Origin of the sequence: Falsiroseomonas oryzae (assembly GCF_027856955.1) — a bacterium.
GTDB lineage: Bacteria > Pseudomonadota > Alphaproteobacteria > Acetobacterales > Acetobacteraceae > Falsiroseomonas > Falsiroseomonas oryzae.
In genome coordinates this window covers 56114-98928 of sequence record NZ_JAPSMD010000001.1, presented here as the reverse complement: position 1 = coordinate 98928, position 42815 = coordinate 56114, and the positions used below count along the sequence as shown (strand labels likewise).

Genomic DNA, 42815 nt, shown 5'->3' with positions numbered 1-42815 from the left:
CCGCGTCGTGCTGGTCGGCGCCGCCGCGATCTGCCGCCGGCCCGGCGCGGTCGCGGCCTGGCGCTGGCGCGGCGGCACGCTGCCCCCTGTCGCGATGCAGGACCGCATCTACGAAGCGGTGACCGGCGTCGTCGACCTCGAGAACACGCTGATGATCGGCACCCAGTTCGGCATCTGGCCCGAGCCTGTCTGGAGCGTGGAGGCCGACCTGCCCGCCGATACCTTCCAGCGCATGGTGATCGCCGAGAGCGAGGGCTGGGCCGATGACGACGCCCTTGCCGCCCATCTCGGCTTCTCTCCGGAAGCGGTCACGACGGCGCTGATCGAGACGACCGTCGGCGTCCTGTGCGGCGCCGCGGCTCCGTCGAAGGCCGCATCGACGCTGGTGCCGCTGACAGCCTTCACGCAGAATGCCGCCCTCGCCGCGCCCAGAGGCCGCCCGTGAGCCACACCGCCGAAGCCCCCTCCGCCCTCGACCGCCTGCAGGCGCGCGAGGAGATCATGCAGATCTGCTACTGGTATCAGGGCGAAGGCTTCGGCGAGCGCTTCTCGCCGGCCGCGGTGATGCCCTTCCTCAATCTCGACCGCGCGCTGGTTGCCGACATCTTCGAGGCGCTGGCCGCCGACGGCACGATGGAGAAATCCTTCGGCACCTACGCCTTCACCGCCGGCGGGAAGCGCGGCGCCGGGCGGCTCTTCGTCGAGACCTTCACCGAGTTCCAGACCGGCACGCATGGCGAATGCACCGCCGGCTGCTGCGAGGGCGACGAGGTGTGCGATCACGACTGACCCGCAGGCCCTAGTCGGCTACCGCACCAACGAGGAGTGGCTTCGGCTGCTCGACGAGGTGAACGGCAGGCTGGCGGAGCTGGAGACCGCGCTCGACCCGGCGCAGCACGCTCAGGTGCTCGCGCTGCTGCAGGGCATCGATGCGGTGCATCGCGAGTCGCTGCATCGCCTGGTGCGCCTCTTCAAGGAGGGCGTGGTGGAGCAGGTCGTCACAGACCCCGCCATCCGGACCCTGTTCGGCATGTACGACCTGCTGCCGCCGGAGCAGCCGGGCTGCGCCAAGGTCTGGGACTTCATCGGCGAGAAGGAAGCGCCGGCGCTGCGCGAGGGCGATCTGCCGCACTGGTCGCCGGCCCCGGTCCTGCAGCCGCCGGCCGAGGGCGAGGCCCTGCTCTGCCGGATGGAGGAAGGCACGATCCTGCTGGCGCAGGCTGGCGGCGAGTTCCGCGCGCTCGATGCAGCCTGCCCGCGGCATGGCGGGCTGATGATGGGCGGCACGCTGCGCGGCCTGTCCTGGATATGCCCGCTCGGGCCCGGCTGCGTCTACGACCTGCGCGACGGCTCGCGGCTCGGCGGCGGGGCGAAGCTGGAATGCCATCCAGTGCGCCTCGATTCCGGTGGCCGCGTGCTGGTCGGCTTCGGTATGCCCTTCGATCCGCAGCGACCGGCCTTCTGAGATGCGCGCGCTGGTCGCCGGCGTCGGCAATCCGCTGCGCGGCGATGACGGCTTCGGCGTACTGGCCGCGCGCCGCCTGCGCGAGGATCCCCGTTGCCCGGCGGATGCAGTGGTCATGGAGACCGGCATCGGCGGCATCCACATGGTGCAGGAACTGATGCGTGGCTACGACGCGCTGGTGCTGTTCGACGCGGTGGACCGCGGCCGCGCGCCGGGCGAGGTCGCGCTGCTGGAGCCTGTGCTGCCCGATACGGCAGCGATGAGCGACACCGAACGCCGCGACTTCTTCTGCGACATGCACTACGCCACACCGGTGCGCGCCCTGACGCTCGCGCGCGAGATCGGCGCGCTGCCTGGCCTGGTGCGCATCGTCGCCTGCCAGCCGAACGATGCCGAAGGCTACGGCATCGGCCTCCATGCGTCCGTCGAGCAGGCGATCGGGCCGGCGGTGGAACTCGCCCTCGACCTGCTCAGCAGATCCGCGGCAGCTGCTCGCCCGTGAGCATGTCCACGATGCGGCGCCCGCCGAAGGCGGTGTCCATCACAACGCGTCCCGGCCGGTCGGCGACGCAGCGCCCGATCAGCGCGGCCTCGCGCCCCAGCGGATCGGCACGGAGCGCGGCGAGCGCCGCCTCCGCTGCATCGCCCGGCACCACCGCCACCATCCGGCCCTCATTCGCGAGGTAGAGCGGGTCGAGGCCCAGGATCTCGCAGAGGCCGCGCACGGCATCGCGCACCGGGACCGCCGTCTCGCTCAGCTCGATCCCGACCTTCGACGCCGCGGCCGCCTCGTTCAGCACGGTGGCGAGCCCGCCGCGCGTGGCGTCGCGCAAGAAGCACGTGCCCGGAACGGCGTCCAGCAATCGTCCGACAAGGCGGTGCAGCGGCGCGCAGTCGCTCTCGACTGTCGTCTCCAGCGCGAGGTCGCCGCGGGCCGCAAGGATCGCCGCGCCATGGTCGCCGAGCGGCCCGCTGACCAGCACCACATCGCCCGGTCTGCAGGCGGCGGACGAGGGTGCGACACCGCGCCGCACCACGCCGATCCCGGCCGTATTGACGAAGAGCCGGTCGCAGGCGCCGTGCGGCACGACCTTGGTGTCGCCGGTGACGATGCGCACGCCGGCCTGGCGCGCCGTTTCCGCCATGGAACGCACGATGTCGCGCAGCAGCGCGATCTCCAGCCCCTCCTCCAGGATGACGGAACAGGAGAGTTGCAGCGGCACCGCGCCGGCGGTGGCGAGATCGTTGACCGTGCCGCAGACCGCGAGCTTCCCGATGTCGCCGCCCGGGAAGACCAGCGGCGTGACGACGAAGGAATCGGTGGTGAAGGCCAGCGTCTCGCCATGCGCCGCGAGTTCCGCCAGCCGCGTCGTCGCCGCATCCTCGCGCGCCACCTCGCCGAAGGCACCGACGAAGACGTCCTCGACCAGCGCCTTCATCGCGGCGCCGCCGCTGCCATGCGCGAGCGTAATCGTCCTGCTCAAGCCGGCTCGCGCGCGAGCGCGCCGTAGCGGTGATAGGCCGCGCATGCGCCTTCGGAGGACACCATCAGCGCGCCGAGCGGCGTCGCCGGCGTGCAGGCCTTACCGAAGACCCGGCAGTCGCGCGGGCGGATGCGGCCCGTCAGCACGTCGCCGCACTGGCAGGCCTCGGGATCGGCAACGCGGAGGTTGGGCAGCAGGAAGCGTCGTTCCGCGTCCCAGGCCGCATACGCCTCGCGCAGCCGCACGCCGGAATGGGGGATGGTGCCAAGGCCGCGCCATTCGAAGAACTCGCGCAGCTCGAAGACGCGGGCCACGGCGTCCTGTGCGACGCGACTGCCGGCGTCGCGCGCCACGCGCGCATACTGGTTCTCGACCTCTGCGCGGCCGTCGCGCATCTGCTTCAATACCATCCAGAGCGACTGCAGAACGTCCAGCGGCTCGAAGCCGGAGACGACCAGCGGCCTCGCGTAGCGCTCGGCCACGAAGCGGTAGGGCTCCGTCCCGATCACCATGCTGACATGGCCGGGGCCGAGGAAGCCGTCGATGCGCAGGTCCGGCTCGTCGAGCAGCGCCTGGATCGTCGGGATGATGGTGATGTGGTTGCAGAACAGCGAGAAGTTTCGGATGTCCTCGCGTTCGGCCTGCAGCACGGTCAGCGCGGTGGAAGGCATCGTCGTCTCGAAGCCGAGGCCGAAGAAGACCACGGTCCGCTCCGGCTCCGCGCGCGCAATGGCCAGCGCGTCCATCGGCGAATAGACGGTGCGCACGTCGAGCCCGCGCGCCTTCGCCTCCATCAGGCTGCCGCGCGCGCCTGGCACGCGCAGGGCATCGCCGAAGGTGGCAAGCGTCACGCCCGGCATCTCGGCCAGCGCGATGCAGTCGTCCACGCGGCCCATCGGCAGCACGCAGACCGGGCAGCCCGGCCCGTGGATCAGCTCGATGGAGGGCGGCAGCATGCCCTCGATCCCGAAGCGGAAGATCGCATGGGTATGGCCGCCGCAGATCTCCATGATCGCGATCGGCCGCCCGCGCACGGCTGAGACCTCGGCCGCCAGGGCCTCGATCTCCCTCAGAAGCGTCTTCGCCAGCGCGGGGTCGCGGAACTCGTCCACGAACCTCATCGCGGCGGCGCCCAGGCCGCGAGTTCGTCCTCCTCGCCGAGCGCGGCGAGCATGGCAAGCGTCGCCTTCGCCTCCGCCTCGTCGATGCGGCTCATCGCGAAGCCGACATGGATCAGTACCCAATCGCCGATGCAGGATTCGGGCGTCGCGCCGTCCTCGAGGATGCAGGTGAGGCCGACCTTGCGGCGTACGCCAGCGACGTCGGCAATGGCGATCGCATTCGCCGCATCGACGATCTCCACGATCCGTCCCGGCACGCCGAGGCACATCGCCGTTCCCTCACCCCATCAGACGGGCCGCGACGATCGCCGCCTGGCCCAGCGCCAGCCCGCCGTCATTCGCCGGCACCCGCGCCTGCGTCAGCACCTGCCGCCCCTGCGCCGCGAAGCCGTCCACCAGCAGGCGGTGCAGCAGCGGGTTCTGCAGGCACCCGCCAGAGAGCGCCACGACATCAGCTTCCGGCGCGACAGCGGCGCCGAGCTCGACGATAGCAAGCGCGAGACCGCGATGGAACCGCGATGCGATGGCCGAGGGTGTCACGCCACGGGCGAGGTCGTCCAGCAGCGCCGCCCACATCGGCGCCGGATCGAGCGCCGGCACGCCATCATGCCGCATGCCGATGGGATAGACGACGCGATCGTCGGTATCGCGCGCCAGCGCCTCCAGCCGGGCCGCCGCCTCGCCCTCATGGCCAACACGGTCGAAGCCGAGGCCGAGCGCCGCCGCGACTGCATCGAACAGCCGGCCACAGGAGGACGCCGGCGGCGCGTTGACGCCCTGCCGGATCATGGCCGCAAGGCTGGCAACCGGCTTGGCGGCCAGACGCGCAACGATGGGAAGGCCGTCATGGTGCGTCAGAAGCCCGGACCAGCCGAAGGCGAGCTCGAGCTGCGCGAAGAGGTTGCGCCATGGCTCCCGCGACGCGGCATCGCCGCCCGGCAGCGCGGCGGCGCGCAGCGTGCCGACCCGCCGAGCGTCGCGGTAGTCGCAGAGCAGCAGCTCGTTGCCCCAGAGCGATCCGTCCGCGCCGTAGCCGAGCCCGTCGAGCGCGACGCCCAGCACCGGCGGCGCCCCGGGCAGCACGCCGTTCTCAGCCAGGCAGGCCGCGATGTGGGCGTGGTGGTGCTGCACGGCGTGCAGCGTCGCGCCGTGCCGTTCCGCCAGCGCGCGGCCGAGCGCCGCCGAGCGGTAGCCCGGATGCAGGTCCACCGCGACATGCGCCGGCTGGTGCCGGAACAGCGCGGCGTAATGGGCGATCGCCCGTTCGAAATCCTCGGCGGCCGTCGCCTCGTCCAGCTCGCCGATGTGGTGCGAAAGGATCGCCTCCGCGCCGCGCAGCAGGCACAAGGCCGCCTTCTGCTGGCCGCCGAGCGCGACCACGGGCGGGGCATCGAAGCCGCGGAGCGTGACCGGGGCGGGCGCATAGCCGCGCGCGCGCCGCAGCAGACGCGGCCTGCCGTCCAGCACGCGCGCCACCGAATCATCCACTCGCATCGCGATCGGCCGGTCATGGGAGAGGAAACCGTCGGCGACGGTGCCGAGCCGCTCCCGGGCCTGCGCGTCATCAGTCTCCGGCGGCGCGTCGGAGAGGTTGCCGCTGGTCATCACCAGCGGCACGTCGAATCCCTCCAGCAGCAGCCTATGCAGCGGCGTGGTGGGCAGCATGACGCCAAGCGTGTCGAGGCCTGGCGCGACAGCCTCCGGCAGCGACGCATCGTGTCGCCTGCGCAGCAGCACGATCGGGGCCGGGGCCGAGGCGAGCAGTGCCGCCTCCTGCTCCGACGCGAGGCAGAGCCGCCGCACGGCGTCGAGATCGCGCGCCATCAGCGCGAAAGGCTTGGTCTCGCGCCGCTTGCGCCCACGCAGGCGGGCGACGGCCTCCGCATCCGTCGCATCACAGGCAAGCTGGTAGCCGCCGAGCCCCTTCACAGCGAGGATCCCGCCCCGCCGCAGCAGCGCGATGGCCGCCTGCAGCGCTGCCTCCCCCCGCTGCGCGTCGAAAGCCAGGCGCGGCCCGCAGGCCGGGCAGGCGACCGCCTCGGCGTGGAAGCGGCGGTCGCTTGGCTTGGCGTATTCCGCCGCACAATCCGCGCAGAGCGGGAAGCCCGCCATCGTCGTGCGGGCGCGGTCGAAGGGCAGCGCTTCGACGATGGTGAAGCGCGGTCCGCAGCGCGTGCAGGTCGCGAAGGGATAGCGGAAGCGCCGCGCCGCGGGGTCGGCGATCTCGGCCGCGCAGTCCGCGCAGGTCGCAGCATCGGGCGCGACGGCGGTGCGCGCGGTGCCGACATCGCTCTCAAGGATCGCGAAGCCGCGCGGTAGCATCGCGTCGGTATCGGCGACCTCGATCCCAACGATGTCGGAGAGGGATGGTGGCGCGTCGCGCAGCCGAGCCAGCAGAGCCTCCACCGCTGCGGGCGCGCCGGCCGCACGGATCAGCACGCCCTCGCCGTCATTGCGGACGTCGCCATCCAGGCCGAGCGCCGTCGCGGCCTGCCAGACGGCCGGCCGGAAGCCGACGCCCTGTACCACGCCCCGCACGCGCACCTCGACGCGGCGGATCAGTGCGCCGGGTTCGGCCAACGCGGATGCTCCCGGTCGATGACATAGGCGTGTCGGTGCCGCCAACGCCCGCCGCCGAGCGCGACCGCACCGGCGGCCAGGTGCGGATGGCCGGCCGGCAGGCCGTGATGCTCGTGCTCCACCTCCTCGGGATCGTCCCGCGGCCACAGCGCGAGGGCGGCGGCAAGGCCAAGGCCGGCGAGCGCGGCCATCACTGCGAAGGTCGCCGCGATCCCGCCGGCGGCGCCGAGCCAGCCTGCCAGGGGATAGGTCAGCAGCCAGCAGGCATGGCTCAGCGCGAATTGTGCGGCGAAGAGCGCGGGGCGGTCGCCGGCCCCGGCCGAGCGACGCAGCAGCCGCCCCGTCGGCGTCAGCACCAGCCCGTTGCCGAGGCCGAGGAAGGCCCACAGCGCAAGCACCTGCCCCCACTCCCGCACCAGCAGTCCCGCGACCATACCGAGCGCCAGGATGGCGGCGCCGGCCAGCATCGCCGCGCGATCCGGCAGTCGCTCAAGCAGGCGCGGGATCGTGAGCGCCGCGAGCATCGAGCCTGCACCATAGGCGGCGAGCGTCAGCGCGAGTGCGCGGTCGTCGAGACCGAGGCCGCCGCGCACGATCACCACCGTATTCACGATCACCATCGCACCGGCTGCAGCGACCGCCAGGTTCAGCGCCAGCAGTCCGCGCAGCCGCGGCGTCGCCAGGTAGATGCGGAGGCCGCGCGTGGTGCGCGCCCAGGCGCCCTCCGCCCCGCTTGGCTTCGGCGAGGGCAGCACCACGGAGGCCACCAGCGCGGCCGAGGCGAGGAAGCCGAGCGCGGTGCCGGCGAAAAGCCAGGAGAAGCCCATGACGCCGAGCAGCGCGGCGGCGAGCATCGGGCTCGCCAGGCTCTCGAGGTCGTAGGCCAGCCGGGCCAGCGACAGGGCCCTCGTGTAGTCTGCCTCGTCTGGCAGCACGTCGGGAATGGTCGCCTGGAAGCTCGGCGTGAAGGCGGCGGAGCCGGTCTGCAGCAGGGCGATCAACAGATAGACCTGCCAGATCTCGCTAACGAAGGGCAGCAGCAACACCACCGCCGCCCGCAACAGGTCGAGCAGCACGAGCAGGCGCCGCCGCGGCACCAGATGGGCGAAGGCGGTCGCGACAGGCGCCACGCCGACATAGCAGATCATCTTGATGGCGAGCGCGGTGCCGAGAACCACACCGGCATCCGCGCCAGCCAACTCGAAGGCGAGCAGCCCGAGCGCAACGGTCGCCAGCCCGGTCCCGAGCAGCGACAGCACCTGCGCCGCAAAGAGGCGCCGATAAACCGGGTTGCCCAGTGGCGCGAGCATCGGCAGCGTCCTCCCCTGCGGGCGCCTTGAGCACGTTCCGGTCGGATGGAGTTATCCGAATCGAAAGGTCGTGCTCCAGAAAACACATGTTCCAGAGCAGCTTATGCCCGTTCGGCGGAACGGCGAAGCGTTTCCGCCGACCGGGCGCTGCCGTGGCGCGGTGGCCCGGCGTCACACCACGCCTCGCTGCCGCTCAGGTGAGCGGGATGCCGACCCACCGGCGGAAGCCGTGGCGCGCGTGCAGAGCATCGTACCAGCGCCGCAACGCCGGAAAGTCGGGCCGCCCCTCGACCTCGACCGCGAACCAGCGATGCACCAGCGTACCGAGCACGATGTCGGCCAGGGTCATCCGCGGCCCTTCCACGAAAGGCCCCGCCGCCGCGAGCCGCGCCTCCACAATTCGCCAACAGGTCGCCGAGGCAGCGACCGAGGCATCAATCGCCGCCCAGTCGCGCTCGGCCGGCGGCGTACGCACCAACCCCCAGAACATCACCCGCTCCGCGGGGCTTAGCGTGGACAGCTGCCAGTCCAGCCAGCGGTCCACGCTGGCCCGGGCAGCGGGCGCCTGCGGATAAAGCTCGGCGCCCATCGGTCCGCCATGCTGCATGACAAGGTAGCGGAGGATGGAGTTGGTCTCCCACAGGACGACGGGACCATCCTCCAGCACCGGGATCTTGCCGTTCGGATTGAGCGCACGGAAATCGGGATCGTTGACGCGGCCGAACTGCAAGCCGGCGTCGATGCGACGATACGGCAGGGCCAGTTCCTCCAGCAGCCAGAGCACCTTCTGCACGTTCGGCGAGTTCGTCCGGCCCCAGAGCGTCAGCATGTCGGCCCTCCTGTCATGCAGGGCGAGTCTAGCCGTTCCGGGCCTGCGGTCGAGGCGGGGCGAGGCCAGGAGCCGAAGGACGACCCAGCCAGCATCTGGGTTGCGCAACAGAGAAGGATTCCCCACGCCCTCATTCCACGCGTGCCGCCCGCAGCCGCAGGGCGTTGCCGACCACGCTCACAGAGGACAGCGTCATCGCGGCCGCAGCGATCAGCGGGGAGAGGAGTATCCCGAAGAACGGGTACAGCATGCCCGCTGCGATCGGTATGCCCGCAGCATTGTAGGCAAAGGCGAAGAACAGGTTCTGCCGGATGTTGCCCATCACGGAGCGCGACAGACGCCGCGCCCGCAGGATGCCGGTCAGATCGCCGCCGATCAGCGTCACGCCGGCGCTCTCGATCGCCACGTCGGTGCCGGTACCCATCGCGATCCCAACCTCCGCCGCGGCCAAGGCCGGGGCGTCGTTCACGCCGTCACCCGCCATCGCCACGTGTCGGCCCTCGACCTTCAGGCGCTCCACGATACGCTGCTTGTCCTCGGGCAGCACCTCGGCCTCGACCTCGATGATGCCGAGGTGGCGTGCCACCGCCTCCGCCGTTGTTCGGTTGTCCCCGGTGAGCATCACGACCCGGATACCCTCCGCCTGCAGGCCGGCGAGCGCGGCCGCCGTCGTCTCCTTCACTGGATCCGCCACCGCGACGAGGCCGGCCGGGCGGCCATCCGCCGCCACGAAGAATACCGTGGCGCCGTCGCGGCGCAGCCGCTCAGCCTCGGCGGCGAGCGGGCCGGTATCCACGCCGAGCTCGGCCATCAGCCGCGCATTGCCGACCGCGGCCCTGCGACCCTCGACGATGCCCGTCACGCCTCGGCCGATCGGCGCGTCGAACCCCTCCACCGGAGGTATCGCCAGTCCGCGCGCCGCGGCGGCGCGCACCACGGCCTCCGCCAGGGGATGCTGGCTCGGCCGCTCCAGCCCGGCCGCCAGGCGCAGCAACGTATCCTCCGCCAGCCCCTCCGCCGGCACCACTGCAACGACCTCGGGCCGCCCGCGCGTGAGCGTGCCGGTCTTGTCGACGACCAGGGTGTCGATCCGCTCCAGCCGCTCCAGCGCCTCGGCGTTCTTGATCAGCACGCCGGCCTGCGCGCCGCGCCCGACGCCCACCATGATGCTCATCGGTGTCGCGAGCCCAAGCGCGCAGGGGCAGGCGATGATCAGCACCGTGACCGCCGCGACCAGCGCGAAGGCGAGGCGCGGCTCGGGGCCCCACATCGACCAGGCGATGAAGGCGAGCACGGCGATCACCACGACGGCCGGCACGAACCAGCCGCTCACCTGGTCGGCAAGGCGCTGGATCGGCGCACGGGACCGCTGCGCACCCGCCACCATGCGGACGATCTGCGCAAGCACGGTGTCCTGGCCGATGCGATCGGCACGCATGACGAAGCTGCCCTGGCCGTTCAACGTGCCGCCGACGACCTGATCGCCGGCGGCCTTGGTCACGGGAACCGATTCCCCCGTCACCATGCTCTCATCGACGTTGGATCGGCCTTCGAGTACCGCGCCGTCCAACGGCACCTTGTCGCCGGGTCGCACGCGCAGGCGGTCGCCGACATGGATGGCGGCGAGCGGTACCTCCTCCTCCGAACCGTCGTCGCGCACGCGGCGCGCCATCGCCGGCGCGAGGTCGAGCAGCGCGCGGATTGCACCGCCGGTCTGCTCGCGCGCCCGCAACTCCAGCACCTGGCCGAGCAGCACCAGGACGACGATAACGGAGGCCGCCTCGAAGTAGACCGCCACCGAACCATCCGCTGCCCGGAAGGCGTCCGGAAAAATCCAGGGAGCTAAGGTCGCCATCACACTGAACAGCCAGGCCACGCCGGTGCCGAGCGCAATCAGCGTGAACATGTTGAGGCTGCGGTTCACGAGGCTTTGCCAGCCGCGCGCGAAGAAGGGCCAGCCCGCCCACAGTACCACCGGCGTTCCAAGCGCGAGCTGAAGCCAGTTGCCCACCTGGGGCCCGCCGACCAGGTGCATCATGCCTGTGAGGTGCCCGCCCATCTCCAGGACGACGACCGGCAGGGTGAGGACAAGCCCGATCCAGAATCGGCGCGTGAAGTCCAGCAGCTCTGGATTGGGGCCGGCGTCGACCGTCGCCATCTCCGGTTCGAGGGCCATGCCGCAGATCGGGCAGCTGCCAGGACCGCTCTGGCGGATCTGCGGGTGCATCGGGCAGGTGTAGATCGTGCCCGGAGCCACCGGCCCGGCGCGCAGCGCGCGCTTCGGCGCGATGTACTTCGCCGGGTCAGCCGTGAACTTCGTCCGGCAGCCGGCCGAGCAGAAATGGTAGGTCGTACCGAGGTGATCCGCATGGTGCGCCGTCGTCGCAGGATTCAACATCATCCCGCAGACCGGGTCCTTCACCGTCGCGCCGGTGTCGGCTTGGCCGGTGTGGCCGTGATCGCTGTGCCGGTGGCGACCGTGCTGTCCGTTCATGGCGAGGCTCCGATGGGTCTGTCAGCGCGCCGGCGCCAGACGGCGCGCGGCGACGAGACACAGGGTCGGCAGCAGAAGCCACTGGAGCACGGGCGTGAGCCCGGTGCCGAGCGGCGGCAGGCGCGGCATGCCGGCGGCGTAGGACCAAGTCCGCCAGACCTCGACGTTCAGCCATTCGAGTACAATGGTCGCCCCGACGCCGAAGATCGTGGTTACGATCGCGACCTGGCCGAAACTCTTCTCCGGCCAGCCGCGCCCCACCGTCATCAGCCATGCGGCGCCCAACGAGACGGCGCCGATCATCCCATCGCCCAGGGTGCAGTGCACGACAGCCTGGGCGATCTCGCCCGGGCTGCGCTCCGTCCACAGCGAGTAGAGCGGCAGCTGCGCGACCTCCCAGATCAGGTTCGCGACAAGCAGCAGCGCGAGGTAGCGCCCCGCCATCGCCAGCGCGGCGCCGCCAGGATGCGCCGCTACGGCCATGGCTTCAGCCCTTAGGCTGCGTGTCGGGCGCCGTATCCGACCCGCCGCCCGGGTGGCGATGTCCGTGATGCATGAACAGGTGCATCAGCGGGCAAGCGAGGATCAGCAGATAGGGCAGCGCGCCGAGCGAGTGGCCCCAGTGCTCCCGCAGCACATAGAAGGTTCCGACCATCGCGAAGCCGATCGCGGCGACGCCGGTGCGCGTGCGCCACCAGGATGGCGCGCTCTCCGTGCTGACAGGCCGCGTCCGCGCCACGTCACAGCATCCGCATACCCATCCGCATGCCGCGGAAGTGTTCGGACATCAACTCGTCGGCCGTGCGCCGCTGCTCTTCCGACAACGCCGCGTAGAGGGGCGTCGCGGCGGCTGCGACCGCGCGCATCGCCTCAAGATGGGCGGAGAGGAGGGCGATGCGACGCTCCATCTGCTGCGGTGCCGGTCCGGGCTCGGCGGCGCCGGCCATCGCCTGCTGCGTGGCTTGGCGGAGCCGTTCAGCCTGAGCACGGATGGCATCGGCAAAAGCGTTCCATGGCTGCGCCTGGGCGTCGGTGATCCGCAGTTCGGCACGGAAGTAGGCCAGCTGCCCCTCGATCCGGCGGAAGGGCTGCATCGCTGACGCAGCCATGCGGCCCTGCATCATCTGCTGCATCATGCGACCCATATCGCCACCCATCATCCCACCGCCTGGCGCTGGCATGCCTGGCGTTGGCGTGGATCGTTGCGCGGCCGGCGGCGCTGGCGGCGGCGAACCGGCCGGGGTGCCCGGATGGTGGAGATCGGGCGCCGCCCCACCCGGAGCTGGCGCCTGGGCCAGCGCGATTCCGGCCAGGGTGACCGCAAGGATCCCAGCCGCCGTGAACGTGCTGAGCTTCCTCATGACCTTCTCCTTCTTCGTTGTCAGGCGGGCTGAGCACCGACAAAGCGCATGAAGGGTTCGTGCGTGCCGTCGGTGCGCCAGGCGATCGCGTCGTAGATGTCGGGTTGGCGGCCGGGCACTTCCATCCCGGGTGAGCCCAAGGGCATTGCCGATACCGCGAGGCCGACGATGCCGGCCGGTCGGTCCGCGAGCAGGCGGCGGTTCGCCTGCGCGGGCGCGTGCCCCTCCAGGCCGAGGCTGGCGACACGCGCTGCGTGGCAGGAAAGCAGGTCGGCCGGAGGACCCAGCATCCTGCGGAACGTCGCCACAAAGGCGACGACGCGATCCTCGGCGGCGAAGCCCGCCGCCCGCAGATGCGCGATCCAGGGGGGACCGCAGCCGCAGTTCGGATCGAGCCAGACCTCGACCCGCTCGCCGCGTTGCGCCAGGGCAGGCCCCGCCGCAGTCAGAAGAGTGGTGGCGAGGAGGTCGCGGCGCATCATCGTGCGGGCAGCCGGGCGAGGATCGCGCGCATCTGCGCGATCTCGCGCTCCTGCTCACGGATGACGGCCTCCGCGATCGTCCGCACTTCCGGATCGCTGCCGTACTCCAGCGCGATCCGCGCCATGTCTATCGCACCCTGGTGGTGCGGAATCATGCCGGCGACGAAGTCGCGGTCAGCATTCCCCGAGAAGCTGATCGCCATGTCGCGGTGCATTTTCTCGTTCGCCGCGATGAAGGCACGCGTTGCCGGGCTTGCATTGGCCGGTGTCGGCGCCGCGGCATGACCAGCGTGCCCATCGCCCTGCATCATCGGCATCGCCTGGGGCATACCCTGGCCCTGCATCATCGGCATTCCGCGCCCGGGGCCGTGCTGCGGCTGGGCCTGAGCCAGCACCAAGGCCCCAGCGCCAAGCAGCGCGATGGCAGCGGTTGCCGTCAGAAGCATGCGACGCATGGGGTGAGCTCCGTGTTCTCCACCCCATCAACATGCGCGCGGGGGCGCTGCGGAGCCTCTCTGTGGCATGACAAAGTATGTCACCGCAGTGCGGCGTTCAGCCCGCCTGCCGCGGCAGAAGGAGTCTGGCCAGCAGCCCTCCCTCGCGGGACTCACCGAGTTCCAGGCTGCCGTTGCTCGCCTGCGCGAAGCGCTGAGCGATCGCGAGGCCGAGGCCAACCCCCGAGCCGCTGCGCGCCGGGTCAAGCTGCACGAAGGGCGCCACGGCACGGGCGCGGTCTGCCTCGGCGATCCCGACCCCGGCGTCCGCCACCTCGACGGCGAGCATCGGTCCCTCGTCGCGGATGCGCAGGCGCACCGGGGAACAGCCATGGCGCAGCGCGTTGTCGACGAGGTTCGACAGCGCGCGCTTCGCGGCGATGCGCCGCAACGGCAGCACAGCGCGCCCTGGCCCCTCATAGACCACGTCGTGCCCCTGGTCGGCGGCGTCCGAGGCGAGGGTCTGCAGGATCGCCGCCAGGTCCGCGGGCCGCACCGGCTCGGCGTCTCGGCCCTCGCGGATGTAATCGAGGGTGCGGGCGATCATCGATTCCATTTCGGCGATGTCGGCTTCCAGGCGCGCGCGATCCTCACCCTCCGGCAGGAACCCAACGCGCAGCTGTAGCCTGGACAGAGGCGTGCGCAGGTCGTGGCTCATCGCCGCCAGGGCTTCCGTTCGGTCCTCCAGCAATCGCGCGATGCGGTCCTGCATGGCGTTGAACGCCGCGGCCGCATGGCGCACCTCCTCTGGCCCTTCCATCGCAACCGGCCGAGGGCTGGGGTCGCGGCCGATGCGGTCCGCGGCGCTCGCAAGACGCCGCAGCGGACCGGTGATCCAGCGTACCACCAGGATCGATACCAAGGCGATCCCGAGCGCCATCGCGACCATCGACGAAATCGCGCCGTGGTCGAGCGCTCCTCCGCCGGCGGCGAGCCAGGGCGCCGAGAAGACGATCCAGCCGCCGTCCTCGGCCGGCAGCGCACCGAGCACGCGGTGGCCCGGCTCAGCCTTCGGATCCCAGCCGATCCGCGCGCCGGGGCCGAGCCGTGCTGCGGCCTCTGCGAGGGGCTCGGGCGGTGCTGTAGCGGGCAGCGGCGCCACGCGATCCCAATGGATCTCGAGGCCCGGTCGCGAGATCGCATGCGCCGCCGCATCGCGCGCCGCCTCGGGCAGCGGCGCGACCGCCGCGCGCGCCGCCGCGAGCTGGTCGGCCATGCGCTCCAGCCTTGCGCCGTGTTCGGATCCGCGCAGCGCGCGTTCGTGCACCCACATGCTGCCGACGTGCAGCAGCATCAGCCCGCCGAGCAGCAGAAGCGTGATGCGTCCGGCCAGGCTGGCAGGCCAGAGTGACCTCATGCTCGGGTCACATCCGCCACAAGCACATAGCCTGCCCCGCGTACAGTCTTGATGAGTGAGGGGCTGTCGTCCTCCGGCTCGATCTTGCGGCGCAGGCGGCTGACCTGGACATCCACGGTCCGGTCGAAGGGGTCCGTGCCGACGCGCCGCTTCGCGACCTCCAGAAGCTGATCGCGGGACAGGACCCGCTGCGGATGCGCCAGGAAAGCCATCAGCAGGTCGTACTCGGCCCCGGAGAGATCGACCGCGACACCCTCGGGCGAGGTGAGTTCCCGCCGCGCGGTGTCCAGCACCCAGCCGGCAAACGCGAGCCGTCGCGACCGCGGGTCGGGCTGTGCCTCGGCTGGCGCGGCGCGGCGCAGCAGCGCGCGGACGCGGGCGACCAGTTCGCGCGGCGCAAAAGGCTTCGCCACATAGTCGTCGGCGCCGAGCTCGAGACCCAGCACGCGGTCCATCTCTTCCCCCCGCGCGGTCAACATCAGTACTGGAACGCGCGACCGCTCCCGCAGGCGGCGGAGCAGGTCGAGACCGGAGGCGCCCGGCAGCATCACGTCAAGCAGGATGAGGTCCGGCTGGCTGGCCGGGCTGTCCAACAACTCCCACATCTCGCGCCCGTCGCGAGCTGCGGAGACGCGAAACGCCGATTCTCGCAGCAGGCGCGCGACGAGGTTGCGCATCTCGCCATCATCCTCGACGACGAGGATGTGCGCCTCAGGGTCGAGCAGGCGACGTTCCGCCGTATCGGTCATCTGACCGCTTCGACGGGCGCGTAGCGCGCCTGGATGCGGGGCTGCCCGGCAGCAGGCACGAGCTGCACGACGACGCGCAGGCTGGGTTCGGCGCGGAACTCCCCGCTGGCGACCAGCGCGGTACCATCGGGCCTCGGCGCAAAGGTCAGTGTCTGCTGCCGCCCCCCGGCCAGCACGATGGCCGTCGCCGTCGCGCCGTTCGCGGAGAGCGGCCGGTCATTTGCATCGAACAGGAAGAAGGTCAGCCGCCCGTCCTGCGCCAGCAGTTCCCCGTGGTAGCTGCCGATGTCCTGCATCTGGCCGCCGTTCGGGCCGCGCGACGGACCGTGCGCAAAGGCCGGGTGCGCCAGGGTCGGCAGGGCAAGCAGTGTGACGATGATCAGGGTGCGCCTGGTCGGCATCGGAGTCTCCCGGGCTCAGAATGTCTCGGGGGCGAGCGCCCCGCCAGCACGCCGTACCTCCGCCTCCGCGCGCAGGCGTTCCAGGGCCGGGCGGCCGAAGCGGTGGAACAGGAGCGGCGTCACGAGCGTGTCGAGAAGCGTGGCGCTGACAAGGCCGCCCAGGATGGTGATGGCGACCGGGTGCAGGATCTCCTTGCCTGGCGCATCGGCGCCGATCGCGAGTGGGATCAACGCCAAGCCGGCCGAGAGGGCCGTCATCAGCACCGGTGTCAGCCGCTCGGCGGAACCGCGCAGGACCACTGCCAGCCCCCAACGCTCGCCCTCGTGCAGCAACAGATTGAGATAATGGCTGACCTTCAGGATGCCGTTGCGCGTCGTGATCCCGGTGAGCGTCACGAAGCCGACCAGCGTCGCGACCGAGAGCGGCTGCCCGGCGATCCAGATCGCCGCGACCGCGCCGATCAGCGCGAGCGGCACGTTGCCCATGATGATCGCCGCCAGCATGGCCGAGCGGTAGCGCGAATAGAGCACGACGAAGATCAGGCCGAGCGAAATCAGGGCGAGGACCGCAATGGTGCGCATCGCCTCCTCCTGCGCCTGGAAGGTGCCTTCCAACGCGGTGGTGTAACCCGTGGGCATCGGCATACGTCCGAGTTCCGCGCGGATGCCCGCGATCAGCTGCGCCATATCGGCATCCGGCGTCGTGTTGGCGAGCACCACGATGCGGCGCCGCGCGCCCTCCCGCAGGATCTGGTTCGGGCCGTCGCCTTCCTCGACGCGCGCGAGCAGTCCGAGCGGCACGCGGCCATGCGGCGTCGGCACCAGTGCCTCGGCAAGGCGCGCGGTGGTGCGATCCTCGTCGGCGAGGCGCAGCACCACGTCGAACCGGCGCGCACCGTCCAGGATCTGGCTCACGACCGTGCCGCCGGTCAGGGACTCCAGCGTCTCCGTCAGCGCCGCGGCGGAAACGCCGTAGAGCCCGGCGCGCTCATGGTCCACCGCGATCCGCAGCTGCGGGATACGCACCTGGCGCTCGAGCTGCAGGTCGGTCAGGCCTGGCACGTTCTCCGCCAGCCTGCCGCGCAGCGTCTCCGCGAGCGTGCGCAGCGTGTCGAGATCGTCGCCAAAGATCTTGAGGGCGATCTGTGCCCTGACGCCGGACAGCATATGGTCCAGCCGGTGGCTGATGGGCTGGCCGATATTGACCGCCGCCGGCAGGGAAGCGAGCCGCGCGCGGATATCGGCCAGCACCTCGGCGCGCGGACGCCCGCCCTCGCGCAGGTCGAGGTCAAGCTCCGATGAATGCACGCCCTCAGCATGCTCATCGAGCTCCGCGCGGCCAGTGCGGCGGCCGACACCCTTCACCTCGGGGATCTGCATCAGCAGGCGCTCCGCGATCCGGCCGAGCGCATCCGATTCCGCCAGCGAGATGCCCGGCTGGTAGGTGACATTGATGACGAGTGTGCCCTCGTTGAAGGGCGGCAGGAAGGCGCGAGGCAGGAAAGGAACGCTGACGGCGGCGATGGCCACGCCACCGAACGCGAGGCCGAACACCATGGAACGGTGCGCGAAAGCCCAGCGCAGCAGCCAGTCCTGCCCCACCTTGAGCCGCCGCACCAGCGCCCCATCACCAGCATGCATGCGCCGCATTCCAGGCAGCAGCCAATAGGACAGAACCGGCGTGACGGTGACGGCCACAAGCAGGGAGCAGAGGATCGAGACGATGTAGGCGATGCCGAGCGGCGCGAAGAGCCGACCCTCGATTCCCGTCAGTGCGAAGAGCGGCAGGAAGACCAGCACGATGATCAGCGTAGCGTAGACGATGCCGGAGCGGACCTCGGCGCTGGCCGCGATCACCACCCGCATCACCGGCTCCGGCACCGCGCGCGCGGCGTTCTCCTTAAGGCGCCGCAGGATGTTCTCGACATCCACCACCGCATCATCCACCAGCTCGCCTACTGCGATGGCGAGGCCGCCCAGCGTCATGGTGTTGATGGACAGCCCAAAGGCGGCGAAGACGATCGCCGTCAGCAGGATGGAGAGCGGGATCGCCGTGAGCGAGATGAAGGTGCTGCGCGTGTTCAGCAGAAAGGCGAAGAGCACGATCGCTACGACGATGAAGGCCTCGGCCAGCACCTGCTGCAGGTTGGCGATGGACTGCGCGATGAAGTCCGCCTGGCGGAACTTGATCCGGTCAGCCACCACGCCGCGCGGCATGCCGGCCTGCAACTCCGCCAGCGCCGCTTCCACGGCGCGCGTGAGGCGGATCGTGTCGGCGCCGGGCTGCTTGGCGATCGCAAGGATCACTGCCGGCTGGCCGTCCACGCCCGCTTCGCCGCGCTTGAAGCGCGGGCCGTATTCGACGCGCGCCACCTGCCGCAGCGCGATCGGCTGGCCCTCCCGGAAGCCGACCGTGGCGCTTCGCAGGTCTTCCAGCGAGGTGGTGCGGCCGATGTTGCGGATCAGGAACTCGCGCCCCGCCTGGTCCACATAGCCGCCGCCGGCATTACCGCCGAACTGGCGCAGCGCGGTGATGAGCTGCTCATTCGTCAGGTCCAGCGCGTGCAGCCGGTCGAGATCCGGCATGACGCGGAACTGCCGCACCTCCCCGCCGATCGGGATGACCTGGGATATGCCCGGGATCGTCAGCAGCCGCGGGCGCATCACCCAATCGGCAATGTCGCGCAGCTCCATCGGGCCGACGGAGCCATCCGTCGGCGCGGTCATCGCCACCAGCATGATCTCCCCCATGATGGAGGAGACCGGCGCCATGGCGGGCAGCACGCGGGGAGGCAGCTGCGCCTGGATCTGGCCGAGGCGTTCGCTCACCTGCTGGCGCGCGCGCCAGATATCGGCGCCCCAGTCGAACTCGACGAAAACGATCGACAGCCCGACCGAGGAGACGGAGCGCACGCGGGTCACGCCGGGCAGGCCGTTCACCGCCGTCTCGATGGGAAAGGAGACGAGCTGCTCGACCTCCTCCGGCGCGAAGCCCTCGGCCTCGGTCATCAGCGTGACGGTGGGCTTGTTCAGGTCCGGGAAGACATCGACCGGCATGCGCGAGAGGGTGAAGAGGCCGTAGAGGCTGACAAGCAGCGCGGCGACCAGCACAAAGAGCCTGTTGCGCAACGAGAAGCTGACGATGGCGTTGAACAACATAGTTCAGCGCACCTGGGCGATCAGCGCCGCGCCCTGCACCACCACGCGCTGCCCAGCGTCTAGCCCGGCCGTCACCACCACGCGCGTGCCGTCCAGCGGCTGCACGCGCACTTGGCGGGGCACGAAGCGCTCCGCGGTCGCGTGCTCGAAGACCACAGGCGGCCCCTCGGCGCTGCGCACCACCGCGTCGGCTGGCAGCACGATGCCCTGCACGGCACGGGCCGTGCGGAGCGTCACGAGAACCGAGATGCCGATCGGCGCATCCTGTGGCGGGTCGTTCACCCGGAAGTTCACCGGCACCGCCTGCTGCCGGACGGTCAGCCCCCGGCCCATGAAGACCAGGTCGAGGACGCGACCATCGGGCAAGGTGGCGCTCGCGCCGGTGATGCGCTCCAGCGCCGCGCGGTCGAAGGCCAGCGCCTCCACCCAGAGGCGGCTCGGATCGACGATCTCGACGACGGTGGTGGCGCTGTCCACGAGCTGGCCGACCGCCCCGCGAACGGTCGAGACGATGCCCGCGACGGGCGCGACAAGGGGCTCGCGTCCCGAAAGCGCTGGCTGGATCGCCGTGCGTCGCTGCCGTGCGCCTGCAAGCTCGGCCTGGGCGTCCTGGATCTCCCGCTCCGCGACCGTCCCGCGAAGAGTGGTCAGTCGGCGGACCCGTGCCTCCAGGATGGTGATCTGCGCGTCGAGTTCGGCGGCATTCTGGATGAGGCTGCCGCGCTCGGCGGCGCTGTAGGTAGGCGTGACATAGGCGAGCACCTGCCCGCGCTCGACGCGCTGGCCGAGCGTGGGAAAGCCGGCATCGCCCGGCTCCAGCCGCCCGTTCTGGCTCGGCTGCACGCGGCCCGAGGCGTTCGGGTCGGGCACCAAGGTGCCGATCATGCGCAGCGCGGCCGAGGCCTCGCCATGCTCGGTCAGCAGGGTCCGCACGCCGAGCAGCCGCTGCGACGGCTTCGGCACGAAGATGGCACCGTCCTGCAGGCGGCGTGGCGCCTCCCCGGTGACCAGCGCCTGCTGAGCGCCTGCCGGTCCGCCGGCGGTCAGCGCGACGATCAGCGCTGCAGCGGCGCGCCGCTTGCCGGACGGCAGGGCCTCCACCGGACGGATGGCTGGTGGCTCATCGACCATCGGCGGCAGGGGGCGGCGGACGGAGGCCCGCCCCAACAGAAGGCCGAGCACGAGCAGGCCCAACCCGATGCCGATCTGGACGACGCTGTTCCGGAGCAGGGCGAGGGCTTCGACCACGGTTCCGGACGCCACCGCCGGCGCAGGCACGTCCAGCGTCGCGGTCAGCAGGTCCATGTCCTCCCCGACGGTGACGGTGAAGACCAGATCGAGCCGACCGGGCCGTTCGAGCAGCGGATGCCGCGCCACGAAGAGCCCGATGCCCTGGCGCTCGGCGGCCACCTCCTGGCCGTCCAGGGTCAGGGTGACGGCGCCATCGAGGGGGCTGTTGTCGGCGTAACGATCGAGGGTGAGGGTGAGCGCGCCGCCCGGTTGCAGGATGGCGACGACCTCGAACAGGTCGCTGTGGGCCTCGGCGCGCGGGAGAGCGGCCGCCACCGGCTCGGGCGCGGCGCCGTGGTCATGCCCTTCATGCGCGGCGGCGGGCCGGACGAGGAGAAGCACGGCGAGCGGAACGAGGGCAGCAAGTCGCAGCAAGGCCGGCAGCCGGCGCAAAGCAGGATAACGGGGCATGGAATGCTCCTCAGAACCCTCTTCTTGCCGTGAGCAGTGCGACGGCACCGCACCGGATCATGACAAAGTATGTCCGCCTCGCATTGGAACGACCTCTTTCACCGTATTGCCCAACCGCGAAAGCCGCGCGCAGGGCTGGTCGCGATCAGGATCACCCTGACCGATGCTGGTCCGACACGCTTCGGCGCTGTGGCCGATCGGCAGTGTCCCGGGCGTGCCGCGCCCCGGCGATTTGGCCGAGGCTGATGCTGCCGATCACGGCTGCCATGCCAAGAAGCTGCACAGACGACAGCATCTGTCCCAGCGCCAGCCAGCCGAGCAGCACCGCGGCCACGGGGCTCAGCAGCGCGAGCGGTGCGGCCGCGTTCGGCCCGAGCCGTGCGATGCCGCGGAACCAGAGGATGTAGGTCAGCGCAGCGCCGACCAGGCCGAGCCAGGCGAGACCGAGCAGATTGAACCCGCTCACGGCCGGCAGCGGCGGCTGCAGCCAGAGCACCACGGGAAGCAGCAGTGCGCCACCGGCCGCGAGTTGCCAGGCGGTAAAGGTCAGCGCCGGCACCGGCGGCTGCCAGCGCCGCGTCAGCACCGTGCCGAAGGCCATCGAGACAGCGCCTCCCAGCCCGGCAGCGACGCCGAGCGGATCCAGCCTGGCCCCCGGCGCCAGCACCAGCATCGCGACCCCGGCGATGCCACCGAATGCCGCCAACACCGCCAGCGCACGGATCGGTGTACCCAGCACGGCGCGCGACAGCAGCACAACGATCAAGGGCTGGATCGCGCCCACGGTCGCCGCGACCCCCCCCGGAAGCCGATACGCCGAGACGAAGAGCAGCACCCAGAAGACCGAGAAGTTCAGCGCGCCCAGCAGCGCGCTGCGCGCCCACCAGATGCCCTGCGGCAGTTGCCGCACCAGCACCAGAAGCAGCAGCCCCGCTGGCAAGGCGCGCAACAGCGCCACGACCAGCGGATCCCAGCCGGCGAGCATTTCGGTCGTGACGATGTAGGTGCTGCCCCAGACCGCCGGAGCCAGGCTGGTCAGCAGCAGGTCCGCGTTGCGCGTGCCGGGCCGCATCGTCACGCCTCCGCCATTCGCGCAACGGGTGGCTGGTCCCGCCGCTGCGCCAGCCTGCGCAGGAGGAGGTAGAACACCGGCGTGAACACCAGCCCAAGCAGCGTCACGCCCGCCATGCCCGAGGCGACGGCGATGCCCATCGCGCGGCGCATCTCCGCCCCGGCGCCCGTCGCGATCGCAAGTGGCACCGCGCCGGCGACGAAGGCAATCGAGGTCATCAGGATGGGCCGTAGCCGAAGCCGCACCGCCTCGATCACTGCGGCCAGCGGATCGGCGCCGGCCAATTCCCGCTCATGCGCAAACTCGACCACGAGGATCGCGTTCTTCGCCGCCAGCCCGACCAGCACCAGCCAGGCGATCTGGGTGAACACGTTGCTGTCTCCGCCCGTCGCCAGCACGCCTGCCAGCGCGCTGACCACCGCGAGCGGCGCGACGGGCAGCACCGCCAGCGGCAGCGACCAGCTGCCATACTGCGCGGCCAGGATGAGGAAGGCGAGCAGCACCGCGATGGGGAAGACATAGGCCGCCGCATTGCCCGCCAACCGCTCCTGCAGCGCCAGTTCCGTCCACTCAACCGCCATGCCCGGTGGCAGCACCTCGCGCGCTAGCGCCTCCATGGCCGCCTGCGCCTGACCGGAGCCGTAGCCCGGCGCCGGCGCGCCACCGACCTCGGCCGAGGCGTAGCCGTTGTGGCGCACGACGCGGTCCGGCCCGGTCGAGGGCTGCACCGTCACCAGCGAGGCGAGCGGCACCATGGCGCCGGATGCGCTGCGCACACGCAGCCGTGCCAGGTCCTCCTCCCGTAGGCGGAAGGCGGCATCGGCCTGCGCGATCACGCGATACGTGCGACCCTGGCGTTGGAAGTCGTTTACGTAGAGCGACCCCATCGCCAGCTGTAGCGCCTGCGCGACATCGGCCGGCGCGACGCCTGTCGCCAGCGCGCGGTCACGATCCAGCTCCACCCGAAGCTGCGGGGCGGAGACGTGGAAGCTCGACATGACGCCGGCGAGTTCCGGGCGCGCTGCCGCCGCTGCGACCAGCTTCTGCGTCGCCTCGGCCAGCGCCTCCAGGCCCAGGCCCACGCGGTCCTGCACCTGCAGCTTGAACCCGCCCACCGCGCCGAGCCCCGGAACGGGTGGCGGCGGGAAGACCAGCGCCAGCCCCTCCTGGATGCCGAACAACTTCGCCTGCAGCCGCTGCGCGATGGCGGCCGCCGAAAGCTCCGGTGTGCGCCGCTGCTCGAACGGGTCCAGCATGGTGAAAACCACGGCCGCGTTCGGCAGCGTGACAAAGCCGTCGATCGACAGGCCAGGGAAGGCGACGACGCTCTCCACGCCAGGCTCGTCGAGCATGATGCGCGACATCTGCCGCGCCACCGCCTCCGACCGCTCGATGGAGGTGCCGGCGGGCAGCATCGCGATGCCGACGAGGTAGTACTTGTCTTGCTGCGGCACGAAGCCGGTCGGCACGAGCTGAAACCCCTGCCAGCCGAGGCCGAGGACGCCGGCGTAGAGCGCGAGCGCCACCACGCCCACGCGCGCGGACCGCCTGACGAAGCCGGCATAGGCGCTCGCGGTCGCGTCGAAGCCGCGGTTGAACTGCCGGAAGAACCAGCCGAGCAGCCCACTCCGCGGCCCCGCATGCGGCTTGAGCAGCACGCCGGCCAGCGCCGGGCTCAGTGTCAGGGAATTGACGGCCGACAGTACGGTGGAGACCGCGATGGTCACCGCGAATTGCCGGTAGAACTCGCCCTGAAGGCCCGACAGGAAGGAGGCGGGGACGAAGACCGCGGCGAGGACGGAGGTGATCGCGACAATCGGCCCGGTCACCTCCTCCATCGCGCGGCGTGCGGCATCCTTGGGCGCGAGGCCGCCGGCCATGTGGCGCTCCACGTTCTCCACCACCACGATCGCGTCGTCCACGACGATGCCGATCGCCAGCACGAGCCCGAACAGCGAGAGCGTGTTGAGCGAGTAGCCCAGCGCCAGCATCACCGCGAGCGTGCCGACCAGCGAGACCGGCACAGCGACCAGCGGGATGATCGAGGATCGCCAGTCCTGCAGGAACAGCACCACCACCAGCACCACCAGTGCCACCGCTTCCAGCAGCGTGACCAGCACGGCCGAGATGGAGGCGCGGACGAAGATCGTCGGGTCGTAGGCGATGCGCTGCTCGATTCCCTGCGGGAACTCCGCGCTCATCTCCGCCATGGTGCGCCGCACGGCGGCCGCCACGTCGAGGGCGTTCGCCTCCGGCGCCTGGATGATCTGCAGCGCGGCGGCCGGTTCGCCGTCCAGCAGGGAGCGCAGCGCATAGCCCTCCGCGCCCAGTTCCACCCGCGCCACGTCGCCGAGCCGGACCATGCGGCCCTCCGCGCCGGTCCTGAGCACGATGGCGGCGAACTCCTCCGGTTCCGCCAGGCGGCCGCGGAGATCGAGCGCGACCTGCGGCGCCATGCCGGCGCCCGGCTGGCGGCCGACCGCGCCGGCGGCGACCTGCAGGTTCTGCGCGCGCACCGCGCGCATCACTTCCGCCGCGGTCAGGCCGCGCGCGGCCATCCGCTCCGGGTCGAGCCAGATGCGCATCGCGTAGTCGCCGGCGCCCCAGACATTCACCTCGCCCACGCCCGGGATGCGCTGCAGCCGGTCGCGCACCTGCAGCGTCGCGAAATTCGCGAGGTGCAGCGCGTCGAAGCGACCGTCGGGCGAGACCAGGTGCACCACCATCAGCATGTCGGGCGAGACCTTACGCGCCGCCACGCCCTGGCGCTGCACCTCCTCCGGCAGCCGCGGCAGGGCTCGTTGGACGCGGTTCTGCACGCGGATCTGGGCAAGGTCGGGGTCGGTGCCGTGCGCGAAGCTGATGGCGAGCGTCACCTGCCCGTCTACCGACTGCGAGGTCATGTAGAGCATGCCCTCGACGCCGTTCACCTCCTGCTCGATCGGCGCGGCGACGGTCTCGGCCAGCTCACGCGGCGAGGCGCCGGGAAACTGCGCGACGACCTGCACGGTCGGCGGTGTGACGGCGGGATATTCGGACAGCGGCAGGCGCAGCAGCGCGAGGCCACCGGCGACCAGCATCAGGACAGAGAGCACGACCGCAAAGATGGGCCGCTCCACGAAGAAGCGCGGTATCGCGTTCATGACCGGGGTTCCTCGGAGTTGGAGGCCACAGAGGCGGGCAGCGGCGCGATGCGCGTGCCGGGCCGGACCATGCCGCGCGCCACTACGCTCTCGCCCGGCGCGAGGCCCTCGCGCACGACGCGCAGGCCCTCTCCCGCAGAGGGCCCGAGGCGGACCGGGCGGAAGGCGGCGATGCCCTCCGGCGCGGCGACAAGCACGTAACGCCCGCCCTGCGCCGCGCCGATCGCGGCCTCCGCCACCAGCATGGTGGGGCGTGGCGCCGACAGGGGCACGCGCACGCGCGCGAAGAGGCCAGGCGCAAGCCTGCCGTCCGCATTAGGCAGCACCGCGCGCAGGCGCGCCGTGCCGGTGGCGCGGTCGGCTTGGTTGTCGAGGAAGTCGAGCCGGCCGCGGCGCGGGAAGCCATTCTCGCCGGTCAGGGCCACCTCAACCTTCATCGGCGCGTCGGTGGCCTCCGCCGCGGCGCCAAGCAGGTGCAGATAGGTCGGCTCATCCACGTCGAACAGCACATGCATCGGATCCACCGACACGATGCCGGCGAGCAGCGTCTCCCCGGCCGCCACCAGATTGCCTTCGGTCACGACCGCCCGGCCGATGCGGCCGGCGATCGGCGCGGTGATCACGGTGAAGTCGAGATCGAGCCGCGCGCTGACGACCGCGGCCTCTGCGGCCTGCACCTGCGCGGCCAGCGCCTCGCGCTCGGCCGCCTGCTGTTCGAGCCGCTCGCGCGGGGCATAGCCCTCGCCCGCCAGGCTGCGGGTACGCGCATGCTGGCGGCCGGCAAGTGCGTGGCGCTCGCGTGCCTCGGCCAGCGCCGCCTCGGCGCGGGCGAGCGCTGCGCGATAGAGCCGCTGGTCCAGGCGGAAGAGTACCTGCCCGGCGTGCACCAGCCCGCCTTCCGGCACTTCGACCGCCTCGATCATGCCGCCGACGCGCGGGCGCAACTCGACGCTGCGCGCGGGATGCAGGAAGCCGGTGAACTCAGCTGTCTCGGCGAGTTCGCGCACCAGCACGGGCGCGACAGGTACAGGCATGGGCGGCGGCGCGGTGGGCGGCATGTCGGCCTGCGCGGGGCGGCCAGCCTGATGCCAGGCGAAGGCCCCGCCGGCGGCGACCGCCGCGGCAAGGGCAAGGGGCAGAAGGCGGGGCATGTCCTGTGACTCCTCCGAAGTTCATCGATGGCGCGACCAGCCGGTCTCCCAACCTGGGAGGGTCAAGCGGTCTTTTCGGCGAGGTCCTTGGTCATCAGCGCCGCGATGGCGTGCGCGCCCGCGTCGGACTGCGCCGAGAGGCCGGCAATGGCCCCGCGATGCTCGGTCTCGCCCTTGTGCTGGATCAGCTTGCGCTGGGCCTGGATGCCCTCGGCCGGCACCAACACTTCGATGCCGACGATGGCGCGCATCATCGACGCCAGACCGTTCGGCTCGACCTTCGCCATCCGCCACGGCGCCTTCGGCGCCAGCCGGGTCTCGAAGGCAGCGGAGAGGCGTTCCAAATGCCCAGGGATCGCCTCCGCGGGCAGCGGACGTGCCATGCCGGCGAGATGAACGGCGGTGTAGGTCCAGGTCGGCACCTGGTTCGGCACGCCGTACCAGTCGGGCGAGAGATAGCTGTCGGGCCCCTGCACCGCGAGCAGCGCGGGCCGGCCCTCCTCGCCGACCAGCCCGTGGATCGGGTTCGCGCGCGCGACATGCAACTCGATGCGCAAACCGTCGTCCCGCTGCTCCGCCAGGAAGGGGATGTGCACGGCGTGCGGCACGCCAGCGTGATCGGCGATCACCAGCAAGCCGAAGCCGCGCGCGCCGAGCATCGCCAGCGCATCGGCGGTGGCGGTCCGGAAGGCGGGATGGACATACATGGCGGGGTTCCTCGGTGCGTTGGCGCGCTGTTTCGCTACGCCGACGCGGACCGATGCCCTATGACCGGTTCCGCGAAACCGATCGGTCCAGTTCGCCATGCCGAGACGCCAGGCCCCGCCGCTCTGGGGATCCTTCGCCCCCGACCACGACAGCGGCGCGCCGCTGCAGGAGCAGCTTGCGGCGCATTTCCGTGGCGCGGTGCTGGACGGCCGCCTGAAGCCTGGCGCGCAGCTGCCCTCCACGCGCGCCCTGGCCGCGGAGGCCGGCGTGTCGCGCCAGACAGCGGTGCTCGCCTATGAGCGCCTGGTCGCGGAAGGCTATGCCGAGGGCCGCGCCGGGGCGGGCATGTTCGTGCCCGCCCTGCTGCCAGAGGCGCTGCTGCAGATCGGTCGCCCTGCCGCTGTCGTGGCGCTCGAGGCGCCGACCGGCAGCCTCTCGGCCCGAGGGCGCGGGATAGCCGCGCTGCCGATCACCCCCGCGCGCCGCGGCCCCGGGCTGCTTTCGCCAGGCCTGCCTGCCTTCGACGCCTTCCCGGCCGAGGTATGGGGGCGCCTTTCGGCGCAGCTCTGGCGCGACCGGCCAACCGCGGATCTGCTCGGCTACATGGAGCCGGCGGGTCACCTGCCGCTGCGTGAGGCGGTCGCCGCGCATCTTGGGGCCGCGCGCGGACTCGCCTGCACGGCCGAGGAGGTGCTGATCACCTCGGGCTCGCAGCAGGGGATCGCGCTCGCGGCGCGGCTGCTCCTCGACCCCGGCGACCAGGCCTGGGTCGAGGACCCGGCCTATGTCAGCGGGCGAAGCGCGCTGGCCGCGAACGGCGCGCGTCTGGTGCCGGTGCCGGTGGACGCGGAGGGGCTGGATGTCGGCGCCGGCGAGGCGGTAGCCCCGCATGCCCGGCTCGCGCTGGTCACGCCCTCACACCAGTATCCGCTCGGCGTGACCATGAGCCTGCGGCGGCGCCTCGCGCTGCTGGACTGGGCGGAGCGCACCGGCGCCTGGATCCTGGAAGACGATTACGACGGCGACTTCCGCTACGCGGGCCGCCCACTGCAGCCGCTGCGCGCATTGCCGCGGCCCGGTGCGGCCCGCGTCATCTACGTCGGAACCTTCGCCAAGGTGCTCGCGCCCGGGTTGCGCCTCGGATACGTCGTCGTGCCTCGCGCGCTAGCCGAGGCCTTCGCAACGGCACGCGCGCTGACCGACCGGCAATCGGCCGGACCGGAGCAGGCCATCCTTGCCACCTTCATCGCGGAAGGACATCTGGCGCAGCATCTGCGGCGCATGCGCGTGCTCTACGCGGCTAGGCGGGAGGCGCTGCTTGCCGCGCTCGCGGCAGGTGCGGCCGACCTTCTGGCGTGGGAGGCCGAGGGGCCGCAGGCCGGCCTTCACCTCGCCACGCACTTTCGTGAACAGGCGCTGGACGACGTGGCGATCTATGGCGCGGCGCGGCGCATCGGCCTGCAGACGCCGCCGCTCTCGGGCTCCTTCCTCGGCGCCGCGCAGCGTGGCTTGGTGCTCGGTTTCGCCGGCACCGCGCCGGAACGCATGCGCGAGGGCGTGACGCTGATCCGGCGGGCCGTCGAGATCGCTTCCAGGCAGGCAACAAAGACCGCTTGACCCTCCCAACGTGGGAGGAACCACAGAAGCGTCTCCCTCCACGCTGCGACAGGAGACGACGATGCAGCACTTCGACATTCCCGACATGACCTGCGGCCATTGCGTGCTGACCGTCACGCAGGCCGTGCAGTCCGTTGACCCCGCCGCGAAGGTTCATGCCGACCTCGCTTCGCATGGCGTGCAGGTGGCCAGCACGGCCGACCCGGCGCGGCTGTCGGCGGCCATCGCGGCTGCCGGCTACACCAACACGCCGCGAATCTGAAGGAAGGCACGTCATGGTTCCCGACAGCAACGCTGCCGGCTGGTTGCCGGCACCACCCGCCTCCTCACGGCCCAACTCCGGAAGTGCCATCTCCTTGCCCATCGAGGGCATGACCTGCGCCTCCTGCGTGCTCAGGGTGGAGCGTGCCATCGCGGCCGTGCCCGGCGTCGCCGGCGCGGCGGTGAACCTGGCGACGGAGCGCGCCGAGGTCAGCTTTGACGGTGTGCCCGACCTCGCGGCCGTGGCCGGCGCGGTGGGTCGCGCGGGCTACGGCATCGGCACGGAGGTCACCGAGTTCACGATCGAAGGCATGACCTGCGCCTCCTGCGTCGGGCGCGTGGAGCGCGCGCTCAAGGCCATGCCCGGTGTGATCGATGCGGCGGTGAACCTCGCCACCCATCGCGCCCGCGTGACGCACCAGCCGACGCTCGGCATCGATAGCCTCATCGGTGCCGTGCAGGCCGCCGGCTATGGCGCCGAACGCCTTGGCCTGGAGAGCCCAGCCGACAGAGGCGACCGCGAGCGAGAGGCTCGCGCGGCGGAGATGCGCGGCCTGGCACGGCGCCTCTGCCTCGCTGCCGCGCTGACCTTGCCGCTGATGGTGCTGGAGATGGGCGCGCATCTATCGATGGCGATCCATCACGCCATCCGCGACAGCATCGGCTTCACGCTGAGCTGGCGGATCCAGTTCCTCCTCGCCGCCCTGGTCATGTTCGGACCAGGCCTGCGCATCCAGATCAAGGGCTGGAAGGCACTGCTGCGCCTTGCGCCGGACATGAACTCGCTGGTCGCGCTCGGCACCGGCGCGGCCTTCGCCTATTCGACCGTCGCGACCTTCGCGCCTGCGCTGCTGCCCGAGGGCGCGAGGCACGTCTTCTATGAGGCCGCGGCGGTGATCGTGACCTTGATCCTGCTCGGCCGCTGGCTTGAGGCACGCAGCAAGGGGCGCACCTCCGAGGCGATCCGGCGGCTGATGGGCCTGCAGCCGCCGACGGCGCGCGTGCTGCGGCGCGGTGAGGAGATCGAGATCGTGGCCGCGCAACTCGTCGCCGGCGATATCGTGCTGGTACGGCCGGGCGAGCGGGTCCCGGCCGACGGCGAGGTCATCGAGGGCCGTTCCTTCGTGGACGAGGCAATGATCACCGGCGAGCCCGTGCCGGTGGAGAAGTCCGCGGGCGGGCGCGTGACCGGCGGCACCGTCAACGGCACCGGCGCCCTCCGCTTCCGCGCCACCGCGGTCGGCGGCGAGACGGTGCTGTCCCAGATCGTCCGCATGATTGAACAGGCGCAGGGGTCGAAGCTGCCGATCCAGGCCCTGGTGGACCGTGTGACCATGTGGTTCGTCCCCGCCGTCCTCGCGGTCGCGGCGCTGACCTTCGTTGTCTGGCTGGCCTTCGGGCCGGATCCCGCGCTGGCCTTCGCGCTGGTCAACGCGGTGGCGGTGCTGATCATCGCCTGCCCCTGCGCCATGGGCCTGGCGACGCCGACATCGATCATGGTCGGCACGGGCCGCGCGGCGGAACTCGGCGTGCTGTTCCGGAAGGGAGAGGCGTTGCAGGCGCTGCGCGAGGCGACGGTCGTCGCGCTCGACAAGACCGGCACGCTGACCGAGGGACGGCCGGTCCTGACCGACCTCGTCACCGCCGATGGCGCGGATGCGGCGACGATCCTGTCCCTAGTCGCCGCGGTAGAGGCAAAGTCCGAACACCCGGTCGCGCGCGCCATCCTCGCCGAGGCGCACCGGCGCGGGCTGGCCGTGCCGGAGGCGACAGGCTTCGAGGCCGTGCCCGGTTTCGGCGCGACGGCCCTGGTGAATGCGCATCGCGTGGCGGTCGGTGCCGACCGCTACATGACGCGGCTCGGGCTCGACATCGCGCCCTTCGCCGGCACTACGGCGGCGCTGGCCGGGCAGGGCCGGACGCCACTCTATGCCGCGGTGGATGGGCAGCTGGTTGCGGCAGTGGCGGTCGCCGACCCGATCAAGCCCGGCACTCCCGCCGCGCTCGCCGTGCTGCGCGCGCAGGGGCTGCGCATCGCCATGATCACCGGCGACAACCGTCGGACCGCGGAGGCGATCGCCCGCCAGCTCGGCATCGAAGAGGTGGTCGCGGAGGTGCTGCCGGACGGCAAGGTCGCCGCGATGGAGGGGCTTCGCGCGGGCGGGCGGAAGGTCGCCTTCGTCGGCGACGGCATCAACGACGCGCCGGCACTGGCGGCCGCCGATGTCGGCCTCGCCGTTGGCACCGGCACCGACATCGCGATCGAGAGCGCGGATGTTGTGCTGATGTCGGGCGACCTCGGCGCCGTGGCCACGGCCTTCGGGATCAGCCGGGCCACGATGGCGAATATCCGGCAGAACCTCTTTTGGGCCTTCGCCTACAATGTTGCACTGATCCCGGTCGCCGCGGGTATCCTGTGGCCGTTCGGCGGCACGCTCCTCTCGCCGATGCTGGCGGCGGCGGCGATGGGTCTCAGCAGCGTCTTCGTACTGGCGAATGCGCTCCGGCTGCGGCGGTTCATGCCCGCCTCGGCCAGCATGCGGGAGGGACGGTGATGAACATCGGCGAAGCCTCGAAGGCCTCGGGCGTCTCGGTGAAGATGATCCGCCACTACGAGGCGATCGGCCTGTTGCCGGCGGCGCTCCGGACGGAGAGCGGGTATCGCGTGTACCGGGCCGAGGACGTGCATGCGCTGCGCTTCATCGGCAATGCCCGCGACCTGGGGTTCCCGCTGGCCGAGATCGCCGACCTGCTCGGCCTCTGGCGCGACCGCGGTCGCGCCAGCGCGGAAGTGAAGCGGCTGGCCTTGGCGCATGTCGCGGCGATCGACGAGAAGGTGAAGGCGCTGCAGGCGATGGGTGACTCCCTCCGCCATCTGGCCGAGGTGTGCCACGGCGACCACCGGCCGGAGTGCCCCATTCTCGAGGGGCTTTCCGGCGAGGCGGCTGCGACGTCCCCGAAGCGCAAGCCCCACGGACGCAGGGGCGAAGATCTGCGCCATGCCGGCATCGCAGCAGCGCGGCCACGATAAAGCGCATCGCGACCCGGGTCCGGCGGCGGAGAGCGTCCAGAGAAATTCATTCCCCGGTCTCTGCTGCTGCAGTCGGTTTTCTTGCAACCCGTATTGCCTGACCAGCTCTGCGCGCTGAGGCGCAGGTTTACGGCTACTTCCCGCCTTGACCTTGAGGGTGCGCGAGCGGAACGATGGCGCATTCCGCCCTCAACCGCGGCGTCGCAACCTGCTACGCCAAACTCGCCAGAAACTACCTCGCCGCACTCTGCCTCGCCGCCGTCAGGCTCGGGACGAGGCTTGTGTCCACAGCCTAGGTAGGGGCCGCCTCGTCCGGGAACGTCTTGCCGGCTGTCGCGGCGGCGGGGCAGGCTCGTCATCATGCCGACCGTCGCGCCGCCCTCCCTCACGCCGTCCCGCCAGATCGCCGTGCGGGAGGATTGGCTCGCGCAGCGCCACGAGGAGCCACTCGACCCGGCATGCCCGATCGTCGATCCGCACCACCATCTCTGGGATCGCACCGGGGAACGCTACCTGCTGGACGACCTGCTGCGCGACGCGGCAGGCGGGCACGAGATCCTCGCAACGGTGTTCGTGCAGTGCGGCGCGATGTACCGCGCGACCGGGCCGGAGGAGGAGCGGAGCCTGGGCGAGACCGAGTGGGTGAACGGTATAGCCGCCGCGAGCGCGAGCGGCACCTACGGGGCAACGCGCGCCTGCGCGGGCATCGTCGGCTTCGTGGACCTCACGCTGGGCGACCGGGTCGCGCCGCTGCTGGAGGCGCATGTGGCGGCCTCGGGATCACGCTTCCGCGGCGTGCGCAACCGCACCGCCTGGCATCCAGCCCCGGAGATACGGTCGAACCTGCTCGGCCCGCCACCTGGTCCGCTCAAGGATCCACGCTTCATCGCGGGCGCGCGGCGCCTGTCCGAGCATGGGCTGGTCCTGGATGTCTGGGCCTACCAGACGCAACTGCCGCTCGTGCACGCCGTGGCCCGCGCGGTGCCGGGATTGACCGTCGTCGTCAACCACTGCGGCGGGCCACTCGGCGTCGGCCCCTTCGCCGGCCGCCCTGCCGAGGCCATCGCCGCCTGGCGGCGCGATGTCCTCGCCCTCGCGGCCCTGCCCAACACCGTCATGAAGCTGGGCGGGCTGGCGATGGAAGTCGCAGGCTTCGGCTTCCATGAGCGCGACCTTCCGCCAGGCTCGGCCGAGCTGGCGCATGCCTGGCGACCCGTGATCCACACCCTCATCGACGCGTTCGGCGCCAGGCGCTGCATGTTCGAAAGCAACTTCCCCGTGGACAAGGGCATGTGCAGCTACGCCGTGCTGTGGAATGCCTTCAAGCGCCTTGCGGCCGACGCGAGCGATGCGGAGCGGGCGGCGCTGTTCGCCGGAACGGCCACGCGGACCTACAAGCTTCACCGCTCCACCGGTTGCGAGGCGCTGGCGAAGCTCGCGACCTGACGGGAGCCGCAAGCCCGCTCACGCCAGGTCTCAGCGCCGCGAAAGGCCGGCGCTATGTCGCGCGGCGAACCTTCGCTGGATCCGCCTCATCCCAGACCTTCTCAGGCATCGGAAGGCCCCCGAAGGTCTCGCTGCCCAGCGGCCGATCTGGCGTGATGCCGAGCCCTTCGAGCACCCACATGAACTGGCGGACATGCTGGCCAGCGTGCCAGACAGTGCGCTCCAGGAACTCATGCATGGTCTGCTCGCCGTAGTACACCTCAGCGCGCGCCGTCCAGTCCCGCTGGTGCCCGGGCCCGTCGAACCACTCGGACATCCGGCACCTCATCGCCTCGTTGTAGGCGATCAGCGCCGCACGGCCGCCCTGATCCGGGGCCGGCACGCGCATGTAGCTGTCGAAGGTCAGCGGAATGCCATCCTCGTGCTCCAGGAAGGCGTCGGCGATGTTGGCTATGTGCCAGCCCAGCTGCGCGAAGGTGCGCGGACGATTCGGCAGCTCGCGGGCCAAGGCCGCATCGGGCATCTGGCCTATGAACCGGGCGGCGCCCGCCAGCACGGCATCCAGCCGGGCACGCAGCTCCGGCACGGGCAGCATCCTGGTCTCGCCATAGGCGATGCCGCAGAGCTTCGCCACGTCGCGAAGGACCTGACCATTGGCCCAGGCGTCGCCGCGCGTGACGATCGGCACCTGCTTGAGACCGAAGCGCGCCAGCTCCTCGTAGGCCGACTCGTCCTCCAGCACGTTGCGCGACAGGAACGGCACGCCGTTCTTCTGCAGGAATTCCTTCGTGCGCAGGCAGGAGGAACAGCCGGTCATCCAGTAGACGCGGATCGCGTCGTCAACCGTGGGCGCTTCCATGTGCCTTGTCCTCCCTCACGCAGCCTTCGAGGCAAGGCCGCCGAGATAGGCGACCACCTCGTCTCGGCCGACCACGTCGCCATACTTGGCATTGATGTCGAACAGGTTGGCATCGTGCGGCGCGTCGTGGCGGTCGCCGACGCATTCCCGCGGCACGATCACGCGGTAGCCGTGCTGCACGCCGTCCAGCGCGCCCGCCCGGACGCAGCCGCTGGTGGAGCAGCCGGCCAGGATCAGCGTGTCCACGCCGAGGGCGGCCAGCATCGGCGCCAGCGGAGTGCCGAAGAAGGGGCTGGGATACTGCTTCACGATGACCACCTCCTCCGCCAGTGGCGCGACCACCGGGTCGATCTGCGCCAGGCGTTCGCCGGCGACCATCTTGCGCAAGGCAGGCACCTTGCGGACGAACCAGCCGCCATCCGCACCCGAGGGGTGGTACTCGACGCGGGTGTGTATCACCGGCACCCCGGCCGCGCGTGCCGCGGCCAGGAGCGGGACCGTCTCCCGCACCGCGCGCACGACGCCCTCCGCGAAGAACGGCGAGCCCGGCGTGGTGTAGGCGAGGGTGAAGTCGATCACCACGACCGCCGGGCGCGTGCCGTAGCCTACCTTGCCATCGAAGACACCGACATAATTCTGCTCGCGCGTGACAGCCATCGCGATCTCCTCAGGTCTCGTCGGGAAAGTGGCAGGCGGCGAGATGCGCCGCGGCACCGACCGGAGCCGGCACGGGGTCCTGCTCCACGCAGGCGCGCGGCAGGTGGGTGCCCGCGGCGGGCAGGGTCTCACCGCCCCGCGCGGCGACCAGACGCGCACGCGGACAGCGCGGGTGGAAGCGGCAGCCCGACGGGAGCGCGGCGGCGCTGCCGATCTCGCCGATCGGGCGGCTTCGGATGCGCGACTTCTCCCGTGCAGGGTCGGGCCGCGGCACCGCCGAGAGCAGCGAGACCGTGTACGGGTGACGCGGCGCGCCATAGAGGGCATCGCGTGGTGCGATCTCCACGATGCGGCCGAGATACATCACCGCGACGCGGTCACTGACATGACGCACCACGGCCAGGTCATGCGCAATGAAGAGATAGGCGACGGAGGAACGCGCCTGGATCTCCGCGAGCAGGTTGAGGATCTGCGCCTGGACCGAGACGTCGAGCGCGGAGACCGGCTCGTCCAGCACGACGAGGGCGGGGTCAAGGGCAATGGCGCGCGCGATCCCGATGCGCTGGCGCTGGCCGCCGGAGAACTCGTGCGGGTAGCGCGTGGCCATCGCCCGGCGGAGACCGACCTGCTCCATCAGGTCGTTCGCGCGGCGCATGGCCTCCGCGCGCGCCATACCATGTGCCGTCATCGGCTCCGCCACGATCTCGCCCGCCGTCATGCGCGGATCCAGCGAACCGTAGGGATCCTGGAACACCATCTGCATGCGCGGCCGCAATGCGCGCATGGCCGTGCGTGAAGCGCGCGTGACGTCCTGGCCCTCGAACCTTACCTGTCCGGCGCTCGGCTCAATCAGCCGAAGCACAAGGCGCCCGAGCGTGCTCTTGCCGCTGCCCGTCTCGCCGACAAGCCCGAGCGTCTCGCCGCGCGCGAGATCGAAAGAGATGCCGTCGACGGCGCGCACCATCGGCCTGGCGCCGCCGAACAGGCTACGGCCGCCGGCGAAGCTCTTCCGCAGATCGGCGACCTCGAGGAGCGCACTCATGCGGTCGGCTCCCGCTCATCCAGGCGATGGCAGGCCGCCGCGTGTGGCGCACCGCGCAGACGCGGCGTCTCGCTCCGGCAGGCCATGAGATCATCCGCGACGAGACAGCGCGGGGCGAAGGCGCAGCCGGCCGGCCGGCGCGCCGGATCGGGCGGGCTCCCGGCGATCGGGGCGAGCATGCTGCCGGCCGGCGCATCGAGGTCGGGCATGCTGCGGAACAGGGCGACGGTGTAGGGATGGCGCGGGGCGCGGAACACCTGCTCGACCGTGCCGGTCTCAACGACGCGTCCGGCATACATCACCGCGACGCGGTCGGCCTGCCGTGCCACGACGCCAAGGTCGTGCGTGATCAGCACCATGGCCATGCCATCGGCCCGGCGAAGGTCGCCCAGCAGGTCGAGCACCTGCGCCTGCACCGTCACGTCGAGCGCCGTGGTGGGTTCGTCCGCGATCAGTACGCGCGGCCCGAGCGCGATCGCCATCGCGATGAGGACGCGCTGCCGCATCCCGCCGGAGAACTGGTGCGGATAGTCGTCGATCCGGCGCGCCGGGTCCGGGATCTGCACCCGGCGCAGCAGCTCCACCGCCCGGTCGCGCGCGGCGCGGCGCGAGACTGGCTGGTGCGCGCGCAGCACCTCCGCGATCTGGTCGCCGATCCTGAAGACCGGGTTCAGGCCGGTGAGCGGATCCTGGAACACCATGCCGATGCGGGCGCCGCGCATGCAGCGGAGGTCCTCCGCCGGCAGCTTCAGCAGGTCCACGCCGTCCAGCATCGCCTCTCCGGCAATGACACGTCCCGGGCGCGGGAGGAGGCCGAGCGCCGACGTGAAGGTGACGGTCTTGCCGGAGCCGCTCTCCCCGACCACCGCGAGGGTCTCGCCGGCATCGACCTCCAGCGACACGTCCTCGACCAGCCGCACAGGGCCCTTGTCGCCCGGCACGGCCGCCGTCAGTCCGCGAAGTGCGAAGGCGGCGCTCACAGCAGCTTGCCCGTGCTGCGCCGCATCTGCGGGTCCAGCGTGTCGCGCAGGCCATCCCCGAGAAGGTTCAGCACGACCACCGTGAAGGCGATGCAGAGCCCGGCCGAGAGGGAGATCATCGGGTTGGTCGTGATCGAGGTCTGCCCCTCCGCGATGACGTTGCCCCAGGTGGGCGTGGGCGGCTGCACGCCGAGGCCGAGGAACGACAGGCCGGCCTCCGCCAGGATGGCCGTGGCCGCGCTGATCGTCGCGACGACGATGACCGGCGGCAGCGCGTTCGGGATGACGTGCCGCACCACGATGCGCCAGGGCGAGAGGCCGATGGCGCGCGACGCCTCGATGAAGGGGCGCGGCCGGATGGTCAGCACGACGGAGCGCATCACCGCCGCCACGCGCGGCGTGTAGGCGATGGCCACCGCAAGCACGATCGAATCCAGCGTGTTGCCGCGCGCCGCCACGAGCGCCAGCGCAAGCAGGAAGGACGGGAAGGCCAGCAGGATATCGATGCAGGCGACCAGCGCGCGCTCGATCCAGCCGCCGGCGTAGCCCGCCACGGCGCCAAGCAGCGTTCCTGCGCCCAGCGAGATGAGCACGACGAAGAAGCCGACCTGCAGCGACACCTGCGCGCCGTAGATCAGGCGGGACAAGACACATCGGCCGAACTGGTCGGTCCCCAGCGGATAGGTCGCGGACGGTGCCGCAAGGTTGTTCATCAGGTCGGTGCGCGTCGGCGAATGCGGCGCGATCCAAGGGGCGAAGAGCGCCACGAGAATCAGAAGCAGCACGCCGACCGCACCGATGACGAGGCCGGGATGGCGCGTGTAGCGCCGGATCGTGGCGCGCCGGCGTGACGCTGCCTCCTCGGCCGCATCCATCTCATCCGAGGTTGCACTCATTGGCGACGGAGCCTCGGGTCGATCGCGCCGTAGATCAGGTCGAGCGCGGTATTGAGCAGCACGACGGCCGCGGCCAGCACGAGCACGCCCGCCTGCACCAGTTGGTAGTCACGCGCCAGGATTGCCTTGAGGATCGTGGAGCCAAGGCCCGGCCTGCTGAACACCGCTTCCACAAGGATCGCATTGCCGAGCGACCAGGCAAAGGTCACGCCGATCACCGCCAGCACAGGGATTAGCGCGTTGCGGAAGGCGAGCTTCCAGACGATGCGCCGCTCAGGCACGCCCATGGCGCGCGCGACCCGGATGTGGTCCTGGCCCAGCACTTCCAGCATGGCGGAGCGCGTGAGCCGCGCGATGTAGGCGGCGACGGAAAGGCCGAGCACCAGCGCCGGCAGCGCCATGTGGTGCAGCCCCTTCCAGAACCCAGGCTCGCTGGCCGCGCCGAGCGCCGGGAAGAGCCCGAGCGCGTGGGAGAATGTGAGGATCGCCACCAGCCCGACCCAGAAGACCGGGAAGGAGATGCCGCCGAGCGCGACGAGCATCACCGCAACATCCGTCGCGCTGCCCTGGCGCACCGCGGCGACGATGCCGAGCGGCACGCCGGCCAGCACCGCGACCAGCATGCCCGCCACCGCCAGGGCGGCGGAGGGCGGGACAGCGGCCCAGATCTCCGCCAGCGCGGGCTGGCCGGTGACCACGGAGCTGCCGAGGTCGCCCTGCGCCGCGCGGGCGAGGAAGACGAAGTATTGCTGCCAGACCGGCAGGTCGAGGCCGAGGCGCGCGCGCAAGGTCGCGAGCGCCTCGGCCGTGGCGAAGTCGCCCAGCATGTAGAGGGCGGGATCGCCCGGGATGGCCCGCATCAGGAAGAAGGCCACGGTGACGATCCCGACCAGCGCGACGGCCAGCTGGCCGGCGCAACGGGCGACGTGGAACAGCATCAGGCGCTGCGCAGCGAGACCGGCGTGACGTTCACCGTGAACAGGCTGTTCTGCACGAAGCCCGCCACCGTCGGGCCATGCGCGATGAACAGCCGGTCCGCGTAGAGCGGGATCACGGGCAGGTCGTCCATGGTCTGGCGCAGCAGGCGGTTGTAGACGGCGCGTCGCCCGGCCAGGTCGGGCGCGCGCGCGGCTTCCGCCAGCAGATCGTCCGCGCGGTCGTAGCGCGAGGTGTTGAGCCCCGGCGGATGGCTGCGCGTGTGATAGAGCGTGACCAGCGGGCTGTCCGGATCGGGCGGACCCACCACGGCGGTGATGCAGGACTGCACGTTGCCGCTGCTGCGCGCCTGGACATAGGCGCCGCGCTCCAGCACGCGCACGGTCGCCTGGATGCCGACCTGCTGCAGGTCGTTGGCGAGGGCGACGGGGAAGCGGTCGAAGGGATTGAGGCCGACCGTCGTGATCTCGAAGCGGAAGTTGGAAACGTTGGCCTCACGCAGCAAGGCGCGGGCGCGATCGGGATCGAAGGCGTAGCGCGGCACGCCCTCCTCGCTGAATTCCTGGAAGGTCGAGGTGAGCACGCTCGTCGCCTCGAACTTGGTGCCGCGGAAGAAGCCGTCGATCAGCGCGCGTCGGTTCATCGCATGCGCCATCGCGCGGCGCACGCGGATGTCACGCAGCGGTCCCGCGGTGGTATTCAGCACCAGGTTGACCGTGTTGTTCGCCGGCCGGTCGAGCACCGTGATGCCCTGCACGCGGCGCAGGCGCTCGATCACCTCCGGCGTCTGCAGCGCGTAGAAGATGTCGAGCTCGCGGTTCTCCAGCGCGATGGCCGCCGCCGTCTCGTCGCGCACGATGCGGAAGACGACCTCGGAGAGGGTGGAGGGACCAGCGAAGTAGTCGGGATTGGCCGAGAGCCGCACCTCGTTCCCCGCCGTCCAGCGCTCGAACACGAAGGGCCCGGTGCCGATCGGGTTCATGCTGTAGCGCTCGCCAATCTCGGTGACCGCGCGACGCGAGACGATCCAGCCCTGGTTGAAGGCGCAGAGCTTGTGCAGGAAGCCGGAGTTCGCCGAATCCAGCACCAGCCGCACCGTCATCGGGTCCGGCGCCTGGACCTCCCGGAGCCCGGCGAACTGGCCGCGGTAGAGGCTGCCGGTCGCTGGATCGAGCACGCGCTCGAAGGAGAACTTCACGTCGTCCGAGGTGAAGGCGCCGTAGCCCTTGTGCCAGGTGACGTTCGGGCGCAGGCGGAAGGTCCAGACGGTGCCGTCGGCCGAGACCTCATAGCCGGTCGCCAGGTCGGGCACGATCGCGTTGGTCTGCTGATCGTACTGCACCAGGCCGTTGTAGATGTGGCTGGCGATGGACTGGTTCTCGTTCTGGAAGATCCGCGCCGGATCCAGCTGCGAGATGTCGGAGCCGAAGCGGACGCGCAGCGTGCGTGCCCCCTGGGCCATCACCGGCTTCCCGAAGGCGCCGCCGAGCGCCAGCCCCGCTGTGCCCGCAAGCAGTCCGCGCCGGCCGAAGCCGGGCATGCGATCGTCACCCATTCCTACGCTCTCCCGTCTTGTTGTCATCATCGGCCGAGGGGTTCGCCGGCCGAAGCTCCTTGGGCCAGTCGCGCGGCAGCCGCGCGCCGGCATTCGCCATCGCTGCGGCCAGTTCGGCTGCGCGCGTTGCCATGTCGCCCGTCATGAAGGTCGTCGCTCCCGCCAGGGCGTGGCGCGCTCGTACGCCATCGCAAGCCGGAACAGCGACGCCTCGTCACCCCGCCGTGCCATGGCGTGCCAATGCAGGGGAAGTCCGCCGGCGGCGAAGCCGTTGCACTGCACGAGGGCGGGCAGGCCCGCGAGGCTGGCGGGGGTCAGCATCGTCTCGCCGGTGTAGGCGGTCGATTCCGGCTCGACCCCGAGCCGCGGCGGCAGGTGCAGCGCGCCCAGGGACAGCACCACGTCGTGCTCCGCGAACAGGGCCTCCATCGCCTCCGAGAAGGCGCGACGGAAACGCTGCGCTGCAAGGTAGTCCACGGCGCGCACGCCGCAGCCGGCGAGCAGCTTGTCGCGGAGCGCCGCGCCCATGCGGCCGGGGCTCTCGCGCAGTTCCTTCTCGTGGATCGCGGCCGATTCCGCCGCGCCGATCAGCCTTGCAGCATCCAGGCAGGTGGATGCCGGCCAGGGCAGCTGCACGTCGGAGATGCGGGCGCCCAGGCGCAACAGGACCGCCAACCCTGCCTCGAAGCCCGCGGCAAGGTCCGCATCGGGCACCGCAAATCCCGGCCCGGCGTCGCGCACCACGCCGACACGCAGGCCGGCGGCACCATCCGTGCCCTGCGCACGGAGCCGCGTGCCGCACACGGCGTCGAGCACGATCGCGGCGTCCTCGGCGGTCCAGGCGATCGGGCCGGGGCGGTCCATGGAGAAGGTGTTGGGCAAGGCGCCGTCCAGCGGCAGGCGGCCGCCCGTGATGACCACGCCGCAGGTGCCGGTGGCGGCAGCCGGCAGGCGCACCGATCCGGTGGTGTCGGAGCCGATGGCGAAGAGCGCCATGCCGGTGGCGACCGCGACGCCCGCGCCCGTGGAGGAGCCGCCGGTGAAGCGCGTCATGTCCCAGGGATTGCGCGCCGGCGGTGCGGGCAGGTCAAAATGTTCGGCGCCGGTTCCCGTGCCGTATTCCCAGGTGGATAACTTGCCCAGCAGCGTGGCACCCGCGCGGCGCAACGCCGTGACGATCGCCGCGTCGCACGTTGCCACACGGCCTTCGCGAAGACGGGAATTGGCGGTGCAGGGCAGGCCCTCGACGTCGAAGGTGTCCTTGATCGCCCAGGGTATGCCCGCCAACGCACCGGCAGCCGCGCCCTGCCGTGCCCTTGCGGCGTCCAGGTGCACGAAGGCATGCAGCTTGCCGTCGCGCGCCGCTATGCGAGCGAGGCAGCCTTCCAGCAGTTCGCTGCCGGACGTGCCGTGCTGCAGGGCCTCCGAGATGGTCGGGATCTCAGCCATCGCCCTGGCGGCTCCAGCTTGCTTCCGCGGCCATCAGTGCCGCCGTGCCGACCAGCTCGTCGCGCAGCGCGGGAGGTGCCAGCTCACGGGCAACCGCGCGGCTGTCGCCGGCCTGCAGCAATGCGGCGAAGGTGCGGTCCATGGCAGCGATCGCGGCGCGCTGCGCATCGCCGGGGTAGATGACGATGCCGACCCGCAGGGCCGCGAGGTCCTGCAGCGACAGCGGCAGCCCGGTCGCACTCATGCTGGCGTTGAACAGCAGTGGCGCCGGCGCCAGCGCCGCGGATGCGCGCGCGATGCCGTCGGCGTCGTCCAGGCCCTCGACGAAGGCGATGTCGGCCCCGCCGGCAAGATAGGCCCGCATGCGGTCGAGCGCGCATTCAAGGCCCTCGGCCTGCACAGCATCGGTGCGCGCGATCAGCAGCGGCCCTCCCGCCGGGCACGCCGCGCGTGCGGCGCGCAGCCGGGCCAGCATGTCGTCCCGCGGCACCACCTGCACACCCTCCAGCAGGCCGCAGCGCTTCGGGAAAGGCTGGTCCTCGAGGTGGAGCGCCGCGACGCCGAGCCGCGCGAGGCAGCGCACGGTCTGCGCCACGTTCAGCGGCCCGCCATAGCCCGTGTCGGCGTCGGCAATCACCGGGACGGCGCCGGCGGCCTCGACGATCTCGGCGATCCGCGCCGACATCTCGGTCAGCCCGATGATCCCGAGGTCCGGCTGGCCTGCGGCGCGCGCGATCGCGCCGCCCGAGGCATGCAGCGCCGTGGCCGCTGCCCGCAGCGCGACCTTGGCGGACAGCCCGTCCCACACGCCCGGGGCCAGCACCGGACGCGCGGCGCTCATCAGCGCGGCGAGTCGGGCGGCGGGCGTGTCCTGGGCCATGGGCGCTCCCGGCAGGCGTGGCGGTCGGGGGACTTGCGGATCGGCAGCGTGTTCGGTATGGCGAACTAAGTTCGGAATAAGACCATGCCGCCCTCTCCCGTCAAGTCCGCCGTGCGCGCTCTGGACGTACTGGAGCTGCTGGCCG

Annotated in this window: 42 protein-coding genes (1 of these 42 cut by a window edge); 11 read left to right on the top strand and 31 right to left on the bottom strand. The window is 71.2% G+C overall.

Annotated elements, in window-relative coordinates:
• From OZN99_RS00455 to OZN99_RS00440, 4 genes are all read left to right on the top strand, one after another.
• Positions 1-445: hypothetical protein (locus OZN99_RS00455; RefSeq protein ID WP_270933185.1), on the top strand; the 445-nt coding region annotated here is incomplete at its 5' end.
• On the top strand, positions 442-789 hold the full coding sequence (locus OZN99_RS00450) for a hypothetical protein (protein WP_270933184.1): 348 nt from the start codon (positions 442-444) through the stop codon (positions 787-789). The genes OZN99_RS00455 and OZN99_RS00450, both read left to right, overlap by 4 nt.
• Positions 734-1465, top strand: coding sequence for a Rieske (2Fe-2S) protein (locus tag OZN99_RS00445; protein ID WP_270933183.1), 732 nt, complete (start codon positions 734-736; stop codon positions 1463-1465). The genes OZN99_RS00450 and OZN99_RS00445 overlap by 56 nt, the downstream gene beginning before the upstream one ends.
• Position 1466: 1 nt before the next feature.
• Positions 1467-1967 carry a hydrogenase maturation protease gene (locus tag OZN99_RS00440; RefSeq protein WP_270933182.1) on the top strand — a complete coding sequence of 167 codons (501 nt, stop codon included), beginning with the start codon at positions 1467-1469 and terminating at the stop codon, positions 1965-1967.
• Here OZN99_RS00440 and hypE read toward each other — a convergent pair.
• From hypE to OZN99_RS00375, 13 genes are all read right to left on the bottom strand, one after another.
• Complete coding sequence (gene hypE, locus OZN99_RS00435; RefSeq protein WP_270933181.1) at positions 1936-2949, bottom strand: hydrogenase expression/formation protein HypE; 1014 nt, start codon at positions 2947-2949, stop codon at positions 1936-1938. The genes OZN99_RS00440 and hypE overlap by 32 nt on opposite strands.
• Positions 2946-4070, bottom strand: coding sequence for a hydrogenase formation protein HypD (hypD, locus tag OZN99_RS00430; protein WP_270933180.1), 1125 nt, complete (start codon positions 4068-4070; stop codon positions 2946-2948). Before hypD ends, hypE begins: the two co-directional genes overlap by 4 nt.
• Positions 4067-4327 carry a HypC/HybG/HupF family hydrogenase formation chaperone gene (locus OZN99_RS00425; protein ID WP_270933179.1) on the bottom strand — a complete coding sequence of 87 codons (261 nt, stop codon included), beginning with the start codon at positions 4325-4327 and terminating at the stop codon, positions 4067-4069. The genes hypD and OZN99_RS00425 overlap by 4 nt, the downstream gene beginning before the upstream one ends.
• A gap of 22 nt (positions 4328-4349) precedes the next feature.
• Positions 4350-6650 (bottom strand): carbamoyltransferase HypF, encoded by a 2301-nt coding sequence (gene hypF / locus OZN99_RS00420; protein ID WP_270933178.1) that lies wholly within the window; start codon positions 6648-6650, stop codon positions 4350-4352.
• Positions 6629-7960: an MFS transporter gene (locus OZN99_RS00415; RefSeq protein ID WP_270933177.1), complete on the bottom strand. Its 1332-nt coding sequence runs from the start codon at positions 7958-7960 to the stop codon at positions 6629-6631. The genes hypF and OZN99_RS00415 overlap by 22 nt, the downstream gene beginning before the upstream one ends.
• 193 nt (positions 7961-8153) lie before the next feature.
• Positions 8154-8789: a glutathione S-transferase family protein gene (locus OZN99_RS00410; protein WP_270933176.1), complete on the bottom strand. Its 636-nt coding sequence runs from the start codon at positions 8787-8789 to the stop codon at positions 8154-8156.
• A gap of 130 nt (positions 8790-8919) precedes the next feature.
• Positions 8920-11283 (bottom strand): heavy metal translocating P-type ATPase, encoded by a 2364-nt coding sequence (locus tag OZN99_RS00405; RefSeq protein WP_270933175.1) that lies wholly within the window; start codon positions 11281-11283, stop codon positions 8920-8922.
• 21 nt (positions 11284-11304) lie between these two features.
• Positions 11305-11766, bottom strand: coding sequence for a hypothetical protein (locus OZN99_RS00400; protein WP_270933174.1), 462 nt, complete (start codon positions 11764-11766; stop codon positions 11305-11307).
• 4 nt (positions 11767-11770) lie between these two features.
• The gene (locus tag OZN99_RS00395) at positions 11771-12022 is read right to left on the bottom strand and encodes a DUF2933 domain-containing protein (RefSeq protein ID WP_270933173.1); all 252 of its coding nucleotides are present in this window, start codon (positions 12020-12022) and stop codon (positions 11771-11773) included.
• Between the two features lies 1 nt (position 12023).
• Positions 12024-12644 carry a Spy/CpxP family protein refolding chaperone gene (locus tag OZN99_RS00390; protein WP_270933172.1) on the bottom strand — a complete coding sequence of 207 codons (621 nt, stop codon included), beginning with the start codon at positions 12642-12644 and terminating at the stop codon, positions 12024-12026.
• 20 nt (positions 12645-12664) lie between these two features.
• Positions 12665-13126, bottom strand: coding sequence for a DUF411 domain-containing protein (locus OZN99_RS00385; protein ID WP_270933171.1), 462 nt, complete (start codon positions 13124-13126; stop codon positions 12665-12667).
• A complete protein-coding gene (copM, locus tag OZN99_RS00380) occupies positions 13123-13581 on the bottom strand; it encodes a CopM family metallochaperone (protein WP_270933170.1) in 459 nt (152 codons plus the stop codon). The genes OZN99_RS00385 and copM overlap by 4 nt, the downstream gene beginning before the upstream one ends.
• 97 nt (positions 13582-13678) lie before the next feature.
• Positions 13679-14722 (bottom strand): ATP-binding protein, encoded by a 1044-nt coding sequence (locus OZN99_RS00375; protein ID WP_270933169.1) that lies wholly within the window; start codon positions 14720-14722, stop codon positions 13679-13681.
• 9 nt (positions 14723-14731) lie between these two features.
• Here OZN99_RS00375 and OZN99_RS00370 point away from each other — a divergent pair, with 9 nt between their 5' ends.
• A complete protein-coding gene (locus OZN99_RS00370; protein ID WP_270933168.1) occupies positions 14732-14971 on the top strand; it encodes a hypothetical protein in 240 nt (79 codons plus the stop codon).
• Between the two features lie 2 nt (positions 14972-14973).
• Here OZN99_RS00370 and OZN99_RS00365 read toward each other — a convergent pair whose 3' ends face one another.
• From OZN99_RS00365 to OZN99_RS00330, 8 genes are all read right to left on the bottom strand, one after another.
• Positions 14974-15726 (bottom strand): response regulator, encoded by a 753-nt coding sequence (locus tag OZN99_RS00365; RefSeq protein WP_270933167.1) that lies wholly within the window; start codon positions 15724-15726, stop codon positions 14974-14976.
• The gene (locus OZN99_RS00360; protein WP_270933166.1) at positions 15723-16127 is read right to left on the bottom strand and encodes a hypothetical protein; all 405 of its coding nucleotides are present in this window, start codon (positions 16125-16127) and stop codon (positions 15723-15725) included. The genes OZN99_RS00365 and OZN99_RS00360 overlap by 4 nt, the downstream gene beginning before the upstream one ends.
• A 15-nt stretch (positions 16128-16142) precedes the next feature.
• A complete protein-coding gene (locus OZN99_RS00355) occupies positions 16143-19286 on the bottom strand; it encodes an efflux RND transporter permease subunit (RefSeq protein ID WP_333779708.1) in 3144 nt (1047 codons plus the stop codon).
• Between the two features lie 3 nt (positions 19287-19289).
• Positions 19290-20987: an HlyD family efflux transporter periplasmic adaptor subunit gene (locus OZN99_RS00350; RefSeq protein WP_270933165.1), complete on the bottom strand. Its 1698-nt coding sequence runs from the start codon at positions 20985-20987 to the stop codon at positions 19290-19292.
• Positions 20988-21138: 151 nt separating this feature from the next.
• Positions 21139-22059: an EamA family transporter gene (locus tag OZN99_RS00345; RefSeq protein WP_270933164.1), complete on the bottom strand. Its 921-nt coding sequence runs from the start codon at positions 22057-22059 to the stop codon at positions 21139-21141.
• Positions 22060-22061: 2 nt separating this feature from the next.
• Positions 22062-25202, bottom strand: a complete 3141-nt coding sequence (locus OZN99_RS00340; RefSeq protein WP_270933163.1) for an efflux RND transporter permease subunit — start codon at positions 25200-25202, stop codon at positions 22062-22064.
• Positions 25199-26353 (bottom strand): efflux RND transporter periplasmic adaptor subunit, encoded by a 1155-nt coding sequence (locus tag OZN99_RS00335; protein ID WP_270933162.1) that lies wholly within the window; start codon positions 26351-26353, stop codon positions 25199-25201. The genes OZN99_RS00340 and OZN99_RS00335 overlap by 4 nt, the downstream gene beginning before the upstream one ends.
• A 62-nt stretch (positions 26354-26415) precedes the next feature.
• Positions 26416-27159 carry an FMN-binding negative transcriptional regulator gene (locus tag OZN99_RS00330; RefSeq protein ID WP_270933161.1) on the bottom strand — a complete coding sequence of 248 codons (744 nt, stop codon included), beginning with the start codon at positions 27157-27159 and terminating at the stop codon, positions 26416-26418.
• Here OZN99_RS00330 and pdxR point away from each other — a divergent pair.
• From pdxR to OZN99_RS00305, 5 genes are all read left to right on the top strand, one after another.
• Positions 27158-28678, top strand: coding sequence for a MocR-like pyridoxine biosynthesis transcription factor PdxR (gene pdxR / locus OZN99_RS00325; protein ID WP_270933160.1), 1521 nt, complete (start codon positions 27158-27160; stop codon positions 28676-28678). The genes OZN99_RS00330 and pdxR overlap by 2 nt on opposite strands.
• A 61-nt stretch (positions 28679-28739) precedes the next feature.
• Complete coding sequence (locus OZN99_RS00320; RefSeq protein WP_270933159.1) at positions 28740-28940, top strand: heavy-metal-associated domain-containing protein; 201 nt, start codon at positions 28740-28742, stop codon at positions 28938-28940.
• 94 nt (positions 28941-29034) lie between these two features.
• Entirely contained in the window at positions 29035-31494 is a 2460-nt protein-coding gene (locus OZN99_RS00315) for a heavy metal translocating P-type ATPase (RefSeq protein ID WP_456299862.1), read from the top strand.
• Positions 31494-31970 (top strand): Cu(I)-responsive transcriptional regulator, encoded by a 477-nt coding sequence (gene cueR / locus OZN99_RS00310; RefSeq protein ID WP_270933157.1) that lies wholly within the window; start codon positions 31494-31496, stop codon positions 31968-31970. The genes OZN99_RS00315 and cueR overlap by 1 nt, the downstream gene beginning before the upstream one ends.
• A gap of 360 nt (positions 31971-32330) precedes the next feature.
• Positions 32331-33416, top strand: coding sequence for an amidohydrolase family protein (locus OZN99_RS00305; RefSeq protein ID WP_270933156.1), 1086 nt, complete (start codon positions 32331-32333; stop codon positions 33414-33416).
• A gap of 52 nt (positions 33417-33468) precedes the next feature.
• On the opposite strand, the gene OZN99_RS00300 is transcribed toward OZN99_RS00305, so the two are convergent.
• Genes OZN99_RS00300 through OZN99_RS00255 form a run of 10 tightly spaced genes read right to left on the bottom strand, consistent with a single transcriptional unit; the run spans position 33469 to position 42670 of the window.
• A complete protein-coding gene (locus OZN99_RS00300; protein WP_270933155.1) occupies positions 33469-34275 on the bottom strand; it encodes a glutaredoxin domain-containing protein in 807 nt (268 codons plus the stop codon).
• Between the two features lie 15 nt (positions 34276-34290).
• On the bottom strand, positions 34291-34932 hold the full coding sequence (locus tag OZN99_RS00295) for an isochorismatase family protein (RefSeq protein ID WP_270933154.1): 642 nt from the start codon (positions 34930-34932) through the stop codon (positions 34291-34293).
• Between the two features lie 10 nt (positions 34933-34942).
• Positions 34943-35974, bottom strand: coding sequence for an ABC transporter ATP-binding protein (locus tag OZN99_RS00290; RefSeq protein ID WP_270933153.1), 1032 nt, complete (start codon positions 35972-35974; stop codon positions 34943-34945).
• Positions 35971-36954 (bottom strand): ABC transporter ATP-binding protein, encoded by a 984-nt coding sequence (locus OZN99_RS00285; protein WP_270933152.1) that lies wholly within the window; start codon positions 36952-36954, stop codon positions 35971-35973. The genes OZN99_RS00290 and OZN99_RS00285 overlap by 4 nt, the downstream gene beginning before the upstream one ends.
• Positions 36951-37850 (bottom strand): ABC transporter permease, encoded by a 900-nt coding sequence (locus OZN99_RS00280; RefSeq protein ID WP_270933151.1) that lies wholly within the window; start codon positions 37848-37850, stop codon positions 36951-36953. Before OZN99_RS00280 ends, OZN99_RS00285 begins: the two co-directional genes overlap by 4 nt.
• Entirely contained in the window at positions 37847-38788 is a 942-nt protein-coding gene (locus OZN99_RS00275; protein WP_270933150.1) for an ABC transporter permease, read from the bottom strand. The genes OZN99_RS00280 and OZN99_RS00275 overlap by 4 nt, the downstream gene beginning before the upstream one ends.
• A complete protein-coding gene (locus OZN99_RS00270; protein WP_270933149.1) occupies positions 38788-40341 on the bottom strand; it encodes an ABC transporter substrate-binding protein in 1554 nt (517 codons plus the stop codon). Before OZN99_RS00270 ends, OZN99_RS00275 begins: the two co-directional genes overlap by 1 nt.
• Positions 40334-40486: a hypothetical protein gene (locus OZN99_RS00265; protein WP_270933148.1), complete on the bottom strand. Its 153-nt coding sequence runs from the start codon at positions 40484-40486 to the stop codon at positions 40334-40336. The genes OZN99_RS00270 and OZN99_RS00265 overlap by 8 nt, the downstream gene beginning before the upstream one ends.
• Positions 40483-41790, bottom strand: a complete 1308-nt coding sequence (locus tag OZN99_RS00260) for an amidase (protein ID WP_270933147.1) — start codon at positions 41788-41790, stop codon at positions 40483-40485. Before OZN99_RS00260 ends, OZN99_RS00265 begins: the two co-directional genes overlap by 4 nt.
• The gene (locus tag OZN99_RS00255; RefSeq protein ID WP_270933146.1) at positions 41783-42670 is read right to left on the bottom strand and encodes an isocitrate lyase/PEP mutase family protein; all 888 of its coding nucleotides are present in this window, start codon (positions 42668-42670) and stop codon (positions 41783-41785) included. The genes OZN99_RS00260 and OZN99_RS00255 overlap by 8 nt, the downstream gene beginning before the upstream one ends.
• An 84-nt stretch (positions 42671-42754) precedes the next feature.
• Here OZN99_RS00255 and OZN99_RS00250 point away from each other — a divergent pair, with 84 nt between their 5' ends.
• Positions 42755-42815: the 5' portion of an IclR family transcriptional regulator gene (locus tag OZN99_RS00250; RefSeq protein ID WP_270933145.1), read on the top strand. The gene runs 713 nt beyond the window's last position; 61 of the gene's 774 nt are visible here — the first part of the coding sequence; the start codon lies at positions 42755-42757; its stop codon lies beyond the right edge, outside the window.

Coding starts and splice junctions, on each gene's coding strand:
- OZN99_RS00445 (WP_270933183.1), top strand. CDS start 734: ATGGCGAATGCACCGCCGGCTGCTGCGAGGGCGACGAGGTGTGCGATC.
- OZN99_RS00440 (WP_270933182.1), top strand. CDS start 1,467: ATGCGCGCGCTGGTCGCCGGCGTCGGCAATCCGCTGCGCGGCGATGAC.
- hypD (WP_270933180.1), bottom strand. CDS start 4,070: ATGAGGTTCGTGGACGAGTTCCGCGACCCCGCGCTGGCGAAGACGCTT.
- OZN99_RS00415 (WP_270933177.1), bottom strand. CDS start 7,960: ATGCTCGCGCCACTGGGCAACCCGGTTTATCGGCGCCTCTTTGCGGCG.
- OZN99_RS00410 (WP_270933176.1), bottom strand. CDS start 8,789: ATGCTGACGCTCTGGGGCCGGACGAACTCGCCGAACGTGCAGAAGGTG.
- OZN99_RS00405 (WP_270933175.1), bottom strand. CDS start 11,283: ATGAACGGACAGCACGGTCGCCACCGGCACAGCGATCACGGCCACACC.
- OZN99_RS00400 (WP_270933174.1), bottom strand. CDS start 11,766: ATGGCCGTAGCGGCGCATCCTGGCGGCGCCGCGCTGGCGATGGCGGGG.
- OZN99_RS00390 (WP_270933172.1), bottom strand. CDS start 12,644: ATGAGGAAGCTCAGCACGTTCACGGCGGCTGGGATCCTTGCGGTCACC.
- OZN99_RS00385 (WP_270933171.1), bottom strand. CDS start 13,126: ATGATGCGCCGCGACCTCCTCGCCACCACTCTTCTGACTGCGGCGGGG.
- copM (WP_270933170.1), bottom strand. CDS start 13,581: ATGCGTCGCATGCTTCTGACGGCAACCGCTGCCATCGCGCTGCTTGGC.
- OZN99_RS00370 (WP_270933168.1), top strand. CDS start 14,732: ATGGATCTCGAGGCCCGGTCGCGAGATCGCATGCGCCGCCGCATCGCG.
- OZN99_RS00365 (WP_270933167.1), bottom strand. CDS start 15,726: ATGACCGATACGGCGGAACGTCGCCTGCTCGACCCTGAGGCGCACATC.
- OZN99_RS00360 (WP_270933166.1), bottom strand. CDS start 16,127: ATGCCGACCAGGCGCACCCTGATCATCGTCACACTGCTTGCCCTGCCG.
- OZN99_RS00355 (WP_333779708.1), bottom strand. CDS start 19,286: ATGTTGTTCAACGCCATCGTCAGCTTCTCGTTGCGCAACAGGCTCTTT.
- OZN99_RS00350 (WP_270933165.1), bottom strand. CDS start 20,987: ATGCCCCGTTATCCTGCTTTGCGCCGGCTGCCGGCCTTGCTGCGACTT.
- OZN99_RS00345 (WP_270933164.1), bottom strand. CDS start 22,059: ATGCGGCCCGGCACGCGCAACGCGGACCTGCTGCTGACCAGCCTGGCT.
- OZN99_RS00340 (WP_270933163.1), bottom strand. CDS start 25,202: ATGAACGCGATACCGCGCTTCTTCGTGGAGCGGCCCATCTTTGCGGTC.
- OZN99_RS00335 (WP_270933162.1), bottom strand. CDS start 26,353: ATGCCCCGCCTTCTGCCCCTTGCCCTTGCCGCGGCGGTCGCCGCCGGC.
- pdxR (WP_270933160.1), top strand. CDS start 27,158: ATGCCGAGACGCCAGGCCCCGCCGCTCTGGGGATCCTTCGCCCCCGAC.
- OZN99_RS00330 (WP_270933161.1), bottom strand. CDS start 27,159: ATGGCGAACTGGACCGATCGGTTTCGCGGAACCGGTCATAGGGCATCG.
- OZN99_RS00320 (WP_270933159.1), top strand. CDS start 28,740: ATGCAGCACTTCGACATTCCCGACATGACCTGCGGCCATTGCGTGCTG.
- cueR (WP_270933157.1), top strand. CDS start 31,494: ATGAACATCGGCGAAGCCTCGAAGGCCTCGGGCGTCTCGGTGAAGATG.
- OZN99_RS00305 (WP_270933156.1), top strand. CDS start 32,331: ATGCCGACCGTCGCGCCGCCCTCCCTCACGCCGTCCCGCCAGATCGCC.
- OZN99_RS00300 (WP_270933155.1), bottom strand. CDS start 34,275: ATGGAAGCGCCCACGGTTGACGACGCGATCCGCGTCTACTGGATGACC.
- OZN99_RS00295 (WP_270933154.1), bottom strand. CDS start 34,932: ATGGCTGTCACGCGCGAGCAGAATTATGTCGGTGTCTTCGATGGCAAG.
- OZN99_RS00290 (WP_270933153.1), bottom strand. CDS start 35,974: ATGAGTGCGCTCCTCGAGGTCGCCGATCTGCGGAAGAGCTTCGCCGGC.
- OZN99_RS00280 (WP_270933151.1), bottom strand. CDS start 37,850: ATGAGTGCAACCTCGGATGAGATGGATGCGGCCGAGGAGGCAGCGTCA.
- OZN99_RS00275 (WP_270933150.1), bottom strand. CDS start 38,788: ATGCTGTTCCACGTCGCCCGTTGCGCCGGCCAGCTGGCCGTCGCGCTG.
- OZN99_RS00270 (WP_270933149.1), bottom strand. CDS start 40,341: ATGGGTGACGATCGCATGCCCGGCTTCGGCCGGCGCGGACTGCTTGCG.
- OZN99_RS00265 (WP_270933148.1), bottom strand. CDS start 40,486: ATGACGGGCGACATGGCAACGCGCGCAGCCGAACTGGCCGCAGCGATG.
- OZN99_RS00260 (WP_270933147.1), bottom strand. CDS start 41,790: ATGGCTGAGATCCCGACCATCTCGGAGGCCCTGCAGCACGGCACGTCC.
- OZN99_RS00255 (WP_270933146.1), bottom strand. CDS start 42,670: ATGGCCCAGGACACGCCCGCCGCCCGACTCGCCGCGCTGATGAGCGCC.